Origin of the sequence: Butyricicoccus sp. OF27-2pH9A, from assembly GCF_027693185.1 — a bacterium.
Lineage (GTDB): Bacteria > Bacillota > Clostridia > Oscillospirales > Butyricicoccaceae > Agathobaculum > Agathobaculum butyriciproducens.
Window position 1 is genome coordinate 115,344 of record NZ_JAQEXK010000002.1, and the last position, 55,827, is coordinate 171,170.

Sequence of the window (55,827 nt, forward strand, 5' to 3'; positions counted from 1 at the left end):
GGAAGCCGAGGACTTCGTTAAGGAAGTACCGGAAAAACTGCCGTTCATGGCAACATCCTGCTGTCCGGCATGGTCCGCAATGGCGAAAAAGCTGTTCCCGGATCAGGCAAACTGCATCTCGATGGCCCTCACCCCGATGACGCTGACCGCTCGACTGGTCAAGCACCATCAGCCGGGCGCAAAGGTTGCGTTTATCGGACCGTGCGCGGCAAAGAAGCTCGAAGCAATGCGTTCGGACGTACGAAGCGAGGTCGATTTCGTGCTGACGTTCGAGGAGATGACCGGTATTTTCGCCGCACGCCATATCGACGTGGAAAATCTCAAGGAGGACCCGCACGGCATCAACGATGCATCCACGGACGGCCGTAACTTTGCGGTATCCGGCGGTGTAGCAAATGCGGTTGTCAACGTCATCAACGAGAAGCACCCGGACCGCGAGATCAAGGTGGCAAACGCCGAGGGTCTGCGCGACTGCCGCAAGCTGCTGATGGCCGCCAAGGCCGGCAAGTACAACGGTTATCTGCTCGAAGGCATGGCATGCCCGGGCGGCTGTGTAGCCGGTGCGGGCACGATGCAGTCCATCAAGAAATCCGCTGCGGTAGTCGGCATGTATGCCAAGCAGGCGGAACACCAGACTGCAACCGGCACGCATCATGTTGCCGAGCTGGATAAGCTGGTTGATTAAAAAATAATGCTGTAAAAGCCACTGTATCGACTGATATGGTGGCTTTTCTCTTGAATACAGCAGGTGAATGGTGATGAAAAAGTAACTGTTCTGGACAAAAAACTGTATCCGGAGCTGCAGCAGCAGTATTGCGCCGACCCGTTCTCCGGCGTGTGCCCCTGTTGCAACGTGGGAGATGAATTTGAATTCTACCGCGATGATGTGCGGGACGATTTCTGGCACATGGGTATCAACACGCTGACCAAAACCACCGGTGATGCTGATGCCGTTGCAGGCGGTCCGAAACTGCCGTTCTGCTCCGAGGTCTGGGATGCGATTTCGCGCTATATCTATACCGTACTGCAGGACGGCTCGATTATGAAAGGCTGGATGAAGCGCGAAAACGAGATGATAACCTGCTGTTCGGACAAAGCGCGGCCGGTTATCTTCAACATCGAGAGAATCGACTGCGAATAAAATGCAAAAGCGGCAGAGGCTGTGCCTCTGCCGCTTGTTTTTACTTCTCCGGAGGAGTAATTGCCACCTTCATTACACCGTCGCGGCGCTTCTCAAACAGATCGTACGCCGCTTCAATCTCATTCAGCGGGAAAATATGCGTGATGAGCGGTGTGGTATCCAGTTGACCGTTTTCAATCAGCCGCAGGATTTCTGCGGTGTCGCAGCCATCCACGCCGCCGGTCTTGAAGATCAGGTTTTTGCCGTACATATCGGGCAGGGGAAGCACCTGCGGCTTGTCATACAGTGCAACAACGGTGACAACGGCGTTCGGACGGGCGCACTTCCATGCAAGACGGAAGCTTTCGTCCGAGCCTGCCACCTCGCAGACCACATCCGCGCCGCCGTGCGGGCTGTTCAGCTGCACGAACTCCTGCGCGTGGTCGGGCGTGATGGTGAGCACATCGGGATAGTGCTCGCGCACAAAGCGCAGCCGCGTCGGATCGGGGTCACAGATGATGATCCTGTGCGGGTGATGCAGCATGGCGCACAGCATGGTGCAGATGCCGGTGGGTCCGGCACCGAGGATAAGCACGGTGTCGCCCTGCCTGATCTCGGAAATTCTGGCGGCCCAGTAGCCGGTGGCGAGCACATCGCCGGCAAACAGCGCCTGCCGGTCGGAAACGCGATCGGGAATGACGGTCAGACCCTGATCGGCATACGGTACGCGGACGTACTCCGCCTGACCACCGTCAATCCGGCAGCCGAGTGCCCAGCCGCCGTTGGGATCGGTGCAGTTGTTGACAAAGCCGTGCTGACAGAAAAAGCAGTGTCCGCAGAACGTCTCCACGTTGACGGCTACACGGTCGCCGGGTTTGACGGTTTTGACTGCTGAACCGACCTGCTCGACTACACCGACCATCTCATGACCGACCGTAATACCGGGTACGGCACGCGGCACCGAGCCGTGCTTGATGTGCAGATCGCTCGTGCAGATGCTCGACATGGTAACGCGCACTACCGCGTCTCCTGCATGCGTGAGAACGGGTTCCGGCTTGTTCTGCAGGGCAAACTCACCCTGTTTTCGATAAGTGTAAGCGAGCATAGTTTACGGCTCCGTTTCGTTAAATGTTATATCCATTATACGGGAGGGCGAAAAGAAAGTCAAACTGTGTCGATTTTATAAGGTGCCGAGAGTCGGGAAAAACTGCGCCAGAAAGAAAAACAGCACCGGCAGGAAGATCGCAGGCAGCAGATTGCCGACGCGCAGCTTGCTGTTGAAGATGAGATTCAAGCTAATGGCAAAAATCAGCACGGAGCCGACACACGACATTTGACCAATCAAGACATCGGTCAGCCAGGGACGGATGAATCGTGCCATCAATGTAATGCCGCCTTGATAGAAGAAAATCGGCACAATAGACAGGTATACGCCCTTGCCGAGAGATGCGGCGAAGAGAATCGAGGCAACACCATCCAGAATAGCCTTGGCAATCAGCATGGTTGGGTCACCGTTCAGACCATCATTTAATGCACCGACAATTGCCATTGCACCGACACAAAACAGAAGAGATGCGGTAACGAAGCCTTCAACAAATCGGCTGTCCCCTTTGGCAGCAAAGTGTGATTGACAGAATGCACCGAAATCCTCCAGTCGCTGCTCGATATTCAGCGCTTCACCGATGACAGCGCCGAGTGCCAGACAGAGTATAAGCAGCATGGTATGCTGGGTGCCGATTTCGCCATCCTGTATGATCAATACTTCGCTGAGTGTTCCGCCTATACCGATAAAGCAGGTGGTTAGTCCCAGTCCCTGCATGACCGTTTTTTCAAAGCGTTTCGGCAGACCGTTTTTTAACAGTATACCGATAGTAGTGCCTATAAGCACTGTGCCAACATTTACAATGGTTCCAAGACCAATCATAAAATCCCCTCGTTTCACTTTACAACGCTAAAGTTTATTGTAAAGCAAAATGAGAGGATTGTCAATTCAGCGCAGACAGAACGGCGTTTTACGGAAATGCCCGCCGCCGATTCTCCGTTCGGGATCGGGAAGTGCAAGCGCAAACAGGTCGTCCGCGAAGGCATCGCGGCAGAGTGCCGCTTGCAGATTTGCGGGCAGCCGTTTTTCCGTTGCCGGTTTGACGATAACGGGCAGGGCAGCCTGCCTGAGCGCCGCCCGTCCGCGCACGCCGAGCGCCAGTACGCGCAGATAAGCAGGGGAGACGGGTGCGTCCGTCTCCACACCGAGCACAGCCCGCAGGAGCGCTCGCCGCACACGAGCCGCCGGAAACCGCCGCGTTCGCGCCTTTTCTACCGCATCTGAGAACGAATGTGCCGTATAGACCGCCTTGCGGAGCCGCTCGTCAAAGCCGTCTGCCGAGCCGGTCCGCAGTCTGCCCTGATAGAGTGCCGTCCGCAGCAGCGCGAGCAGTGTGTTCTCCGGCAGAGCGACCGGCGCTTCACCGCAATCTGCGGCCTCCTTCCACACGGCGCGAGCCGCAGGCGGCAGGAACGGTGCGCAGAACGCGAAATCGCCGTCTCGCAAATGTGCTCTCAGCAGACTCGCTGAGGCAAAGCCGCTGTGCGGCGCACGCGCATCGTGGGCCGCGCCCTGCCGGAGCACCGCAAGCGGGCGCATCCCGAGCGGGAGCAGGAAGCGGCAGTATTCCACGGCGAGCGTGTTGTTCGGGTTATCCAAAAGAACGGCAGCCTGTTTGTTGACTTTGCTGAGTTCTTCCTGCCGTCTGGCGGCGTAGGACAGGTGCGGAGAGCCGGATTCTCCCTTCATCGGCAGGCTGTTCAGGAGTTCTGCCGCCTGTAAAAGTAAATCCGTATCCGCAGTCTCCGCGCCGAATGACACCGTGCCGCACCCGAGTGCATGCAGCGTCTGCACCGCACCCTTGGCGAAGCCCTCCGCCGAGGACAGCGCCGCCGCAAGCGGCAATTCAACCACGAGGTCAGCGCCGCAGCGCACGGCCATTTCGGCACGCGCGTACTTATCCAGCACGGCAAAATCGCCGCGCTGGACGAAATTGCCGCTCATCACGCATACGATCACGGCGTTTTCGCCGAGGCTGCGCCGGGTTTCGGCAATGTGGTGCAGATGGCCCGTGTGAAACGGATTATACTCGGCGGTGATGCCGCATACGGTCATGACGGTGCTCCTTTCAGTGAGATGACAGCGGTCTGCAAGGTAAAAACCTCGAAAAAGGGGTTGTACATTTGCAAAGAATCGTGTAGAATAAAAATATAGCATTATTATATAGGCTTCCGCGGCTTTATGCAAGCCGCCAAATACGGCATAAGGGAGTTTTCACAAATGAAAGTATTGGTAATCAACGCTGGCAGTTCTTCGCTGAAGTACCAGCTGCTCGACACCGAGTCGGGCGAGGTAATGGCGAAGGGCCTGTGCGAGCGCATCGGCATCGACGGTGTGCTGACCCACACCGGCAACAAGTCCGATGAGAAGTTCAAGTTCGACATCGCAATGCCGACTCACAAGGAAGCGATCCAGTCTGTTATCAACATTCTGCTCGATCCGGAAAAGGGTGTCATCTCCTCTATGAGCGAGATCGACGCAGTAGGTCACCGCGTTGTACACGGCGGCGAGTTCTTCTCGGACAGCGTTATCATCACCGAGAAGGTCCTCAAGGCGATCGAGGACTGCGTACCGCTGGCACCGCTTCACAATCCGCCTAACCTGACCGGCATCGAGGCTTGCCGCGAGGTTATGGGCCCGGATGTTCCGATGGTCGCAGTATTCGATACCGCATTCCATCAGACCATGCCGCAGTCCCACTATATGTACGCAGTACCGTATGAGTATTACGAGAAGTACAAGATCCGTCGTTACGGCTTCCACGGCACCAGCCATAAGTACGTTTCTCAGCAGGCTGCTGAGATGCTCGGCCGTCCGCTCGAGGAGCTGCGCCTGATCACCTGCCACCTCGGCAATGGTTCTTCTATCTGCGCAATCAACGGCGGCAAGAGCTTCGATACCTCCATGGGCTTCACTCCGCTGGACGGTCTGCCGATGGGCACCCGTGCCGGCAACATCGATCCGGCTATCATCGAGTTCCTGGCTGAGCACGAGCACATGGACGCACACGAGGTCATCAATATCCTGAACAAGAAGTCCGGTATGCTGGGTATCTCCGGCGTATCCTCCGACTTCCGTGATCTGGACGCTGCAGTTGCTGACGGCAACGCGCGTGCTGCTCTGGCGAAGGATATGTTCAACCTGTCCGTTAAGAAGATCATCGGTTCCTACGTTGCCGAGATGGGCGGCGTAGACGCTATCATCTTCACCGCAGGCGTAGGCGAGAACGACCGTTCGGTTCGCTGGGATGTCTGCGAGCACCTCGAGTACCTCGGCATCAAGATCGACCCGGAGAAGAACAAGTACCGCGGCAAGCAGATGGATATCTCCATCGACTGGGCACGCGTTCGCGTTCTGGTCATTCCGACCAACGAGGAGCTTATGATCGCCAAGGATACCGAGCGTCTGGTAAACGAGGCCAAGGCTCAGTAAGCCTTTCGTCAATTAGACAAATATGGGGGCGGAGCATAGGCTCCGCCTCTGTTTTTGCCCGGAGAGGAAACTTTTATGGAGCAAATTGATATCCCGCAGGAGCGCCGCTACTGCTCGAAGCTGGGATTTTCCGTGCTGGCGATCATGCTGTGGTCGATCCTTTGGCAGTTCGGCCTGTACTGGCTGGACGGCTGGATCCTGCCGTTCCGCATGCCGGAAACGCTGTATTACCTGCTGCTGCTCGTCGGACATTATGCGGTCTCGCTGCCGATCGTGTTCTGTTTATGGCGCAAAACACCGCCGATGCCGTTCTGCAAGGAGCGGGCAGGCGCAAAGCGCATGGGCCGGTGGTTTGTCATCGGCTGTGCGCTGATGTGGCTCGGTTCGCTCATCGGCACGAATATCAACGACATGGTCTACGCTCTGACCGGACGCGATCCGGTCGGCATGGTGGACGAGAGCTTTTCGCAGATGCCGATGGCGGCTGTCGTTCTCGGTGCGTGCTTCATCGGTCCGCTGTGTGAGGAGCTGGTGTTCCGCGGTCTGCTGGCCGGCCGTCTTGCGCGGTACGGGCAGAAGCCGGGCGCCTTCATTTCTGCGCTGCTGTTCGGCCTGTATCACGCCAATCTGGAGCAGTTTTTCTACGCCTTTGCGCTCGGTCTGCTGCTGTCTTACGCGTACTACCGCACCGGATTGCTGCGCACCTCGGTGCTGCTGCACATGCTGTTCAACATCATCGGCTCGGTGGTGCCCATGCTGCTGCCGGATACCATAGCCGCGCAGTCGGCGCTCGGCATGTTCTGGATGGCGATGCTGGTGATCGGCATGATCCTGCTCGTTCGCGGCAGAAAACAGCAGGTCTGGCTGCACGGACCCTGTGCGCCGTCGCTTAAAGCCGTTTTGCAGAATGCAGGCATGTTTCTGTTGATCGTCGCCTGCTTTGTACAGACCGTGTTCAATTATCTATAAGGAGGAACGTCCATGCGGGTAGACCTGCACATGCACACCGGATATTCGGCCGATGCCCAGTATCCGCAGTCCATCGACGATAAAATTCACGCCTGCGAGCAGGCCGGACTGGATATCATCGGCATTACCGATCATCTGGATTTTCTGCGTTCGGGTGGCACGCGCGACAACCGTGACCCGGAAGCCTGTGCGCGCGAGGTATGGGAAAAGCGCCGTCCGGCAGGGAACGGCGGTATTGAGGTTCTGGCGGGTATGGAGATCGGCCAGCTGCACGCCACACCGGATGCGGACGATTTTGTCCGCACGCATCCGTTCGATATGGTCATCGGCTCGCTGCATGCCATGCCGAACGATCTGGATATCTACTTTCACGACTTTCCGAATATGGACTGCGACAAGTTCCTGCACGAGTATTTCGATCAGCTGCTGCTGCTCGAGGAGCACGGCGGCTTTGACGTGCTGGCGCACATTGACTATCCGCTGCGCGTGATGAAGCACGGCGACTATATTCCGTCGTTTGACAATTATATGGACCGCGTCCAGCAGGTGCTGCGCTCGTGCATCGACCACGGCTATGCGCTTGAGCTGAATGCTGCCGGCATTGCGGGCTGGCAGAAAAAGGTCGGTCCACCGCAGAATATTCTGTACGAATACAAGCGCATGGGCGGCGAGCGCATCTCGATCGGCTCGGATTCGCACACGCTGGACACCGTGGCGCGCGGCGTAGACGACTGCGTGAAGAATGCACTCGACGCAGGCTTTACTCACGTTACCGTGTTCCGTGAGCGCAAACCGGTGCAGATCGCACTGAAATAAATGTAGAGGCTGAAACAACATGCTTTTTAGACGAAAACAGGAAATTACACACGCGGATACGACTGTTCGTGCCCGTGCAAAGATCAACTTGACGCTCGACGTCACCGGACGGCGGGAGGACGGCTACCACACGGTGGAGATGGTCATGCAGTCGATCGCGCTGCACGATACCGTGCGCGTTACCACCATTCACGGCGAGAAGAAGCCGCGCGGCATCGTGCTGAGCTGCAGCCTGCCGTTTCTGCCGACCGACGAGCGTAATCTGGCGTACCGTGCGGCGGAGCTGTTCTACAAGGAGACCGGCGCACTACTCGAAACCTGCGAGATTCATATCGAAAAGCGCATTCCGGTTGCGGCAGGTCTTGCAGGCGGCTCGACGGACGCGGCGGCTGTACTGCGTGCGCTCAACGCATTGCATACAGCCGGTCTGACCGACGACGAGCTGTGCGAGATGGGACTTAAACTGGGTGCCGATGTGCCGTTCTGCCTGCGCGGCGGCACCATGCTGGCGCAGGGCATCGGCGAGGAGTTGAGCCTGCTGCCCGATATGCCGCACTGCTGGGTCGTGCTGTGCAAGCCGCCGTTTGCGGTGCCGACCAAGGAGGTCTATCAGGAGATCGACAGCGTGGATATCCTCGAGCATCCGGACAACAAGGGCATGATGGCCGCACTCGATCAGGGAGATTACGAGGGCGTGTGCGCGTACCTGTCCAACGTGATGGAGACTGTTACGGCGGCAAAACGCCGTCAGATCGGCGAAATCAAGTCGTTTCTCGCAGAAAACGGTGCGGACGGTACGCTGATGAGCGGCTCCGGTCCGACCGTGTACGGCCTGTTCTCGGATGAGAGCCGCGCCAAAACGGCAGCGAAAATGCTGCGCCGCCGTTTCGCGGATACGTTTTTGACCGAAACCTGCAATTAAACGGGTATAGAAAGCCGCCTTTCGGGCATACTGGGTACACCGGATGCAGAAAGGCGGTTTTGTTATGCAGAAACAGGATAGAAAGGCACTCGCGGCAGTGCTGACGGCGGTTTATGTGCTGTTCTGGTCGGCGTTTGCGCCGCAGAGTCCTCGTGCGGCATGGTGGTGTACGGCGTTTTCCATCACCTGCGAGGAGGCGGCAGGAAAGGACGCGGGAAACAGCGAGAAAATCGAGTTCCGCTCTTTCCTTGTTGATTTGTTTCGCCACAAAGATAACACTTAACTTTTAACGCTTCCTATGGTATAATGACACAGTGAAACACGAAATTCATTTGCCAACGGAGGAAATTTATGAAGATCATTAACGAAAAGGGCAAGCTGTTCGGCATCATCAATGTTGTCGATCTGCTGGTGCTGGTCGCTGCGATCGCTGTCGTAGCGGGTGTCGGCTACAAGCTGTTTGCCAAGCAGATCAAGGAGGTTGCGTCTCCGCAGGTCTCCCTGACGATGACCGTCCGCGTACGCGGTGCAACGCCGTTCCTGGTAAACGAGGTGCAGCGCAACAGCCAGGTAGGCAAGTCGCTGGTAAACGGCAACAGCTATGTCAATGCGCAGATCACCGATATGAAGATCGATGATTACAATCAGCAGGTTACCACCGCTGACGGCCGCATTGTAACGGCAACCGATCCGGAGAAGAAGGATCTGGTATTCACCATCACGACCAAGGTTTCCAAGGGCACGCCTGCACCGGCCATCGGTACGCAGGAGGTGCGCGCAGGCCGTACATTCATTGTAAAGACCAACGATTTTGAGACGACCGGCAACATTGATTCGGTCGATATTGCGGATAATTAAAGCCTATGAAAGCGTTATTTGAAAACAGTCTGTTCGTGCGGCTGTTGATGTGTCTGCGCGCATGGTACCACGAGGGCGCTATCGCGGGATTCTTTAACCGTATCCGGCAGGCGTACCCAGGCTCGGTGTTCTGCCGTCTGTGGAATAAATTCTGCGCGGCACCGATATGTACCTCGGCGAACAGCATCTATGCGCGAATTCTGGCAGCGCTGCGCCGGTTTGTCGAAAAGCTGGGCGGAATTGCGGCAAACAGCCTGATCTACCGCATCTGCCTTGCTGTCTGGCGGCCAATCGAGCGTGTCGCAGGCGGCGGCCTGATCGGCAGAGCCTGCAGGTTCGTCGGCATGCGCGGTTTGCTGCTCATTTGTCTGGCGATGTATCTGCCGCTCGATTCCGCTGTCCGCTGGGTGTCGGATGCCGGCTATCTGCCGTCGTTTGTGGCATCTGTGTGGGATGAGTGCCTGATGCTTGCTGCATTTGCGTACATCCTGTGGCACATGGCGATGAAGCGTGCGCCGCTCGGCTCGCGTGCTACGCCGGTGGATGCCTATCTGCTGCTGTTCATCGCGGTCGGCTTTTTCCTGATGTGTGCGGTTTCGCCGAATACGCATATCGCGGTAGCAGGCTACCGTGCGGTTGTGGAGTACCTGTTCTGGTTCTTCCTCGTCACCCGCCTGATTGAAAACGACCGCGATTTCGCGGTATTCTACGGTGCGCTCGTCGTGATGGCGCTCTGCATTGCGGCGCACGGCATTTATCAGTATATCGTAGCTGCGCCGATCCCGTCGAGCTGGGTCTCTCAGACCGAGGCCAGCGTGCGTACGCGTGTGTACTCGCTCACCGGCAGCCCGAATATCATGGGCAGTCTGCTGGTGCTGTTTGCCCCGATGGTGGCAGGACTTGCATATTACAGCAGTAAAATGTGGGTCAAGGTGCTGGCTATCTGCGCGACCGGCATGATGTGCCTGAGCTGCATTTTCACCTTTTCCAAGGGTGCCTGGGGCGGTCTGGCAGTAGCTGTTGTGATCTTCGCCATCTTTCTGGACCGTCGTTTGATCGCTCTGATGGGCGTGGCCGGTGTCGGCGCACTGCTGGCAATCCCGTCTATTGCGAACCGCATCACTTATCTGTTTACCGCGGATTACCTTGCGGCAAGCCGCCGTGCAGGTCGTGTTATTCGCTGGTCCAAGGGTCTTAAGCTGCTGCAGGAAAGCGATCCGGTGCTCGGCTTCGGCCTCGGCCGCTTCGGCGGCGCGGTTGCCATGCAGAACAAGGTCATCGAGGAGACCAAGGATTTCTCCTACTTCTACATGGATAACTATTATCTGAAAACGCTGGTCGAGATGGGTTATCTCGGTCTGGCATTCTTTATCCTGCTGCTGTTCGGTCTGGTGCTGTGGAGCCTGCGCTCGATCGGTCGTACCGGCTACACCAAGGGCGACCGCACGCGCGTGCTGGCGGTTTCCATGTTCGCAGGTATGTGCGGCGTGCTGGTGCACTGCTACTTCGAGAATATCTTCGAGGTGCCGTATATGATGGCGTATTTCTGGAGCATGGCGGCAGCGGTTATGTACCTCGGGTACTTCCGAAAACGAAAAACCTGATTTTTTTAGAGAACCTTCGTGAGAGGGTTCTCTTTTTTTCTCGGCACCGACTCAGCGGGGCACACGAACCGCGCAGGCGGTTCGCTCCTAACGGGCGAGGAGTTTTTCGCTTGCGATCAAGCGGGGAGTTGCGCTCTGCGGAGCGCGGGGATTCGCCGCGCCCCGCGGCGGGGCAAGAGGGTAGACACCTGCGGTTTCTACCCTCTTAACTCCCGTTTCCCTTTGTTTCTTAGTCTGGCGCAGATTGCCGACATGTGACCGCTGCGAAATGGGGGAACGGCAGTCGGGTTACTTTTTCGTTTGTTTCGCAAAATATTCGCAGTTCACAGACAGCGTACTGCTACACATGTGGTTTCATCTACGCAAGCGCGGCATGACAGTGCCGCGCAAATCCTTGGCACGTTGTAACGCACGGCATCTGCGAATTTAGGTGTTTGGTACAATTTATCTTCGTAGGCCCTGTCTATAACAACGCGCTAAAGGATCGCGCGGCACTGCTATGCCGCGCCTGCGAAGACTTTCCGGTCTGTGTAGCAGTAATGTATCTGACACTGCGAACAGGTTGTGAAAGACACGGAAGAAAAAATCCTCTGCCGTTCCCCCTGTTTCGCAGCGGTCACATGTAGGTAATCTGCGTCAGATTAGGAAGCAAGGGAAAGGTAGGAGTCCAAAGAGGAAGGAAAACCGCAGGTTGTCCCTTCCTTTTTGCCCCCGCGGCGGGCGCCGCACGTTCCTGCGCTCCGCAGAGCACAAATCCCGCTGAATCGCAGGCGAAAACCTCGGTTTAACATAGATTTTACTCGAAAACACACACTTTACTTAAACTTAACGAACTCTCGCTTTTGCATTTTACAAAACTTCCGTAAGATAATCTTGTAACAAAAAACGAAGACGAATGTAAAAGGAGAACAAATTATGAAAAAGAGCATTTCCATGCTTCTGGCAGCACTGATGCTGACCGGTGCACTGAGCGGCTGCGGCGGCAGCTCATCTTCCGATTCTTCGGATTCCCAGGCAAGCGGTAATGACAGCGGCGTATCCGGCGCGATCACCGTTATCTCCCGTGAGGATGGTTCCGGTACGCGCGGCGCGTTCATCGAACTGACCGGTGTAGAGGAGAAGAACGACGCAGGCGAGAAGATCGACAATACCACCGCGGATGCCGAGATCGCCAATAAGACCGATGTTGTGCTGACCAGCGTAGCAGGCAACGAGAAGGCTATCGGCTACATTTCTCTCGGTGCGCTGAACGACACCGTAAAGGCTGTCAAGGTAGACGGCGCAGAAGCTACCGTAGATAACGTAAAGGCAGGCACCTACAAGCTGTCCCGTCCGTTCAATATTGCAACCAAGGGCGAGCCGACCGGCGTAGCCAAGGATTTTATCAACTTCATCCTTTCCAAGGAAGGTCAGGCTGTTGTAACCGATAACAAGTACATCGCTGTTGACGACAATGCAGCAGCCTTTACTTCCGACGGTTCCTCCGGACAGATCGCAGTCGGCGGTTCCTCCTCGGTATCCCCGGTTATGGAGAAGCTGATCGAGGCGTACAAGGCTGTAAACCCGAACGCAAGCATCGACCTGCAGACCTCTGACTCCACCTCCGGCATGACCGGCACGATGGACGGCACCTTTGCCATTGGCATGGCATCCCGCGAGCTGAAGGACGACGAGGCTGCACAGCTTACCGGCACCGCCATCGCACTTGACGGCATCGCAGTAGTCGTAAACCCGGCGAACACCATTGACGACCTGTCTATGGATCAGATCAAGGGTATCTATGTCGGCGATATCACCGACTGGGGCGACCTCGCGTAAGCGAATTCACAGACTGATAAAACAGGGCGAAGTGATTCGCCCTGTGCCTGTATAGGAGATAGATTTATGAAAAACCTTCGGGAAAACCTGATGCACATGGTATTTTTTCTCTGTGCGCTGACCTCCATCTTTGCGGTGGTGCTCATCTGTATTTTCCTGTTTGCGAACGGTGTGCCTGCCATGAAGGAGATTGGCCTGCTGGACTTCCTCACAGGCGCGAAGTGGAAGCCGGGCAACGACATTTACGGCATCCTGCCGATGATCCTCGGCAGCCTGTACATCACCGCCGGTGCGATCGTTATCGGCGTGCCGATCGGTCTGCTGACCGCGGTATTCATGGCATTCTACTGTCCGAAAAAGCTGTACGGTCTGCTCAAGCCGTGCACCGAGCTGCTGGCCGGTATTCCGTCCATCGTATACGGCTTCTTTGGCATGGTCATTATCGTACCGGCAGTTCGTGCGGTGGCAGGTGTGTTCAGAGCGGATATTTCCGGCTCGTCCATTCTGGCGGCATCCATCCTGCTCGGCATTATGATTCTGCCGACCATCATCGGCGTGTCCGAAGCGGCGCTGCGTGCGGTTCCGATGAGCTACTACGAGGGCGCCGTCGCCATGGGCGCACGGCATGAGCGTGCCATATTCACGGTTATGGTACCGGCTGCCAAGTCCGGCGTGCTGGCTGGCATCGTGCTCGGCATCGGCCGCGCCATCGGCGAGACCATGGCGGTTATCATGGTAGCGGGCAACCAGCCGCGGCTGACCGGCAGTATGCTCAAGGGCATCCGCACCATGACGGCAAACATCGTGCTTGAGATGGGCTACGCCACCGGCCTGCACCGTGAGGCACTTATTGCGACCGGCGTTGTGCTGTTCGTATTCATTCTGCTCATCAATCTGGCATTCTCGGTTCTCAAAAGGAGGAAGGAAGCATGACAAGAGAAGCTGTCGCTGCTGAAAAACCGGCAGTGCGCGTACAGGCAAAGACCGAAAAGGTGCACGGCGCCGCGTCTGCGGCTGTGCTCAAGGGTTTGGTGTACGGCGCGGCTATGCTGACCTTTGCGGTGCTGCTGTTCCTGCTCGGCTATATTCTGGTGACGGGTATCCCGCATCTCAAGCCGTCGCTGTTTCGGTGGAATTATACCTCTGAGAACGTCTCGATGATGCCTGCCATCCTCGCTACGGTTGAAACGACCGCGCTGGCACTGCTGCTGGCCGTGCCGCTCGGCCTGTTCACCGCCGTGTACCTGAATGAGTATGCCAAGCGCGGCAACAAGCTGGTAAACGTCATCCGCATCACGACCGAGACGCTTTCCGGCATTCCGTCCATCGTGTACGGCCTGTTCGGCATGCTGTTCTTCGTCACCAGGCTGCACTGGGGATACTCGCTGCTGGCCGGTGCGATGACGCTGGCGATCATGATCCTGCCGCTCATCATGCGTACCGCTGAGGAAGCACTGATTGCGGTTCCGGATTCCTACCGCGAAGGCTCGTTCGGTCTGGGTGCCGGACGTCTGCGCACGGTATTCCGCATCGTGCTGCCTGCTGCGGGTCCCGGCATCCTGTCCGGTGTTATCCTCGGTATCGGCCGTATCGTCGGCGAGACCGCGGCGCTCATCTTTACTGCAGGCACCATGGCACAGATTCCCGGTCTGTTCCAGTCCGGCCGTACGCTGGCCATCCACATGTATGTGCTCTCGGGTGAGGCGCTGCACATGAACGAGGCAAATGCTACCGCAGTCGTTCTGCTGCTGGTGGTCCTGCTGATGAATACGCTTTCCGCTCTGGCAGCGAAAAAGCTGACCAAGAAGTAAAGGGAGAATGAACATGGAAAATAAGATCGAAATTCGCAATATGAATCTGCATTACGGCGATTTTCACGCCCTGCACGATATCAATCTGGATATCAAGGAGAAGGAGATCACCGCATTCATCGGACCGTCCGGCTGCGGCAAGTCTACGCTGCTGCGTTCGCTCAACCGCATGAACGATCTGGTGGAAAACTGCCGTATCACGGGCGATATCATGCTTGACGGTCAGGATATCTACAAGAACTGTGACGTCAATCTGCTGCGCCGCCGTGTCGGCATGGTATTCCAGAAGCCGAATCCGTTCCCGATGTCGATTTATGATAACATCGCCTATGGTCCGCGCACGCACGGCATCAAGAACCGTGTGCAGCTTGACGAGATCGTTGAAACCTCGCTCAAGCGTGCCGCTATCTGGGAGGAGACCAAGGATAACCTCAAAAAATCCGCGCTGTCCATGTCCGGCGGTCAGCAGCAGCGTATCTGCATCGCGCGTGCGCTTGCCGCAGACCCGGAGGTGCTGCTGATGGACGAGCCGACCTCTGCGCTTGATCCGATCTCCACCGCGAAGATCGAGGACCTTGTGCTCGAGCTCAAAAAGGATTATACTATCGTTATGGTAACGCATAATATGCAGCAGGCCACCCGTGTTTCGGATACGACTGCGTTCTTCCTGCTTGGCGACATGATCGAAGTGGATGACACCGAAAAGCTGTTCTCCATGCCGTCGGACAAGCGCACGGAAGATTACATTACGGGGAGGTTCGGCTAATGAGAAACCGCTTTGACAATCAGCTTGCGGAGATGAACAATGAGCTGATCTCGATGGGAGCACTGTGCGAAAACGCAATCGCCAGTGCGGTAAAGGCTCTGCTTGAGGGCGATATCAAGCTGGCGGCGGCCGCCATCCGCATCGATCAGGAGATCGACCGCAAGGAACGCGAAATCGAGTCCATGTGCCTCAAGCTGCTGCTGCAGCAGCAGCCGGTGGCAAGCGATCTGCGTCTGATCTCGTCCGTGCTGAAAATGATCACGGATATCGAGCGCATCGGTGACCAGGCAAGCGATATTGCGGAGATTGTAACATATCTGTCCGGTGCGTGCGGTCACAACACGCATATCGACCAGATGGCGCAGGCAACCATTAAAATGGTGACCGACAGCCTGGATGCGTTTGTCCGCCGTGACCTGACCCTTGCATGGAGCGTTATTGAATATGATGACGTGGTGGACCACCTGTTCGATGAGTGCAAGAGCGACCTCATCGCGGAGATCGCGCAGAACCCGGAGGACGGCGAGCGCGTACTCGATGTGCTGATGATCGCCAAGTATCTGGAGCGTATCGGCGACCACGCGACCAATATTGCCGAATGGGTGGAGTTTTCCATCACCGGCTCGCATAAAAGCGCAATGCACGGCGCGGAAGCGGCGGCGCGCTGACAGAAATCGGAGTGTAACATATGATATACTGTGTGGAAGATGATGCGGGTATCCGCGAACTGGTGGTGTACACGCTGCGCAACACCGGTTTTGAGGCTGACGGCTTCGAGGACGGTGCGGCGCTGACCGCTGCTCTGAAAAAATGCAAGCCGCAGCTGATTCTGCTGGATATCATGCTGCCCGGCGAGGACGGCATCACCATTCTGCGTCGTCTGCGCGCAGCGCCGGATACAGCGAAGATTCCGGTCATTCTTCTGACTGCGAAAAACACGGAGTACGACAAGGTAGTCGGTCTGGACACCGGTGCGGATGATTACATTCCCAAGCCGTTCGGCATGATGGAGCTGATCGCGCGCATTCGTGCGGTCCTGCGCCGCACCGAGGATATGCAGGACAAGGATGAGCCGCGTCCGCTGGTAGCCGGCGGCATCTGCGTGGATGAGCGTGCTCACACCGTATTCGTTAACGAGCAGGAGGTGCAGCTGACGCTCAAGGAGTACCAGCTGCTGTGCCTGCTGATGAAAAACCGCGGTGCCGTACTCACGCGCGATGTGCTGCTCGAGAATATCTGGGGTTATAATAATGAAAGCGAAACCCGCACGGTCGATGTGCATATCCGCACGCTGCGGCAAAAGCTGGGCGCGGACGGTGCGCTGATCGAGACTGTCCGCGGTGTCGGCTACCGCATGGGAGAGCACACATGAGAAAGCGCGTATTCGGCAGCATTTTTCTCACATCGCTTGTCACGCTGCTGCTGACGACCGGGCTGCTGCTGCTGGCAGTTCACGCCGGTCTGACCAATGACATGCGGCAGCGGCTGGTGACGGAGAGCAGCTACCTGTCTGCGGTGGATAACATCGGGGAGGAGCTGGAGAAATTCGGCTCGGTATATGCCGACCGTTTGACGCTGGTCGCGCAGGACGGCACGGTGCTGTACGACAACCGCATGAATGCCTCCGAGATGGAGAACCACGCCGTCCGTCCGGAGATTGCGGCGGCAGAGCAGAACGGCACGGGCGAGGACAACCGTCTGTCTGAAACCTTCGCTAAGCAGACGTTTTATTACGCGGTGCGCCTGAAAAACGGCGATGTTCTGCGTATTTCCGCAACTGCGGACAGCGTGTTCGGCGCACTGTCGAATGCGTCGCCGTGGATTGTGCTGATCATCCTGCTGGCGCTGCTGGTCGCGGCGCTGCTGGCAGGCTGGCTGACCGGTCTGTTCCTCAAGCCGATCGAAGCGCTCGACCTGCATGATCCGATGAAGGGCGAAGCCTATGACGAGCTGTCGCCGCTGCTGCACCGCATGGACAAGCAGAACCGCAAAATTCAGGCGCAGATGGACGAGCTGCAGCGCCGTCAGGCTGAGTTTGACGACATTACGGCCCGCATGGATGAAGGTCTGGTACTGTTTTCCGGCAAGGGCATGATTCTGTTTGCCAATCACGCTGCGCGGGCGCTGTTCCCGCATGACAGTGCGGAAGGCAGCTATCTGACGCTGTGCCGCGACGCGAATTACATTCAGGTGGTCGAGCAGGCGCTCGACGGCAATGGTGCGCACGGCAAACTCGAGCGGAACGGCCGTATTTATGAACTTACGGCAAGCTCGGTGGAGGAGAACAGCGCATGGCATGCTGCTGTGCTGCTGATCGTGGATATTACCGAGCGCGAGCGTGCCGAGCAGCAGCGGCAGGAATTTACAGCCAATGTGTCGCACGAGCTGAAAACGCCGCTGACCAGCATTATGGGCTACGCGGAAATCATCGCGGGCGGCATTGCCAAGCCGGAGGACGTAGCGCCGTTTGCGGGCAAGATCCGCACGGAAGCGCAGCGGCTGCTGGCGCTCATCGAGGATATCATTCACCTGTCCCGACTGGATGAAGGCGGAGAAACAGTGGCTTTTGAGCCGGTGGAGCTATCCGCCCTCTGTGATACCGTGCGCGACCGCCTGCAGAGCAAGGCAGCAGGCAAGGGCATCGCGCTGCACATCGAGGGAGAACCGGCTGCGGTTTCCGGTCAGCGCCGCACGCTCGAGCAGATGATCTTCAATCTGACGGATAACGCCATCAATTATAATAAGCCGCAGGGCAGCGTGACGCTTACGACCGGCACGGAGAGTGGCCGACCGTTCGTGCGGGTGGCGGATACCGGCATCGGTATCGCGCCGGCGGATCAGCAGCGCGTGTTTGAGCGGTTCTACCGCGTGGATAAAAGCCACAGCAAGATGACCGGCGGCACCGGACTGGGGCTTTCGATTGTCAAGCATGGTGCGGCGCTGCATCATGCGGAGGTTGAGATGAAGAGTGCGCTCGGCGAGGGAACTTGCATTACTTTGCGGTTTCCTAAAGAATAAGCTGCGCTCTGCGGAGCGCGGGAGGCTGCCGCATCCGCGGCGGGGACAAAGAGGACGGGACACCTGCGGTTTCCCTTCCTCTTTGAACTCCTGCCTTTCCCTTATTTGATAGCCTGACGCAGACCAGAGACCGGCGACAGCTTCGAAAATAGGAGTACGGCAGAGGATTTTTTCTCTGCTACGGACGGACCAATTTCGGGTCCGTCCTTTTCTTATACCTTTTCGCAGTGTCGGATACCGTACTGCTACACATACGGTTAAATCTACGTAGGCGCGACATGCCCGTGTCGCGCAACCCTTTGGTGCGTTGTAACGCACGGCATCTACGAATTTAGATATCTGGGACAATTTATTTTCGCAGACCCTGTCTGTAACAACGCGCTCACGAATTGTGCGGCACTGTTATGCCGCACTCAGCGTAGATTTAACCGTATGTGTAGCAGTACGCCATCTGTGAACTGCGAAAAGGCGGAGAAAGACACGCTGTGGTAACCCGACTGCCGTTTCCCATTTTCGCAGCGGTCACATGTCGGCAATCTGCGCCAGACTATCCAAGGAGAAAGGGGAGAAAATCAGAGGGTGGAAAACCGCAGGTGTCTACCCTCTTGTGCGCCCGCGCGGCGTCAGCGCAGTTCCGTTCGCCTCGCAGGCGAAATCACCTCAAAAAAGAAAATCTCAAAAAAATTAAGAATTTTTGAAAAAAACACTTGCGCGATACACCCGGTGTAGTGTATACTAATTACAGTTGCGCAAATGCGTAACTGAATTGCCGCGCAAAGGAGTTTCTCCTGCGCACGCCCATTGGCCATCAACCGGATTTTCCCGGCGTGGTCCCTGGTGCGGTCCAAAAACGGCCGACCTGCCGTTATACCGGGTAATCAAGCAATTTGACTGCAAAACAGGCTAAAACTGCGTAAAAATCAGCACTTTTTCCGATTGCAGCCATTGGTTTCTCGTGCTATAATTAACGCTGGTCTGGTTGAGTACTGGACCGGCGATTTTTTATCCCCGCCGCTGTCCGTGGAAGGGCCACGAACAGTGTAAAGAAAAGTGGAGGGCAAACAGACAAATCAGAACCGGATTAACCCACCGGCGCTCGATTGCTGCACTACCCCCAAACTTCTTATATTAAAGGAGAGCATTTTATGCAGATCACTGATCCTATCGCGGATATGCTGACTCGTATCCGCAACGCTGGCAATGCTCGTCATGCCAGTGTGGATGTACCCGCATCCAAGATGAAGAAGGCTATTGCCCAGATCCTGCTCGATGAAGGCTACATCAAGTCTTTCGAGGTTGTAGAGGGCAACACCCAGGGCATTATCCGCATCGCACTGAAGTACGTTGATAACCGCCAGAAGGCTATCACCGGCATCAAGCGTGTGTCCAAGCCGGGCCTGCGTGTATACGCTGGCGCACAGGAGCTGCCGAAGGTACTCCGCGGCCTTGGTATTGCCATCGTTTCCACTTCCAGAGGCGTCATGACCGACAAGAAGGCTCGCGAGCTGAATGTCGGCGGTGAAGTTCTCGCATTTGTATGGTAAGGGAGGTATAAACAATGTCTCGTATTGGTAGAATGCCGATTGCCATCCCGGCCGGCGTTGAAGTCAAGATTGACGGCAGCGTTGTTACCGTGAAGGGCGCTAAGGCAACCCTTACCCGCGAATTTCATCCGAACATGACCATCGCGGTAGAGGGCAACGAAATCCTCGTAACCCGTCCGAACGACGACAAGCACAACCGCGCACTGCACGGCCTCACCCGCAGCCTGGTTCATAACATGGTTGTTGGTGTTACCGAAGGCTTCAAGAAGGAGCTGAGCGTTCAGGGCGTTGGTTACCGTGTCGCTAAGCAGGGCAAGGATCTGGTTATGAACCTCGGCTACTCGCATCAGGTTACCATGAGCGAGGTAGAGGGCATCACGATCGACGTTCCGAACCCGAACACGATCATCATCTCCGGTCCTGACAAGCAGAAGGTTGGCCAGTTTGCAGCGGAAGTCCGCGAGAAGCGTCCGCCGGAACCCTATAAGGGCAAGGGCATTCGCTACGCTGATGAGTATGTCCGCCGCAAGGAAGGCAAGACCGGCGCTAAGAAGAAGTAAGGAAAGGAGAGGCGAAAATAAATGGTTTCGAAGAAGGATTCCAACAAGGCGCGCCTTCAGCGCCACAAGCGCGTACGCGCTAAGATCAGCGGCACCGCTGAGCGTCCCCGTCTGGACGTATTCCGTTCTGCAAAGAACATCTATGCACAGGTTATTGACGATGTAGCCGGTGTAACCCTCGTATCCGCCTCGACTGCAGAGAAGAGCTTTACCGAGTACGGCGGCAACAAGGAAGCAGCCAAGAAGATTGGTCAGATCGTTGCCGAGCGCTGCAAGGCTAAGGGCATTGAGACTGTCGTGTTTGACCGCGGCGGCTATGTGTTCCACGGCCGCGTGAAGGAGCTCGCAGATGGCGCCCGTGAGGGCGGCCTGCAGTTTTAATCGGGAGGAGGTAAAACATGGCTCAGTTTAACAGAAACGATAAGCGTGAGGACGAGTTCTCCGAGAACGTTGTAGCGCTGAACCGCGTTGCCAAGACCGTTAAGGGCGGCCGAATCTTCAAGTTCGCAGCTCTGGTCGTAGTAGGCGACGGCAAGGGTACCGTTGGTTTCGGCCTCGGCAAGGCTTCCGAGGTTCCGGACGCTATCCGCAAGGGCATCGAGGACGCCAAGAAGAACCTCGTTAAGATTTCTCTGAAGGGCACCACCATCCCGCACGAGGTTATCGGCGAGTTCGGTGCAGGCCGCGTTCTGCTCAAGCCTGCTGCTCCCGGTACCGGCGTTATCGCCGGCGGCGCTGTTCGTGCAGTAGTTGAGGCTGCCGGCATCAAGGACATCCGTACCAAGTGCCTGCGTTCCAACAACCCGCAGAACGTTGTTACCGCAACGATGGAAGGCCTGAAGAGCCTGCGCGACGCAGCTCAGGTAGCTGCTGTACGCGGCAAAGCCGTAGAAGAACTGTAAGAAAGGGGTAACTGACAATGGCTAACATGAAGATTACCCTGAAAAAGAGCCTGGCTGGTCGCTTGGAGAAGCACATCGCAACGGCTCATTCTTTGGGGCTTAAGAAGATCAATGACGTAACCGTTCAGCCGGACAACGCGCAGACGCGCGGCAAGGTAAAGCAGATCGGTTACCTGCTCGAAATCGTAGAGGAGGCGTAACCCATGAAGCTGCATGAATTGACGCCTGCCGCAGGCGCTACCAAGCCGGCATACCGTAAGGGCCGCGGCGCTGGTTCCGGCAATGGCAAGACCGCAGGTCGCGGTCACAAGGGCCAGTGGGCCCGTTCCGGCGGCGGTGTCCGTCCGGGCTTTGAAGGCGGCCAGATGCCTCTGGCACGTCGTCTGCCGAAGCGTGGTTTCCACAACATTTTCGGCACCACTTACGCACCGGTCAATGTTTCCGCACTGGAGAAGTTTGAAGACGGCGCTGAGGTAACTGCAGAGATCCTCTGCAATGCCGGCATCGTTAAGAATGCTCTCGACGGCATCAAGATCCTCGGCACCGGCACGCTGACCAAGAAGCTGACCGTTAAGGCAGCTGCTTTCTCGGCTTCCGCAAAGGAGAAGATCGAAGCCGCAGGCGGAAAGGCCGAGGTGGTTTAAGGTGTTTCAAACCCTTAAAAACGCCTGGTCTATGCCCGAACTGCGCAAGAAGATGCTGTACACTCTGTTCATCATCCTGATCTTCCGCTTTGGTTCGTGCATTCCGGTTCCGTTTATTGATACCGCGCTCCTGTCTCAGTACTTTGAGCAGGCATCGGTGAACGGTTCGATGCTTGGTTATCTGGATATGTTCACCGGCGGTGGTCTGTCTCGTGCGACCATCTTCGCAATGTCCATCACCCCGTATATCAACGCATCCATCATCCTTCAGCTGCTGACTGTTGCCATCCCCGCTCTTGAGCGCATGGTAAAGGACGGCGGCGAGGAAGGCCGTGAGAAGATTGCAAGCTGGACCCGTTACCTCGGCGTTCTGCTCGGTCTGCTCCAGGGCCTGTCCTACTACGCACTGCTCCGCAACGGTTTCGGCGGCAAGACTATGCTGTCCAACACCGGCGCGCTTGCAGCCGTAACCATTATCGTAACTTTCACCGCAGGCACCGCGCTGATCATGTGGATGGGTGAGCACATCACCCAGAAGGGTATCGGCAACGGCATTTCGATCATCCTGTTCGCAGGTATCGTTTCCCGCGGTCCGTCGCTCATGCGTACGCTGGCTAACCTGTTCCAGACCGGCACGAGCGGCATCGTTTCCGGCATTGCAATGATTATCGTCGGTCTTGCGATCGTTGTATTCATCGTTTATATGTCGAACGCAGAGCGCCGCATCCCGGTTCAGTACGCAAAGCGCGTAGTTGGCCGCAAGATGTACGGCGGTCAGTCCACCCACCTGCCGATCAAGGTCAATGCGTCCGGCGTTATGCCGATCATCTTCGCATCGTCCATCCTGTCCCTGCCGCAGACCATTTCGATGTTCTGGCACCCGGAGAGCGGCTCGGTTGGTGCGCATATTCTTAACCTGTTCTCTCAGACCAGCGTGTTCTACATTGTACTGTACGCACTGCTGATCCTCGCATTTGCATACTTCTATGCATCCATCCAGTTCAACCCGATCGAGATCGCCAACAACCTGAAGAAGAACGGCGGCTTCATCCCGGGCTTCCGTCCCGGCAAGCCGACCAGCGACTTCATCACCAAGGCACTCGGCAAGGTCACCTTCGTTGGTGCGCTGTTCCTCGCTGTTGTAGCACTGCTCCCGCTGATCGTAGGCGCAGTAAACTCCAGCCTGAGCAACGTAGCACTGGGCGGCACCTCGGTTATCATCGTAGTAGGCGTTGCGCTTGATACGGTGAAGCAGATGGAAGCACAGATGCTGATGCGTCATCATAAGGGATTCCTGGAATAATTCTGGAGGCTGTGTTCAAATGAATTTAATTCTGCTGGGCGCTCCGGGCGCCGGTAAGGGCACGCTTGCTTCTTACCTGATCGAGCAGATGGGTGTACCGAGCATTTCCACCGGTAACATCCTGCGCGAAGCGATTAAGAACAATACTCCGCTCGGCCAGTCCGCTAAGGAGTATATGGATGCCGGCAAGCTGGTACCCGATGAAGTGGTTATCGGCATGCTGAAGGAGCGTATCGCTAAGCGCGACTGCAAGAGCGGTTTCATCCTCGACGGTTTTCCGCGTACGATTCCGCAGGCGGAAGCACTCGACGAGATTGCTCACATCGACTGCGCTCTGTCCCTTGAGGTTGCAGACGACGTCATCGAAAAGCGCATGACCGGCCGCCGTGTCTGCCTGCGCTGCGGTGCAACCTATCACGTTGAGGCAAATCCGCCGCGCGTGAAGGACGTTTGCGACATCTGCGGCGATAAGCTGGTCATCCGCAGCGATGATCAGGCTGAGGTCGTTCGTCATCGTCTTGAAACCTACCATGAGCAGACCGAGCCGCTCAAGGGCTACTATGAAGCCCAGGGCAAGCTCAAGAGCATCGATGGTGCTCAGGGCATCACCGCTACCGAAAAGTTTGCAGTAGAGGCACTGGGTCTGTAATATGATTCATATCAAGACGGAAAAAGAGCTTGAAAAAATGCGTGTTGCTGGCCGCCTTACCGCTATTGCGCGTAAGGCGGCGGCAGACGCCGTAAAGCCGGGTGTTACCACCTGGGAGATCGACCGCATCGTCCGCAAGACGATTGAGGATGCCGGCGCCAAGCCGTCCTTCCTCGGCTACGGCGGCTTCCCTGGCAGCGCCTGCGTATCGCTGAATGACCAGGTCATCCACGGTATTCCTTCCAAGCATGCAGTTGTCAAGGAAGGCGATATCGTTAAGGTTGATGTTGGTGCATACATCGGCGGTTTCCACGGCGACTGCGCCTGCACGGTTCCGTGCGGTGAAGTAAGCGAAGAGGCGAAAAAGCTGATCGCTGTAACACGTCAGAGCTTCTTTGAAGGCATTAAATTTGCCCGTGAGGGCTACCGCGTATCGGATATCGGCGCAGCCGTTCAGGCTTACGTCGAGGCCAACGGCTTTTCTGTCGTGCGCGACTACGTCGGTCACGGCGTAGGCGCTGCGCTGCATGAGAGCCCGGAGGTTCCGAACTACGGCAAACCGGGCCACGGCATTCGCCTGCAGCGCGGTATGGTCATCGCGGTAGAGCCGATGGTCAATGTGGGTGTTTACACGGTCAAGGTCCTGCCGGATGGCTGGACGGTTAAGACCAAGGACGGCAAGCTGTCCGCTCACTACGAAAACACCATCGCTATTACGGATGGAGAGCCGGAGATTCTTACGAATATCGACGGCGAAGTGCTGTAATGGCAGAGATTCGTACCGCCGACATTGTGCTGTCGCTGACCGGAAGGGACAGAGGACAGCTGATGCTGGTCGTCGCAGAGGAGGGGGATTTTCTTCTGCTGGCGAACGGACGTGCGCGCCGGGCCGAAAACCCGAAGCGCAAGCGCCGCAAGCATGTGAGCCTGCAGGGCCCATGCGACGAGCGCACACGGCTTAAGCTGCAAAGCGAAAGCCGGCTGACAAACAGCGAGATCCGCAAGGCGCTCGCCCTCTGGACAGGGGACGAGAACGCAAATTGACCGAGGAGGATAAACCACAATGGCAAAAGATGATGTGATTGAGCTCGAGGGTACCGTCGTAGAGGCGCTGCCCAATGCAATGTTTCAGGTAGAGCTTCCCAACGGCCATAAGATTCTGGCGCATATCTCGGGCAAGCTCCGCATGAACTTTATCCGCATTCTTCCCGGCGACAAGGTCACCGTTCAGATGTCGCCTTACGACCTGACCCGCGGTCGTATCACTTGGCGTTCCAAGTAAGATAAAAAGCGGGCGGAGGTACGCATGTGACCTGCGCGCCAGTGGTCGCCGGACAGGTTTCCGGTGTCCCATCCCACCAAAAATTTGATGGAGGTAAAATAACATGAAGGTAAGACCGTCTGTAAAGCCGATCTGCGAGAAGTGCAAGATCATTCGCCGTAAGGGCAAGGTTATGGTTATCTGCCAGAACCCGAAGCACAAGCAGAAGCAGGGCTAAGAAGCGCCTGTGGCGCTTTATAGGGGACTTCAAAAGTCCCCTATATACAAAAACAAGTTCCTGACGAAACTTGTTTTTGATACCCGAACGACGCGATCCAAGATCGCTGAGTCAAGGTATAAAATGAACGGGCAAAGCTCGTCCATTTTATGATGACTGTTCAGCAGTCATCGAATAAATGCGCACCCAGGGGTGCGGATCATGGTTTACGCGAGCACGACAAGCACGCACGGCGAGTGCGGCGCTGCAGGAGCGGAGGCGGCTCCTATACTGTGTTTGCAAACACGCCTCAGTGTGTAACTATGGAGGTTATAATAGTATGGCACGTATTGCCGGTGTTGACCTTCCCCGCGAGAAGCGCGTGGAGATCGGCCTGACCTACGTTTTCGGCATTGGCCGCAAAACGTCCAACGAGATCCTTGCTAAGACCGGTATCAATCCGGATACCCGCGTTAAGGACCTGACCGAAGAAGAGGCTGCTAAGCTGCGTGAAGTCATCGAGCGCGACTACAACGTCGAGGGTGACCTGCGCCGTGAGATCGGCCTGAATATCAAGCGTCTGGTTGAGATTGGCTGCTACCGCGGCCTGCGCCATCGCCGCGGCCTGCCGGTTCGCGGTCAGCGCACCAAGACCAATGCTCGTACCCGCAAGGGCCCGAAGAAGACCATTGCGAACAAGAAGAAGTAAGGAGGGGAACGTATAAATGGCTAAGGTACAGAAGAAGGGCGCTGCGACCCGTACTCGTCGTCGTGAGCGCAAGAACATTGAAAAGGGCGCGGCACATATCCGTTCCTCTTTCAACAACACGATCGTTACCATTACCGACCTGAACGGTAACGCTATTTCCTGGGCTTCCTCCGGCGAAATGGGCTTCCGCGGTTCGCGTAAGTCCACTCCGTTCGCTGCTCAGACTGCGGCTGAAACCGCTGCTGCTGCTGCAATGGAGCACGGTCTGAAGACTGTTGAAGTATACGTTAAGGGCCCGGGTTCCGGCCGTGAGGCTGCAATCCGTGCACTGCAGGCCGCTGGCCTCGAGGTTACCATGATCAAGGACGTAACCCCGATCCCGCACAACGGCTGCCGTCCGCCCAAGCGTCGTCGAGTTTAATAGAGGAGGAACCAATAAATGGCTAAGAATACCCAGCCCGTTCTCAAGCGCTGCAAGACGCTTGGTCTTTCCCCTGCGGTACTTGGTTACTCCAAGTCCACGAAGCGTCAGCCCAAGCAGAGCCGCCGCAAGCAGTCCGAGTACGGCATGCAGCTGAACGAAAAGCAGAAGGTAAAATTCATCTACGGCGTACTCGAGAAGCAGTTCCATGCTTACTACGAGAAGGCTGAGCGCAAGCAGGGCATCACTGGTGAGATCCTGCTGCAGGAGCTCGAGCGCCGTCTGGACAACGTAGTTTTCCGCATGGGCTTTGCTAACACCCGCCGTGAGGCTCGTCAGCTGGTTAACCATGCACACTTCACCGTAAACGGCAAGCGCGTTAACATTCCGTCTTACCAGGTTAAGCCGGGCGACGTAGTTGCAGTTTCCGAGAAGTCCCGTTCTACCACCAAGTTCAAGTCTCTGCTGGAAGAGAACGGCAAGAAGGCTTGCCCGAAGTGGATCGAGAAGGCTAACGATTCCTTCGAGGGCAAGATCGTTGCGATGCCTGCACGTGACGACATCGACTATGATGTTGCCGAGCACCTCATCGTCGAGCTGTACTCGAAATAATAGACCCTCGCTTTTGGAACAGGCGCGGCGTCTGCTTCGCCTGTTCTATCTTAAGTTTCCAACCAACGTGAAGGAGGGTACCACATGATCGAAATCGAAAAACCGCGTATTGACTGTGAACAGCTCGCGGAGGACGGTTCCTACGGCAAGTTCGTTGTAGAGCCTCTTGAGCGCGGCTACGGCACCACGCTGGGCAACTCTCTGCGCCGCATCCTGCTGTCGTCTCTGCCGGGCACGGCAGCGTCCAGCATCAAGATCGCTGGTGTGCAGCACGAGTTTTCTACGATTCCGGGCGTTAAGGAAGACGTTACCGAAATCGTGCTGAATGTTAAGGGCATTATTGCCAAGCTGCATTGTGATGGTCCCAAGACGGTCTACATCGAGGCCGCCGGCGAGGGCGAGGTCAAGGCTGGCGATATTCATGCAGACGGCGAGGTTGAGATCCTCAACCCGGATCTGCACATCGCTACCCTGATGAGCGACGCGCGTCTGTCCATGGAGATCACGATGACTTCCGGCCGCGGCTATGTTCCGGCTGAGAAGAACAAGCAGCATCAGACCTCCATCGGCGTCATTCCGGTGGATTCGATCTACACGCCGGTTTATAAGGTAAACTACACGGTTGAAAACACCCGTGTACGCGACCTGACCGACTATGACAAGCTGACGCTCGAGGTATGGACCGATGCAACCATCAACGCACGCGACGCGGTTTCGCTCGGTGCAAAGGTTCTGCGCGACCACCTCGATCTGTTCGTAGACCTGTCCGAGGAAATCGGCTCCAAGTCCACCGTTGTTGAAAAGGCTGAAGCGCAGCACGATAAGGTGCTTGAAATGACCATTGAGGAGCTTGACTTCTCCGTGCGTTCGTTCAACTGCCTCAAGCGCGCAGGCATCAACACGGTTGAGGACCTCATCAACACCTCTGAGGAGGACATGATGAAGGTTCGTAACCTGGGCCGCAAGTCCCTGGAAGAGGTTATCGGCAAGCTGGAGGCAATGGGTCTCCACTTGGCGAAGTCGGAAGAGTAATCTTCGGACACTGTAACTTGAACTGTTGCGGCGGTACGATTACCGCGCCGCCGCTTTACTTTAATTTGGAGGTAAACTCACATGGCTAACAATCGCAAGCTCGGCCGTGCTACGGATCACCGTATGGCTATGCTGCGTGCGCTGGTAACCTACCTGCTGGAGAACGGCAAGGTTGAGACCACGCTCGCTCGTGCCAAGGAAGTAGGCCCGCTGACTGAGAAGATGATCACCCTGGGCAAGAAGAACACCCTGGCATCCCGCCGTCAGGCTATGGCTTTCGTAACCAAGGAAGCTGTTGTTGCTAAGCTGTTCTCTGAGATCGCTCCGGAGTACGCTAACCGCAACGGTGGCTACACCCGCATCATCAAGACCGGCCCGCGTCGTGGCGACGCAGCTGAAATGGCGATCATCGAGCTGGTTAAGTAAGTTAAATTTTAACTTCTGACGACTCGATCTGTTCCAAAACAGAAAAATGATCCTAAAAAGGTTATCCAGTAGCGTGCTTATTGGATAACCTTTTTCTTTTTGCCTTTTTGGAATACCTATGATACTATGTAGGTAGAACGTAAATTGTCTGATCGAAAATTGGAACGCCGAAGGAGGGCCGGAAGATGTTTGCAATGCAGATGTTTGATATATTGAGTTTCATCGTTCCCATCATGTTTATTGTCGTATTTGGCATCATCATTTTTTCCATCATACAGGGGATAAGCACATGGCATAAGAACAACAATTCGCCCAGATTGACCGTACCGGCGGTAATCGTTGCAAAGCGGACAGATGTCTCGTATCACCGGCATGCCAATGCAGGCGACATGAGCGGAGCGCACGGCTTCCACACAACGTCGAGCACGACCTATTATGTCACGTTTCAGGTGGAAAGCGGAGACCGGATGGAATTCCATGTTTCCGGCTCGGAATATGGTATGCTTGCAGAGGGCGATACCGGCAGACTGACCTTCCAAGGGACACGGTATCTGTCGTTTGAGCGATAGTTTTTATTCGAGAGGGGCTTGCGTATGCCGGAAAATATTCAAATAATCTGTTTGTTGCGGCTGTCTGCGGTCTGCTGCGCGGTGTCGAGCGGCGCGAAAAAATGCAGGTGACCGAGCTTGCGGTCGGTCTGACAGACGGCAAAGGCGAACTTGTGCGTTTGTACGACTGGCGGGCACAGAGGAAAATCACCGTGCGCGAGATCGATCTCAAGCGGAAGGAAGGCAATTCGGTAAAAATTGTGCTGTATATCGCCATGCCGCGGCATTTCGATAAAGCGGATTTCCTGCGACTGCAGGAGGACATTCCGGGTGTGCAGTCGGTTGAGATATAAACGGAATAGCAAAGCCGTTCGGCAGAAATGCCGGACGGCTTTTGTGCTGATTGGATAATATAGCATTGAAATATAAGGAATTGTTTGGTATACTGTAACAAACAAATAAAGGGAGGTCACAATATGAAAAAGAGAATCCCCGCAATCATCCTGATGTTTGCCCTGTTTCTGACCACATCCTATGCGGCGAACACCTATCGCAAGACGATTGCCGTCACGTCCGGCGTCAATGTGGAATTTAACAACGAAGCAATCGACATGACAGACGCCAACGGCAAAGCGGTCGAGGCGTTTATCTACAACGGCACGACCTATGTGCCGATTCGTGCGGTGTCCAATGCGTTCGGCGCGGATATCGGCTATGACCGCAATACGCAGACGATTTCAGTTTATGACGATTTCACAGAAATTCTTATAGCAGCGTACAAACTGGATTGCACGATTTCTGTATGTATGACTGAACTTGAAGTATATCGTGCAGCTATAAATAATAATGCTTTTTGGACAGCTCCGGCTGAAAAGAGTAAAGAAGCACAGGCGTTTATTGACCGAGATACAGAGATGCTGAAAACACTATCAGAAGACAATGGGTGCTATCATCTTTTGAGCGAACAATTATTGCCTACTTATAATGAGTTTATTAAGTCGTATCAACAGGCAGTAAAAAGCTATGCCGTGATGTATAATCAGCGAAATTATTCTGACGAGAAACTATGGACTCCTTTTGCCGAGAATGAGACAAGTGCTCGAGAAAATAGCGGCATGTATGCGTCTGATCTTGAAATTTTTTATGATTCGTTTAACTGGCGTACTTTTGATGCAGATATGAGTTTCTAGTGATAGAAAGGTAGGTAGAGATTATGTACCTGAAAGCAACTTTAGTCACCATTGCAGGCTGGTTCATCGGCCTGCTGCTGGATGCAAACATCGATTTCGGTGACCCAATGGGTTTCCTCAGTCTGCGCATCCTGCTGCCCATCCTTGCCATGGGACTGTGCATCCTGCATGAGCTGAGACACGGCAGCAGCCGCTAATCCGCAAAAATTGCGGCTCACACGCCTAAATTTGTGCATTTTCACGGTAAAAACGGATATTTTTATTGCAAAAACGCTTGCAATGTACGGCAATGCGTGATATACTATCAGTGTAAGATGATAAGTAACCGTAAGGAGTGGCCAAGTGCCACTCCTTACGCTTTGCTCGGAGAAAATTTTTCAGTAAGGAGGGACGGCTTTGCAGGCAAAGCAGATCGTAGCCCGCGTAGAGGAACTGGTAAAGCCTTTGTGTGAACAGGCTGGTGTTTCCCTGTGGGATGTGGAGTTTGAAAAAGAGGGCGGACAGTACATGCTGACCGTCACCGTGGATCGTCCGGAAGGCGTTAATATCGACCAGTGCGAGCAGGTTTCGCGCGCACTCGATCCCATGCTGGATGAAAAGGAATTTGACGATATGCCGTCCTACACGCTGTGTGTTTCCTCGGCTGGTATGTCGCGCCGCCTCAAGCGCCCGGAGCATTTCCAGGCGTTCATGGGTCAGACCGTCGAAGTCGGCTTCTACAAGCCGATGAACGGTATGAAGCAGATCGAGGGCACGCTCGCCGGCTATGACAACGGCGCTGTAACGCTGGAAGTGAACGGCGAGACCACTGTATACGAACCCAAAGACATTGCCGCAGTTCGACTGGCGGTAGAGATATAAGAAGGAGCTGAGTTGGAAAAAATGGTTAACGCAGAATTTTTTGACGCGCTGGAACAGCTGGAAAAGGAAAAAGGCATTCCGGTAGACTATATGCTCGACCGTGTAGGTCAGGCGCTGATCACCGCCTACAAGCGCGATAACGACGGCATGACCGACAATGTTTACGTTGAGCCGGATCGCGACAAGAAGACCATTCACATGTTTGTCCGCAAGACGGTTGTCAAGGCGGAGGACCTGTACGAGCCGTACGAGGAGATTACTCTTGAGGAGGCTGCCGAGTACAAGAATAACCCGATGGTAGGCGATATCATTGATATCGACATCCCGACCAAGTCCTTCGGCCGCATTGCTGCCCAGACTGCAAAGCAGGTTATCATCCAGGGCATCCGCGAGGCAGAGCGCGGCATGGTTATCTCCGAGTTCGAGAGCAAGGAGCACGAGATCCTGAACGGCGTGGTTGCCCGCATCGATCCGCGCTCCGGCACCGCTTATCTGGATGTTGTTTCCGGCGGTGAGAAGAGCGAGGCTGTTCTGGCGGCTTCCGAGCAGGTGCGCGGTGAGGTCCTGACCGAGGGTCAGCGCCTGAAGGTTTACCTCATCGAGGTTCGCCGCGGCACCCGCGGCCCGCAGGTCGTTGTTTCCCGCACCCACCCGGGTCTGGTTAAGCGTCTGTTTGAGCTGGAGGTGCCGGAGATCCACTCCGGTATCGTCGAGGTTAAGTCCATCGCGCGTGAGGCAGGCAACCGCACCAAGATCGCTGTTGTTTCTCACGATGAGAACGTGGATCCGATCGGCGCATGCGTTGGTACCCGCGGTGCGCGTGTTGCCAATATCACCGGCGAGCTGAACGGCGAGAAGATCGATATCATCAAGTGGAACGAGGATATGGCGCAGTTCGTTTCTGCGGCACTCGCTCCGGCTGATGTTATCAATGCCACCATGCAGGCGGACAACAAGTCCTGCCGCGTCATCGTTCCGGACGATCAGCTGTCGCTTGCTATCGGCAAGGAAGGCCAGAACGCGCGTCTGGCTGCCAAGCTGACCGGCTGCAAGATCGATATCGCTCCTGAGTCTCAGGGCGAATAAGCAAGCGGAGGTGCGGCAGAATATGGTACAGAAGAAGATTCCCATGCGGCAGTGCCTCGGCTGCCGTGAAATGTTCCCGAAACGGGAGCTGATCCGCGTGGTGCGTTCGCCGGAAGGCGAGCTTTCGCTGGATTTCAAGGGCAAGGCACCCGGCCGCGGCGCATATCTGTGCGGCAAGCCGGAATGTCTGAAAAAGGCCCGCAAGAGCCGTGCGATCGAGCGTGCGCTCAGTGTAGAGGTGCCCGAGTCGGTTTACGACCAGCTCGAGCAGCAGATGGAACAGGAGGGTGCAAATGGCAACTGATCCGGTTCTGAGAATGCTCGGTCTGGCACGCCGTGCCGGCAAGCTGGCCTACGGCGACGAGCTGGTGCGCGAGGCGTGCTTTGACCACAAGACCCGATGTGTGTTCATTGCGGGTGACGCAGGCGCAAATGCAGCGAAAAAAGCCGCATTTTACGCCGATAAGGCCAATGTTCCGTGCGTGACGCTGCCGCACGGCAAGCTGGAACTCGGCAGCGCGATCGGCAAGGCAGGCTGCGCGATGTGCGCGGTAGCGGACATCGGTATGGCGGCAGCAGCTGTAAACAAGCTGGCGGAGCAGGATCCTGCATACGCCGAAGTGGCGCAGCAGCTTAGCGAAAAAAACGCAAAGATCCAGTCCCGCAGAGGCGTCAAAAAGCATAAGGATAAGGCGGAAAAGACCGAGGAAGCGCCGGTCAAGACCGAAAAATCGGCAGAGGAGAAGCCCAAGCGCACCTACCGTAAGCCGTCCGGCGAGAAGCGCCCGTTCCGAAAGGACGGCGAATATCGTCCGTATCGTAAGAACGACGGCGAGAAGCGCCCGTTCCACAAGGACGGCGAATATCGTTCGTATCGCAAGAACGACGGTGAGAAGCGCCCGTTCCGCAAGGACGGCGAATATCGTCCGTATCGCAAGAACGACGGAGAGAAGCGCCCGTTCCGCAAGGAAGGCGACCGTCCGTATCGTAAGAACGACGGTGAGAAGCGCCCGTTCCGCAAGGACGGCGAACGCCGCCCGTACCGTAAAAGCGGTGCCGGCAAGCCGAGCTTCAACAGCGGCAAGCGCAGCTTCCGCAATAAAACGTAATTTCCCGCGCTGCAGCGCGCATTTCAATAGCAAAGCATAGCTTTGCATCAAATGTGCGAGCTTTGCCCGTGCATTTGATACCAGAGCGGAGAAAAGTTTCGACACAGGAGGAACTTTTCGCAGCTTTGGACGTATCCGAACATTGTTCGGTACGTCCTCTCTCGTTCAAAACCGTGGTTTTGAACGAAGTGTGTAAGGAGGTTATTGCCCATGGCATTAGACAATAAATATCGGGTACACGAGGTCGCGAAGGACTTCGGCGTATCCACCAAGGAGATCACCGAAATCCTGACGAAGTATCGCTCTGCACCGAAGAACCACATGCAGGTGCTTGACGATACCGACCTGTCGGTCATTTTCGAGTATCTCACCCAGCATAATCAAGTAAGTGACATGGAAGGTACGCTGAACGCACAGGGCGCATCCCGCAAGAAGCCGGAGCAGTCCAAGGCGGAAACCAAACAGCAGACCGAGTCCAAGAGAGAGGAGCCTATCGTGCAGCAGCAGCCGACACAGAGCAAGGTAAAGCAGGTTCACCGCATTGATACCCGCGGCACCGGCGACGTAAACCTTGCAAAATATGATGATCATGTAGATAAGCTGGTTGACGCAAAGGCCGAGCGAATGGAGTCCAAGGGCAGCAAGAAGCAGAAGCTGACCAAGAAGTCCGACCAGCGCTCCAAGCCGTTCGGCAACAAGCGCCGTCAGGAGGAGCAGGAGAAGATGCGCCGCCTGCAGCGTCAGCAGCAGATGGCAGCACTTAAGAAGATTCCGGTAAAGGTAATGATTCCGGAGGAGATTTCCGTCGGTGAGCTGGCTTCCCGTATGAAGCGCACCGCAGCGGATGTTATCAAGGGTCTCATCAAGCTGGGCGTTATGGCGTCCATCTCCGAGGTGATCGACTACGATACCGCAGCCATCGTTGCAGAGGAAATGGGCTGCAAGGTTGAGAAGGAAGTACACGTTACCATCGAGGAGCAGCTGTTCGATGAGCACGAGGACAAGGAAGAGGAGCTGCAGCCGCGCGATCCGGTCGTTGTTGTTATGGGCCACGTTGACCACGGCAAGACCTCTCTGCTCGACGCGATCCGCAAGACCAAGGTCATCGAGGGCGAGGCCGGCGGCATTACCCAGCACATCGGCGCATACCGCGTTAAGATTGGCGGCAAGCCGATCACCTTCCTCGATACCCCGGGTCACGCTGCGTTTACCTCCATGCGTGCACGCGGTGCGCAGGTAACCGATATCGCCATTCTGGTCGTTGCAGCCGACGACGGCGTTATGCCGCAGACCATCGAGGCGATCAACCACGCCAAGGCAGCAAACGTGCCGATCATCGTTGCTGTAAATAAGATCGACAAGCAGGGTGCAAACCCGGATCGTGTTCTGCAGCAGCTGACCGAGTACGAACTGGTACCGGAGGAGTGGGGCGGTCAGACCATCGTCTGCAACATCTCCGCAAAGTTCGGTCAGGGCATTGACAACCTGCTCGAAATGGTACTGCTGACTGCTGAAATGGCTGACCTCAAGGCAAACCCGAACCGCAAGGCGCACGGTACCGTCATCGAGGCAAAGCTGGATAAGGGCCGTGGTCCGGTTGCAACCCTTCTGGTACAGAACGGCACCCTGCATGCAGGCGATACCGTTATCGCGGGTACCTCTGTCGGCCGCGTTCGCGCAATGACCAACGACGACGGCAAGAAGATTGAGTCCGCAGGCCCGTCCGTTCCGGTCGAGATCATCGGTCTGGCTGAGGTTCCGGGTGCAGGCGACATCTTTGACGCCGTAGACGACGAGAAGATGGCTCGTGAGCTGGTTGAGCAGCGCAAGGACAAGGAGAAGGAAGAGCGCAACAAGCTGTTCCACAAGGTAACGCTCGATAACCTGTTCGATTCCATCCAGCAGGGCGAGATGAAGGAGCTGAATATCATCGTCAAGGCAGACGTTCAGGGCTCTGTCGAGGCGGTTCGTTCCTCTCTCGAGAAGCTGACCAACGAAGAGGTTCGCGTGCGCGTTATTCACGGTGCCGTTGGCGCCATCAACGAGTCCGACGTTATGCTGGCTGCTGCTTCCGGCGCGATCATTGTTGGCTTTAACGTTCGTCCGGACCGCACCGCTACCGACTCCGCTGCACAGCAGGGCGTTGATATGCGTATGTACCGCGTTATTTATGATGCCATCGAGGAGATGGAGCAGGCCATGAAGGGCATGCTCGAGCCGAAGTTCAAGGAAGTTGTTCTCGGCCACGCAGAGGTTCGTCAGGTGTTCAAGATCACCGGCGCAGGCGCGGTTGCAGGCTGCTATGTACAGGACGGCAAGATTCAGCGTAACGCTGAGGTTCGCGTAGTCCGTGACGGCATCGTATTCCACGAGGGCCACCTGAATACCCTCAAGCGCTTCAAGGACGATGTGAAGGAAGTTGCAACCTCTTATGAGTGCGGCATGAGCATCGAGAACTACAATGATATCAAGGAAGGCGATATCATTGAGTGCTTTGTTATGGAAGAAGTGAAGCAGTAAAGCGCCTTATAGGGGGGATTTCATCCCCCCTATATACGAAAAAAGTTCCCGAGGAAACTTTTTTCGATACCCCCCTCTCGTCCGCACGGCGGACGAGGCCGCGCCGCTGCGGCACGGGCAGTGGTATAAAAGTCCGGCGGAGCTGGACTTTTATGGGGAATTGAATCACGCACTGCGGTGCGTGTGAAAATGCGCGATAGCGCATTTTCCTATACGACCGGAGGGAATGTGCAGAGTGGAAATAGAGAATCATTCTCCATTTTCCATTCTCAATTCTCCATTATTTAACCAATCCTCACGAAGGAGGTTTGATTTGTAAAATGTCTACTCGAATTGATCGTATTTCCGAAGAAGTGATGAAGGCTCTGGCAGAGGCGATGCGCTCTGTCAAGGACCCGCGTGTGCAGGAGGCTATGGTTTCCGTGGTACACTGCGATGTTACCAATGATCTGCGTTATGCGAAGTGCTATATTTCCGTACTCGGCAGTGAGCAGCAGACCAGGGACGTGATGAAGGGCCTGAAGTCCGCTGCAGGCTGGCTGCGCCGCGAGGTTGGCCACAAGGTACAGCTGCGCTACGCGCCGGAGCTGGTATTTGAGCTGGATCAGTCCATCACCCACGGTGCACACATCTCCGAGGTGCTGCACGAGCTGAAAAATGAAGGCAAGCTGGGAGAGGAGGACGCAGAATGATCGTTGACGTTGCTGGCGCTGCTGCTGCGCTGCAGGCAGCGGACGACATTCTCATCCTGACTCACCGCAGACCGGACGGCGACACGGCAGGCTGTGCCGGTGCGCTCTGCCGCGGTCTGCAGCAGATTGGCAAGCGCGCATATATTCTGGAAAATCCGGAGATCACCAGGCGTTATGCGCCGCTGATCGTGCCGTATTATCCGCCGGAGGATTTCGTTCCGGCGTATGTGGTTTCGACTGATATCGCTGAGGAGAAGCTGTTTCCGGACACGGCAGAGCCGTACAAGGGCAAGGTCGATTTGGTCATTGACCATCACGGCTCAAACGACGGCTTCGGCAAAAAAAACCTCATCCGGCCGGATGCAGGCGGCTGTGCCGAGGTGCTGTACGATGTGCTGACGGCGCTCGGTGTTAAGTTCACGGCCGACATTGCAGAGTGCATTTATATCGGTGTTTCGACCGATACGGGCTGCTTTAAGTTCTCGAATACGACCGCGCATTCGCATGCGGTAGCGGCGGCCTGCCTGACTGCCGGTATCGACGGCGGTGAGATCAACCGCGTGCTGTTTGAGACCAAATCGCGTCCGCGGTTTGAGATGGAGCGCATTGTATTTGATACGATGGAGTTCCACGAGAACGGCGCGATCGCGGTTGCCGTGCTCTGGCGCAGGGATATCGACCATGCAGGCGCGGATATGGACGATCTGGACTCGATTGCATCGCTCACGCGCCAGATTGAGGGCGTACAGATCGGCATCACGCTGACCGAGAAGCCGGACGGTACGGTTCGCGTTTCCGTCCGCACCACCAAGGAGATGGACGCGGCTGCTATCTGCAAGAAGGTCGGCGGCGGCGGTCATGTCCGTGCGGCAGGTGCAAGCTTCACCTGCGGCATGGCGGAAGCCAAGGCTGCTATGCTGAAGGCGGCAGAGGAGCAGTTTCATGCAGCAAAGTGACCTGAACGGCATCCTGCTGATGAACAAGCCGCAGGGCTTTACCTCGCACGATGTGGTTGCCAAGCTGCGCGGTATTCTGCACACGCGCAGGATCGGTCACGGCGGCACACTCGACCCGATGGCGACCGGTGTTCTGCCGGTGTTTGTCGGCGGTGCGACCAAGGCGGCAGATTTTGCCGCAGCGCAGGATAAGGAATACGTTGCCGGGTTTACGCTCGGCTACTGCACAGATACGCAGGATGTCACCGGCGAAATGCTCCAGACCAGCGAACGATACGCCGCGGAATACGCAGTAAAGCAGATGGTACGGCGCTTTGCCGGCCCGCAGCAGCAGGTACCGCCCATGTATTCGGCGGTCAAGGTGAACGGCCAGAAGCTGTACGATCTGGCCCGCAAGGGCAGGGAGGTGGAGCGTCCGGCGCGCGATATCATTGTGCACGAAATGGACCTGCTCGACTTCGACGAGAATGCCCAGAAGGGCACGCTGCGGTGCAAGGTCAGCAAGGGCACCTATGTCCGCACACTGGTCAATGACCTTGGCGAAAAGCTGGGCACGCTGGCCGTGCTGCACAGTCTGGAGCGCACCCGTTCGGGCGCGTATGAGCTGGCGCAGTGCCATACCTTTGCCGAGTGTGAGCAGGCGATGGCAGAGGGTACCATGCAGCAGCTTCTGCTGCCAACCGACAGCCTGTTTACCGATAGACCCGCCGTTTCGCTCACCGACGAGGGCGCAGAGCGCATTGCGAGAGGCGCAGTCGTATTTCCGCGCCAGACCGATAGCCTGCCGGAAACCGCAGATACCATCTGCCGTGTGTACCATCAGGATAAATTCCTTATGCTCGGTCAGGTGAGAGAGCTGGATAAGGGCGGTTTGGGTCTGTTTGTATACAAAAACTTCCGATAAGTTTTTGCATACAAACAGAAATGGAGAATTGAAAATGGAAAATGGATAATGAAGGTATCGCGCCTTGCGCGATGATTTAATAAGCGCGAAGCGCCGCATTCATTCTCAATTCTCAATTTTCAATTATCAATTTTTTTCAGGGGGATTCCCTTATGATAGAAGTTACAAAGCCGCGTGCCATCGCGCTCGGCTACTTTGACGGCGTGCATCTGGGGCATCGGGCGCTCATGCAGCGTGCGGTCGAGCGGGCCAAGCAAATCGGCGGCACGAGTGCGGTTTTTACGTTTGATGTGCATCCGGATTCGGTCGTTATGGGCCGTCAGGTGCCGCTGCTGACCGCAAATGCATATCGCACCGAGGAGATCAAAAAGCTCGGCGGTGTGGACGAGGTTATTTTCGGCCACTTTGACCATGAAATGCAGCACATGGACTGGCGCGACTTTATCCACAAGCTGCTCATCGGCCGCTTTAACGCGGGCTGGATCATCTCGGGGCGCAATAACCGTTTCGGCTATAAGGGGCAGGGCAACGCAGAAGGCATGGCTATTGAGTGTGAAAAGGCCGGCATCGGCTATGACTGCATCGAGGATGTCAAGATTGACGGCATTGTGGTGTCCTCCACCTATATTCGTCAGCTGATTTCGCAGGGCGATATGGAAGGTGCGGCTAAGTTTCTCGGTCATCCGTATACGGTTTCCGGTATTGTGGAGCACGGACGGCGTGTCGGCACAAGCGTGCTGCAGGTACCGACGGTCAATCTGCGTCTGCCGACCGAAATGGCGCTGCCGCCGTACGGTGTGTACGCAACCCGCGTTCTGGTGGACGGACAGAGCTATATCGCAGCGACCAATATCGGTGTAAAGCCGACATTTTTAGACGGCGGTGCACCGACCATCGAGCCGCATCTGCTCGACTTTGCGGGCGATCTGTACGGCAAGATGATCCATGTGGAGCTGCATAAGTTCCTGCGTCCGGAAATGCAGTTTGAATCGGTGGAGGCGCTCAAGACCGCCATCGAGGAAAATGTGCAGCAGACCAGAGACTTTTTCGCGGAAAAATAAGAAAAAACGGCATCGAAAGATGCCGTTTTTGCATCCGCAGAACCTCCGGTTGACAGCCGCAGGACCGCCCTGTATAATAATGGTACAAGGATAAGAATAGAGAGAAGAGAGGGAGACAGGATGAAGAAATCGGTCAAGTATGCGGCGGCAGCGGGATTGCTTGTGCTGCTCTGCGCGGTCGGGGTTTACGGAACCTTTTTTGCGGCGCGGAACATCGGCTGCGCGGTCGATGACTCGTTTTCGTGGAAGGCGTACAGCTATACGCCGATCACGAGCGGCACGCTCTACAACTATGCGTTTCCGTCGGAGGAAATCACACTTTCTGCGGAAAATCGGGAAACAATCGCGAAGCTGCTTGCGGACAGTAAGGGCAAGCGGCGCTTTCCGGGCAGATGGACACCGTACGGCACGAATACCAGGATTCCGTGCGTCGTTGCAGTGCAAATAGACAGCGCGGAAGCAGATCATATGCTCTTTCTGTGCAGGAATGATTCAGAAGAGTTGCTGCTGCTGAAAACAGAACTACATGGCAAGGACAGATGGTATACGCTGGAGAGTCCGGCGCTTGCGGCGGCTCTGAATACCCTGTATCCGTATGATACCACAGGCAGCACTGTAACGCATACTGTCGGAACAAACTAAAAAAGCTGCGGTTAAACCGCAGCTTTTTTGTCGCAAGACGGAAAAAAGCCGCCTGATGAATCAGACGGCGATTTTCCCTCAAAGAGCAGGTAAAGAGTAAAGAAAGAAAAAAGAAAAAAAGAGAGCAAATGAAATATAAAAACCAATGTGGTTGTTGGTTATTGTCGATTTGTTGTGTTCCTTAGAACAATTATTATTATAGTCGTTTTAGATAAAAATGCAATAGATTTTTTGTTTAATGTTCCAGAGAAAATGCGAAAGTTTTTGTGCATATATTACAAGAATAACCTCTGTAAATTGTAGGTAAACACAAAGCAAAGGGAAAATAAGCCGAAATCTCAAAAAATCCGGCGGCAGCGGGAACGATTTGCCGCTGCAAAACGTGTTGGTGGTGAAAGGAGGAGAGAGCAATGCAGACAACACTCAGGTCGGACGCATTTCTGCAGCAGGCGATGGACACCTGCGGCGACGCGGTCTATCGCTTAGCTTTGTGCAGACTGAACAGCCGCGCGGACGCAGAGGACGTCTATCAGGAAGTCTTTCTCCGGCTGCTGCGGGACGACACCGATTTCCGCGACACCGAGCATCTGAAAGCATGGCTGCTGCGCGTAACGCTCAGCCGGTGCACCGATCTTCGCCGGTCGGCGTGGTTTAAGCGCACCGCACCGATGGAAGCTGCCGCGGATGCTGCCGCTCCGGAACCGGAAAGCAGCAGCGAGCTGTGGCAGGCGGTACACGCACTGCCGGACGATCAGCGAATCGCGGTGTGGCTGCACTATGTGGAGGGCTACCGCACAGAGGAGATCGCGGAAATGGTCGGCTGCCGTCCGGCAACGGTACGCACGCGGCTGCATCGCGCAAGAAAGCAATTAAAGCTGGATTTGGAGGGATCTTACGATGAAGAACAACTGGAACGAACTGAAGGACATCAAGGCTCCGCAGGAGCTGAAGGAGCGCACGCTGGCAGCAGCTCGTGAAGCGCGTAAGCTGACGAACGAACCGCTGCATGCGGTGCCGCGCCATCCGTGGGGAATGGCAAAGCGCCTTCTGGCGGCAGCCTGCGCGTTCGGTATTGTGTTGGGCGGCACGGCGGTTTATCGCACGCATAATGGCACCGCGCAGACCGGCAGTGCAGTCGTAGCGGATGCCATCAGTCACACATTCGGCTTTGCAGCCTATGCCGCCGACACCGGCGAGCTGCGTCAGCCGAAGGACAGCAAAATCGTGTTCGATACCGGCAGCGGCGCAGACGATCCGGAAAAGGGTTTCTACTCCGGCTGTCTGTTCAAGGTGACCGGCGAGAATATCAAAACCATATCCGCGACCATCGACAAGGGCGCGGTCTACCGCACGAAAACCGTCAAGGATACATCCACCGACCGCGACGAGTGGGTGCGCTCGATGCATCAGGGCACGAACCCCGAACTCGACGGCGCAGACCGGATCATGGTCTGGGGCAGTGACGAGATGCATATGTACGCCGACCTGTGCTGGAAGCTGGACAACGGCTTCACCGACGCGTACGACCCGGACACCAGCTACGGTCTGTGGCTGCCCAGCCAGCCGGAAACTACGGACGATGATCTGCAGGATTCGTGGCACGCGGCCGTGGACGGCTTTGAGGGCGCAAAGCTGACCGTTACCATCACCTTTACTGACGGCTCGGAGCAGACCCGCTCGATGACGCTGCACACCGGCAAGCTGGGCGTGGAATACAAGGACGATACGTCCGGTCCGAGCCTTACCGGCGAAGTGCTGACCGATGAGCAGGCCGCAGCGGAAGGCTATATCTATGGCGTCTATGCGGATATTGAGTAATTGAAGATATGTGCCGTTCATCCAAAATCATCAGAAAATTAGCATAGTGCATGAAAATTTCCTCTGAATCTTGTGTTCAGAGGAAACTTTTTTGCGAAAAAATGGGAATATACCTTGAAAAATACGGTGTTATCGCATAAAATAGAAGAAGTTTAGTTCGTAAATGAGGCGAAAGTATGCTCAACATTGTTTTGGTCGAGCCGGAGATCCCGCAGAACACCGGCAACATTGCCCGCACCTGTGCGGCGACAGGCTGTGTGCTGCATCTGGTCGAGCCGCTCGGCTTTGCTATCGACGACAAGCGCATGAAGCGGGCCGGTCTGGATTACTGGCACCTGCTCGATGTGCGTATGTATAAAAATCTGGATGAATTTTTTGAGAAAAATCCGGACGGCCGCTACTTCTATGCGACAACAAAGGCGCCGCACGCCTATCATGAGGTGGAATACCGCGACGGCGACTACCTGATGTTCGGCAAAGAGCCCCGCGGTCTGCCGGAAGCGCTGCTCATCGAGCACCCGGAACGCTGCGTCCGCATTCCCATGAGAGAGGGCGCGCGCAGCCTTAATCTGTCTAACTCGGTCGCTGTTATTGTGTTTGAGGCACTGCGGCAGACCGGCTTTGAAAATCTGAGACTTGCGGGACCGTTTCCGCAGGCATAAAGGAGTAAAGCATGGAAAAGATTCATATTTTGACCGATTCCTCGTCGGATATTCCACACGAGCTGGTGGAAGCCCACGGAATCGAGATCGTTCCGATCATGCTGACGCATGAGGGACGCAGCTTCCGCGAATATTACGACATCACATCCGAGGACTACTGCAGGCTGCTCGAGACCAGCAGCGAGATTCCCGGCACGGCCATGACTACGCCGACCGTATTCCTCGAGTCCTACAATCGTGCATTTGAGCGCGGCTGCACGCATCTGCTGGCAGTGCTCATCAACGGCGGTGGCTCGGGTACCTATCAGGCGGCGTGCCTTGCAAAATCCATGTTCGAAGAGGAGCAGGGGGAAGGCAAAATGACCATCGAGGTCATCGACTCCAAGACCTACACCTACATTTACGGACACATTGTTGTCAAGGCTGCCGAAATGCGCGAGCAGGGCGAGAGCTTCGACGCAATCGTCAGCGTGGTAAAGAGCCGTCTTAACCGCGTGGAAGCTTACCTCGGCGTGTACAGCCTCAAGTTCCTCAAGAAGTCCGGCCGTATTTCGGGCGGCGCGGCTTTCGTGGGTGAGGCGCTCGGTCTCAAGCCCATCAGCCATGTGTATGATGGTGCGGTAAAGGTGTGTGACAAGGTGCGCGGTGAGAAGGCACTCGTTGCCGGAATGAGCAAAAAAGTCTCCGCCCGTGTGGTGCAGCCGGATAAGCAGACGGCTATCCTGCTCTACGGCGACGTACCCGCCGAGCGTCTGGATGAAATGGAAAAGCGTCTGCGTACCGAAATTGGATTCCGCGATGTGGAACGCGTAGTGATCGGTCCCTCGGTTCTGACAAATACTGGTCCGCTGGCGATGGCTGTAGCGTATTATGGAACGCCGCGGGATTGATGCAAAAATTGTGAATGTTGTTTAATATTTCGCAACTTTTTGGCGAAAAACGCAAAAATCCTCTAAAAGCGAGTTGGAATGTGATGATTTTCACAATTTTGCTTGCGAATGACACGAATTACGAGTATAATTCTGTATTGGAAACGGAATTATTGTAGTAATAACAACCGTGCTTTTGTTCCTTATCGTAACTTTATAATACATCTTAAAGGAGAGGGATATTTATGCAGTATAACAAGAAGAGCGTTGAGGATATCGACGTATCCGGCAAGAAGGTAATTGCCCGCTGCGATTTTAACGTACCGCAGGACGAGAACGGCAACATCACCGACGACAAGCGCATCCGTGCTTCGCTGGAGACCATCAACTACCTGCTGGATCACAACGCTGCTGTAATCCTGTGCTCGCACCTCGGCCGTCCGAAGGGCGAAGTAAACATGAAGTATTCGCTGGCTCCGGTCGCTAAGCGTCTGGGCGAGCTGCTTGGCAAGGAAGTCAAGCTGGCAAAGGACGTTGTAGGCGAGGATGCTAAGAAGCTGGCCGCTGAGGTTAAGCCGGGCGAGGTCGTTCTGCTTGAGAATGTTCGCTTTGAAAAGGGCGAGACCAAGAACGACGCTGCGCTGGCAAAGGCTATGGCTGACATGGCTGACATTTACGTCAACGACGCATTCGGCACCGCACACCGTGCGCACGCTTCCACCGCAGGCATCGCAGATTACCTGCCGGCTGTATGCGGCTTCCTGATCAAGAAGGAAATCTCCATCATGGGCAAGGCTCTGAGCGACCCGGCTCGTCCGTTCGTTGCAATCCTGGGCGGCGCTAAGGTTTCCGACAAGATCGGCGTTATCGAGAACCTGATCGACAAGTGCGACACCATCATCATCGGCGGCGGCATGGCCTACACCTTCTCCAAGGCAAAGGGCGGCGAGATCGGCACCTCTCTCTGTGAGGAAGACAAGATCGAGCTGGCACTCGGCCTGCTCAAGAAGGCTGCTGACAAGGGCGTTAAGCTGCTCCTGCCGGTTGATACCGTTTGTGCAGATCACTTCGGCGCGGACGCTGCTCCGGTCGTATACGAGGCTGGCAAGATCCCGGCTGACATGATGGGCATGGACATCGGCCCGAAGACCGTAGAGCTGTTCTCCGAGGCTGTTAAGGACGCAGGCACCGTTGTTTGGAACGGTCCGATGGGCGTATTCGAGTTTGACACCTTCGCAGTCGGCACCAAGGCTGTTGCCAAGGCAATCGCTGAGAGCAAGGCTGTTTCCATCATCGGCGGCGGCGACTCCGCAGCTGCTGTTGAGAAGCTGGGCTTTGCTGACAAGATGACCCACATCTCCACCGGCGGCGGCGCTTCTCTGGAGTTCCTCGAGGGTCTGGAGCTGCCGGGCATCGCATGCCTGCAGGACAAGTAAGTCCATTAGGAACGCTTTATATCGGAGCGCGTTCTGTTGAGCGCTCCGTATAAATACATAAAGATTTAAGACGGAAATGTCCGTCCGAATGTTTGAAAGGGGTAAAACCAACATGAATCGCAGATATCGTAAGACCATTATCGCCGGCAACTGGAAGATGAACAAGACTCCGGCAGAGGCAAAGGCTCTGATCGAAGAGATGAAGCCGCTCCTGTCCAAGACCAAGTGGTGCGAGATGGTTCTTTGCGTACCGTTCACCGATATTCAGGCTGCTGTAAAGGCTGCTAAGGGCTCCAAGATTGCAATCGGCGCTGAGAACATGCACTTCGAGAAGTCCGGCGCGTTCACCGGCGAGATCTCCGCTGACATGCTCAAGGAGCTGGGCGTTAAGTACGTTATCATCGGCCACTCCGAGCGCCGTCAGTACTTCAACGAGACCGACGAGGCTTGCGGCAAGAAGGTTCAGGTCGCTCTCGAGAACGGTCTGCGCCCGATCCTGTGCGTAGGCGAGTCTCTGACCGAGCGCGAGCAGGACGTTACCATGGAAGTTATCCGCAAGCAGATCAAGATCGCTCTGCAGAACGTAGCTGTTGAGGACATCAAGAAGGTCGTTATCGCTTACGAGCCGATCTGGGCAATCGGTACCGGCAAGACCGCTACCGCAGAGCAGGCTAACGAGGTTTGCTCCGCTATCCGTGACTGCCTGCGCGAGAAGTATGGCGCACGCGCTGCACGCGGCATCACCATCCAGTACGGCGGCTCTATGAACGCGAAGAACGCTTCCGAGCTGCTGGCTCAGCCGGACGTTGACGGCGGCCTGATCGGCGGTGCCTCCCTGAAGAGCGCTGACTTCGCTACCATCGTAGAAGCAGCTAACCAGTAAGATAAGGATACGGGAAAGGGAAACGCTCCCTCACCGTTTTGCGGAGGGGGACATGGTGCATATCGTGTCCCCTTTTATTCTCTTATCGTTCGCTTCTGTAAAGGAGTTTTATCAGTATGAAAAAAACCACTATGCCGGGCATGCCGGAGGTAGAGGTAGTCGAGATCAAGACTTCCGCACCGGTTAATGTTCTGGCAGATCCGGCTCCTGCAAAAAAGCCGGCGGCAAAGCGTACCCGCAAGACCGCTGCGGCAAAGACAACTGCAGCCAAGACTGAGGCGAAAAAGCCGGCAGCCAAGCGCGGCCGCAAGCCCAAGGCAGCCACCGCTGCTGCCAAGAAGGCAGAGGGCCCGAAGAAGCCGACCGCTCTGATCATCATGGACGGCTTCGGCCACCGCGAGGAGACCAAGGGCAACGCCATTGAGGCTGCTAAAAAGCCGAATCTCGATAAGATTTTCGCAGAGAACCCGCTCACCTATATTGGTGCATCCGGTCTGGACGTTGGTCTGCCGGACGGCCAGATGGGCAACTCCGAGGTTGGCCACACCAACATCGGCGCAGGCCGCATTGTATATCAGGAGCTGACCCGCATCACCAAGGCCATCCAGGACGGCGATTTCTTCGAGAATCCGGCTCTGATGAGCGCGATCAACCAGTGCAAGTGGTTCGATTCCACTCTGCACATTTTCGGTCTGCTGTCTGACGGCGGTGTGCATTCTCACATTGACCACATGTTCGCGCTGCTCGAGCTGGCACGCCGCAATGGTCTGCGCAAGGTTTGCTTCCACTGCTTCATGGACGGCCGCGACACGCCGCCGCAGTCCGGTATCGAGTATATCGACCGCCTGCAGGCCAAGATCGACGCTGTCGAGGTCGGCTGCATCGCAACCGTATCCGGCCGTTACTACGCAATGGATCGTGATAACCGCTGGGATCGCGTACAGAAGGCGTACAACGCCATTGCACTCGGCGAAGGCGAGCACGCTGCTACCGCACACGAGGCCATGGAGCAGTCCTATGCAAACGGCGTAACCGACGAGTTCGTTGTTCCGGTTATCGTTACCGAGGGCGCGACCGTCAAGGATGACGACGCGATCATCTTCGCAAACTTCCGCCCCGACCGTGCACGTGAGATCACCCGTGCATTCGTTGATCCGGAATTCACCGGCTTTGAGCGCGTACAGCCTAAGATCCACTACGTCTGCATGACGCAGTATGATGCTACTATTCCGGGCGTGGAAATCGCTTTCAAGCCGCAGAGCCTGAAGAACACGTTCGGTGAATATATCTCCGATCTGGGTATGACCCAGCTCCGCATTGCTGAGACCGAGAAGTACGCACACGTTACGTTCTTCTTCAACGGCGGCGTTGAGAAGGAGTATCCGGGCGAGGATCGTGCTCTGATCCCGTCCCCGAAGGTTGCAACCTATGATCTCCAGCCGGAGATGAGCGAGCCTGCCGTTACCGAGGAGTGCGTAAAGCGCATCCTGTCCGGCAAGTACGACGTTGTTATTCTCAACTTCGCAAACTGCGATATGGTCGGTCACACCGGCGTATTCGAGGCTGCAGTCAAGGCTATCGAGGCTACCGATGACGGTGTAGGCAAGGTCGTTGATGCCATCCTCAAGATGGGCGGCCAGTGCCTGATCACCGCCGACCACGGCAACGTCGATCAGATGCTTGATGCCGATGGTGTTACTCCGTTCACCGCACACTCTACTAACCCGGTGCCGCTCGTAATGATCGGTCACGAGGGCAAGCTGGCAGAAGGCGGCGTACTGGCTGATCTGGCTCCCACCATGCTGGATATGATGGGTCTCAAGCAGCCGGAGGAGATGACGGGTCACTCGCTGCTTGTAAAGTGAGCCTCTGAGAGGGACGCTGTCCCCCTTAGATACCGAAAAAGTTCCCAAAGAAACTTTTTCGGATATTCCCCTCATCTTTGCACGGCAAAGACGGTTCGGGACACGTGTCCCGAAGCAGTGGTATAAAAGTCCGGCAGAGCTGGACTTTTATGGGGAATTTTATCGCCGCGTGCGCGCGGCGCAGCAAAAATGTGATTTTTGCTGTTTCGTTAGCCAACCATTTTATTTTATAATAAGAAGGAGAAAGAATTATGAAGGGCTACATTGAAATTGTTGATGTAATCGGCCGCGAAGTTATGGACTCCCGCGGCAACCCGACCGTTGAGGTTGAGGTTTACGTTGAGGGCGACACCGGCGCATACATGGGCCGCGCTGCTGTTCCGTCCGGTGCTTCCACCGGTATCTTCGAGGCTTGCGAGCTGCGTGACGGCGACAAGTCCCGCTACAACGGCAAGGGCGTACTCAAGGCTGTTGACGCTGTAAACGGCGAGATCGCTGAGGTTGTTATCGGCATGAACGCTCTCGACCAGCAGGCAATCGACAAGGCTATGATCGAGGCTGACGGCACCCCGAACAAGACCAAGTTCGGCGCAAACGCTATCCTCGGCGTATCTCTGGCTGTTGCCAAGGCTGCTGCAGAGGCTCTGAGCCTGCCGCTGTACAACTACATCGGCGGCTGCAACGCTAAGACCCTGCCGATGCCGATGATGAACATCCTCAACGGCGGCGCACACGCTACCAACAACGTTGAGATTCAGGAATTCATGATCATGCCGGTTTCCGCTCCGTCCTTCCGCGAGGCTCTGCGCCGCTGTGCAGAGGTATTCCATCAGCTGAAGACCACCCTGAAGGAGAACGGCACTCCGGCAGCAGGTGTAGGCGATGAGGGCGGCTACGCTCCGAACCTGAAGAAGGACGAGGACGCTCTGAAGGTTATCGTTCAGGCAATCGAAGAAGCTGGCTACAAGCCGGGCGAGGACTTCATGATCGCAATCGACGCTGCTTCCTCCGAGTGGTGGAACGACGAGGAGAAGTGCTATATCCAGCCGAAGTCCGGCAAGAAGCTGACTCAGCAGCAGCTGGTTAAGATGTGGAAGAACTTCGCTGAGAAGTACCCGATCATCTCCCTCGAGGACGGCATGGCAGAGGAAGATTGGGAAGGCTGGGCTATGCTGACCAAGACTCTGGGCGACAAGATCCAGCTGGTTGGCGACGACCTGTTCGTAACCAACACCGCTCGTCTGTCCAAGGGCATCGAGCTTGGCGTTGCTAACTCCATCCTGATCAAGGTTAACCAGATCGGCTCCCTGACCGAGACCCTGGATGCTATCCAGATGGCTAACCGCGCTGGCTACACTGCAGTTGTATCCCACCGTTCCGGCGAGACCGAGGATGCTACCATTGCTGACATCGCTGTTGCACTGAACGCTGGCCAGATTAAGACCGGTGCTCCGTCTCGTACCGACCGCGTTGCAAAGTACAATCAGCTGCTCCGCATCGAGGAAGAGCTGGGCGAGGATGTTGCACAGTTCCTGGGCAAGAAGGCTTTCTTCAACCTGAAGAACAAGTAAGTCTCCGTCCTTACCGTTACTGCAATATGAGAAAACCGCACGCTTTTGCGTGCGGTTTTTTATGGCTTAATCATAAAAGCTGTGGGATGAAGGATTTCTGATATAATGATTGAGCCTTTTTATATAGAAATTTCTTGCGAATATATAGTAAATTCTTGCGCTTGGGTTGACGGACGGACAAACTTGTGCTATCATAACTGCAGTAACATAGCGAATTCTCTGTGCTGGAACGGGGAATCTGGCTGTTTTGGATAAAATTGCTCACATTTTCATTTCTTTATCATAAATCACCTCTGCACCTTGTGTGCAGAGGTGATTTGTTTTTTCGGATAGACGCGACTTGAGAAAATCAACCGCCGTAGCCGTTCTTCCATCGCTGCAGCGCAAGTGCTGCGTTCTTATAGCTGACATCGGCGGTCGGCGTTCCGGCAGGCACACCGAGGATCGCCGCGTCACCCTGCCGTACGTAGCCGCTGGTTTTCCAGCGCTCAAGCGCCTGCTCGTAGGCACGGGTCTGTGCATTCGCCGCCGCACTGCTGACATTCAGCTGATAATTGCGCCAGTTCAGCGTCGGCGTGCCGTTCAGGAAGCCGGTCAGACCGGCTACGGACAAGCCGTAATCGCGGTCGGCGTTAAACTGGCTCAGCGCCGCCTGTGCCTGCTGGAGCGCTGCATTTTCCGATGCGGTATAGTAGCTGCTCTCGGCGGCTGCGGTCTGTTCATCGGCAGCATTCTGCGCCGCCGCACGCGCGGACAGACGCGCCTGGCCGAGCGCATTCAGGTCGCTGCGGTACCGGTTGTCCACCGAGATACGGCTGGTCTCTGCCATACCGCTGGTGGTTACCTGCCCTCGTGCGCCCATGTTAAGTCCGAGCGCCGCCAGCTTTTCCTCGTTATTCACTGCGGACTGTCGGGCATTGATATCGGTCTGACGCATACCGGCGGCGTAGTCGTTCTCGATGGACACGAGATTGCTCTCCAGCTGCTTTGCAATGCGGCTGCGGGCGGTTTCAAATCGCTTGAAACGGGCATTTTCCGCCGCGTCATACAGGCTGCTGACGCGGTTTGCACCGGTTGTTGTGCTTGAAACCGAGTACGGACGGTAGCTGCCGTTCCATGTCGAAACCGCGTCGTTGGACGCAACCTTGCCGCCGAGACCGAGCGAGTCAATCTTGTTCTGGCGTTCGCTCAGCAGCTGCTGGCGTTTCGCTGAATCAGTCGTGCCGGCGATTGCCGCCGAGTAGTCAAAATTGTCGCGGTAGCCGTTGGAATTGAGCGTGCCGGAGGACTTGCTCGACGTCGATTTGCTTGCCGCCGTCTTAGACGAAGCGGACTTGGACGCGGTTGACTTTACCGTTGATGTTCGGCGCGCGGAAGTTGATTTGATGATTGCCAAAGGGAAATCCTCCTTTCTAAATTACGGTCTGGCCCTGTGTCCAGCGGATGGTGAGCGCGAGCAGACCAAACGGCTCATCCGGCCGGTCGTTGCCGATGCGCACGGCAAACAGCGGACTACGGTGCTGCTTCCAGCGGGTACGGTACGTCACCGCACCCGGAATGCACCGGAAGGAGAACCGCGAAAAATCCAGTGTGCGGAAGGAAAACAGGTCCATATTGCGGGAAAGCGCAAGCTGGACACCGTTTTCGTTCTCGTACTGCACGGTCGCGCCCGAGCGGGAATGCGGCATGAGCGTCGGAATCACGTCCCGCACAGTCTTGAAGCGGCTCCAGTCGGATAAGGGCAGGGTAGGCGTGCGCCAGTACGCGGCAATCGCCGCCGTGTCATCAAGATAGGCGTGCTCCTCCTCGCTTTTGGCAAAACGGCACAGCCGGCCGTCTGCCGTGCCGAACCACAGATGACTGTTCAGCACCGCCAGACACTGTGCAGGCACGTTCACCCAGAAAAACCACGCCGGATCGCCGTTTTCCTCGGTCAGAGAGCCGTCTGCGACATAAATGTGTCCGTTCACTGCCAGATAATATTTGCCCTCGAATACCACCGCACAGGCACTTTGGAGGTCGGCCTCCTGCGATAATTTCGGCACAATGGCATCGGATACCGAGCGGATCGTCCGCTGCTCGGCAACGGCGGTGCCGTACACGCCCTGCACACCTCTTGCCGAGAGATACAGCGGCAGGTCGTTCAGCACGGCGAAGCAGCGGCTCGAAATCGCGCCTTCACCTTGCGCACCTTGCTTGAGCGGATACAGCGCAGAACCGTCATCCGCCATCATGTAGGTGCGCAGATAACTGGTCGCCTCCTGTGCGCCGCCGGACTTGACCACTACCTGACTTTCGTACTGCTTGAGATAGCCGACGATCGCAGATGCGTCCGTGCCCATGCGAGTGTAGCCGGTGTCCGGAAAGTAGGTCGGGTCGTATAGGCCGCTCTGCCAGTCGCAGTCCGGCTCGTCCGGGTTGCCGGAGAGGAACACGCGCGTGTCGTTTTTGCCGCCGTACAGACCGGCAAAGCGGCATTTGTTGATCTTGTCCGCATGCCCGCTGACGGTTTTGGCAAACGCGATGGACACATTCGCCAGTCCGTTTCCGTTTGCCGGAGCAGCGGCCAGCGTTACCAGACCGGTCGAGCGGTTGACCGCCGAAACGGTAACCGCCGAGCCGTTCACCTCAGCCGTGACGGCTGTCTCGTCGAGGTCGGTCGCGTCCACCTTGAACTGGGTCGCCGTGCCATCCCCGATAAAGGTGTTGATGCGCTTAGGCGTCAAGAGATTTACCGCCTCGTAGCTGGTGCCGCCGCCGGTCGGCGCCGCAGAGATGGTCGTGGTCGGCACATAGGCTGTGCCGGATACGGAAACGGCTTCCCAGACCGTGTTTTTGCTGCTTTTGCGCACCGCACGATAGGTTTTGCCGTCCATCAGGTAGAGTACACCCTTCACTGTGAACGACTGGGAAAACGCCTCGTTCATGTCCGCGCACAGCTCGGTCTGCGTGCCGTCCGGTGTCCGAAAATACAGCTTTGCACCTGCGTGAACGGCACAGCCAATGCCATCCGGCATAGCGAATAACCCATAGATGGGTGCGTTAAACTGCGCCTGTGTGCGCCATCCGGTGCGCTTTACCAGAAAATCGTTCTGGTCGCAGATCATGTTCTGCATATCCGGCGAGCGGGAGAGGGAAACCTTGGTCGGATGCGTGCGGCAGTCGATGCCGCCGAACCGGCTGACCACGGTCTGCTGCTCGGCCTCCGGATAGGGAAATTCATAGCTTCGCATTAAATCATCTCCTGCACGGCGGTAAACTGCGCGGGACAGTGACTCAGCAGGCGTTCGCTGTACTCGGTTGCCGCCCAGTTAAACTTGGCCTTGTCGTCATCTGCGACAAGCAGCGCCGCCAGTCCGTACGGAAAACATTCGCGCGCCAGCCAGTCGCCGGCGGGCAGCTCCTCGGTCAGCGCCGTCATGCGCGGCGGCACAAGCAGCACGTCTTTGCCGTCAGACGCACGTTCTGCGTTCATCTCGCGCAGGCTGTTCGCTAACAGCTGGTTGAGCGCACCGAGCGCAAACTGCTCGTAATACACACCGCTGTCCGGTGTTTCGGATAAAATATTCAGCGCTGCACGAAAGCATTCGGTTCCGGTCATAGGGTTACCTCCTTTGTGATGGGTTCATTGGATACAGTGAGGAGTTAGAAGGCAGGAGTGGGGAGTAAACGAAGAAAACCTCCTACCTCCTACCTCCTCACTCCTAACTCTTATCTGCTATTTGAATTTAGCCTTCCGCTACCTCGGACGGATACGCGCCGGACTGCACGCAGTATGCGCGGATCTTGCAGCCGGTCTCCGGCGTCAGCACAGTGCCGGCAACGTAATCCTTCGCGGAATCCGAGTAGCGCGGATCCGAGCCGTCCAGGGTGTAGCGCACCTTGCCGAACGCGGTGATCTTGCCCTGGCTGATGGTCGGTGCGCTCGAGCGGCAGTCCTCATCGACCAGTGCATATACGCCGCCGCACTTTGCGCCGAGCACATACGCGTCGTAGTAGTGACGGCCCTCGATCAGCGCACCGGACACGCCGACCGGGTCCTCGTGCACCTTGGCATCCGCAATCTTGTACGGCATGAGTACGGCATCCTTGTGTGCAACGAGGAAGTACACGTCCTCCGGCAGATAGCTCTTGGGAACGCGGACGACATTCATGCCGAATACCTCGCCGCACACGCCCTTGGCGATGGACTGACGCGCCAGCACATCCACGCCTGCAAACTCGTCCGAGGTGCACACCAGCTTGTACATTTCGCTCGTCAGGTACAGATAGCGGTTGTCGTCCGGCACGAGCGCGTCATCGAGCGCCTGAGAAGCGTCTGCGATCTTGCTGATGATATTCGCCTTGGTCGGCTTTGCACTTTCCACAATGCTGCCCGCCATGGTGACAAAGCGCTTGAATGCGTACTTGTCTGCCGCCGGCGTGGACTTCTCATTCAGCTGCAGGCGCAGCATGTCGGCGGCGTTCTTGACCAGATTCTGATCGAGGTTGTTGCCCTTGTCGATGGTCAGGGTAAACGCCTTGTCCTGCGTCATGGTCAGTTCCTGCACCACGTCCTGCATTTCGGTCACATCGCCGTAACGCTTGAGACCGCCGTCACGGTCGTAATCGACCTCCTCCACCGTGATCGGGGTGTAAACCTTGAGCGTTTTCACGCCGGTCAGGTCATACGTCTCGGCGGTCTTGCCCTTGATGAAGGACGCGCGGGTGAATACCTCTGCAATCTGGTCGGAATACTTGCTTGCGAGATTGATAGCCATAAAAAATTACCTCCTATATAAATGTTAAATCGTGAAGTAATGAGAATGTTACTTGCCGAGCAAAGCGAGGGTAACCGGATCCACTCCCGTGGGTTCCCCGTCCGACTGCGCCGGACCGACCGCCGCACGGCGGTTCTTCTGGTTCATCTCGAGGGCGGCGAGTTCGTCTCTCAGCTCGGCAATCTCCCACTTGCGGTACGCGGACACGAGCGAGCCTTCCTGCTGCGCCCACTCCCATACCTGCTGCGGAATGTCCTCGGGACGGACATCGGGATATTCCTCGACGAATGCGGCGTAGATCTGGCCGTTCGGCATCGCGTTTGCCGCGCGGTTGCGGCGGATGTAGGCGTTACGCTTGGAAAGTCCCTGTGCGGCTGCGTCAATCAGCTCTTCGAGCGTCAGTTCGACGATATCGCCGTCCACCTCGACCGGATAGGTCTGCGCATTTTCCTGCGGCTGGGTTTCTGCCGCCTGCTCCTGTGCGAACGGATTGACCGCCATTTCCTGCTCGGGATTAGGATTCATTGCTGTTTTCTGCATTACTGTTTGCCTCCTTTTGCTGCTGTCGCTGTACGCGAAGTGCGTGCAGCAGGTCGTGTTTGCCGCGTACCTGATAATCCGGTACGTTTTCCAGATATACGAGCGGGTCGGAAATAACGCCGCTCTCCAGCAGATGATCGTTTGTCATTGTCTGCATGGTTTCGGACCAGTAGCTCGCCGCGCCGACATCCACCTGCAGGCGCATGTCCTGTCCGGCGAGTGTGGAGAAGTCGAACGTGCATGTTTCGGGTTCGCCGCCGTCCTCGTTCGGCAGAACGAGCGTGCGCACGCCGTAGTGCGCGCCCATCAGATCGAGAAACACGCGCGCCCAGTCCTCAGTAAAGCGATAGAACTCCATTTTGGTCAGCTCGAGCGGAGCCGCCGTTGCGTTCTGCACCGCGATAATTGCCGAGGTGTTGTCCGGATTGACCGTACCGAGTGCGGCTTCGCTTGCGCCCATGAGTTCCGCGGTATCGGTCATCATTTGCTTGAGCAGCTGCAGCACCTGCGCCGAGATATCCGGTGCGCGGAACGCCGCCGCGATGGCGTCGTTCGGGTTGCCGCGCATGCCGATTGCCTTGCCGACGTCGTTCGACCAGCCGTTCGGGAACCGCGTCATGTCGTACACGATCTTAGGGAACGCCACCTGCTTGATGCACTGGACGTACATCGAGTACAGCTTGTTGATGGCAATCTGGTTCGGAATGGCCTCAGTCAGCGGACTTTCGCCGTGGCACGAGCCGTGCACGCGGTTCCAACACAGATGCGTCACCGGATACAGCCGATAGGGAAGCACCTTTTCGGGCATGACGACCGCGTTTCGCGTGGTCTTGCAGAAGGCAATGCCGTTCTCGGTCCTGCGCATGTGCAGCAGTACGGTCACGCGCTCGCCGTCCGCCGAGGTGCGGTAACGGTGGTACTCGCCCACATCATCCGGCCGAATGGCTTCCGCGTCGTTCGCAGAGATGCCGTTGGCGCGCGCTTCCTGCCGCACCTCATCTGCATCGCGCCGCATGGCAATGATAATGTACGGCTGGCGCTGTACCTCATCGCAGGCGGCGTTGCCGAAGCAGATGTTCGTGGAATCAATCAGCTCCACCGCAATATCGCCCTTAACCGCCTGACCGGTCTCAAGCGCCGGATCAAAGTGCATGTAGAAGCAAGCATCGCCGTCCACACAGGCGTTTTTCAGCAGCGGGCGGCCGAGTGCCTTGACACCCGAACGCTCGATCGCGGATGCAAACGCGCGTTCGAGCACATGCGCGGTCTGCCGCCCGTCCTCATCCATGTCAAACGGCTGGGCGCGTACCGCCACATCGTCGGAGACCAGCATGGCCA

Annotated in this window: 64 protein-coding genes (2 of these 64 running past the window's edge); 55 read left to right on the forward strand and 9 right to left on the reverse strand. The window is 56.2% G+C overall.

The features are described 5' to 3' along the window. A protein-coding gene (locus PG722_RS02550) for a 4Fe-4S dicluster domain-containing protein (RefSeq protein ID WP_270579701.1) crosses the window boundary here: on the forward strand, positions 1-685 show its 3' end. Its footprint begins 839 nt before the window's first position; only the last 685 of its 1,524 coding nucleotides appear in the window; the start codon falls outside the window, past its left edge; it ends in the stop codon at positions 683-685. A 63-nt stretch (positions 686-748) separates the two neighbouring features. Continuing rightward, on the forward strand, positions 749-1,141 hold the full coding sequence (locus PG722_RS02555; RefSeq protein WP_270579567.1) for a TIGR04076 family protein: 393 nt from the start codon (positions 749-751) through the stop codon (positions 1,139-1,141). 40 nt (positions 1,142-1,181) lie between these two features. Here the strand turns inward: PG722_RS02555 and PG722_RS02560 are convergent, their stop codons facing one another. The 3 genes from PG722_RS02560 to PG722_RS02570 form a co-directional block, all read right to left on the reverse strand. Next, the gene (locus PG722_RS02560) at positions 1,182-2,225 is read right to left on the reverse strand and encodes an alcohol dehydrogenase (RefSeq protein WP_270579568.1); all 1,044 of its coding nucleotides are present in this window, start codon (positions 2,223-2,225) and stop codon (positions 1,182-1,184) included. 75 nt (positions 2,226-2,300) lie between these two features. Then, the gene (locus PG722_RS02565; RefSeq protein WP_270579569.1) at positions 2,301-3,044 is read right to left on the reverse strand and encodes a DUF554 domain-containing protein; all 744 of its coding nucleotides are present in this window, start codon (positions 3,042-3,044) and stop codon (positions 2,301-2,303) included. A 66-nt stretch (positions 3,045-3,110) separates the two neighbouring features. Then, positions 3,111-4,277: a tRNA(Met) cytidine acetate ligase gene (locus tag PG722_RS02570; RefSeq protein ID WP_270579570.1), complete on the reverse strand. Its 1,167-nt coding sequence runs from the start codon at positions 4,275-4,277 to the stop codon at positions 3,111-3,113. 165 nt (positions 4,278-4,442) lie between these two features. Here PG722_RS02570 and PG722_RS02575 point away from each other — a divergent pair, with 165 nt between their 5' ends. The 53 genes from PG722_RS02575 (at position 4,443) to eno (ending at position 49,189) form a co-directional block, all read left to right on the forward strand. Continuing rightward, a complete protein-coding gene (locus PG722_RS02575) occupies positions 4,443-5,654 on the forward strand; it encodes an acetate/propionate family kinase (RefSeq protein ID WP_118360029.1) in 1,212 nt (403 codons plus the stop codon). 75 nt (positions 5,655-5,729) lie between these two features. After that, a complete protein-coding gene (locus PG722_RS02580; RefSeq protein ID WP_118284618.1) occupies positions 5,730-6,623 on the forward strand; it encodes a CPBP family intramembrane glutamic endopeptidase in 894 nt (297 codons plus the stop codon). A 12-nt stretch (positions 6,624-6,635) separates the two neighbouring features. Further along, positions 6,636-7,439, forward strand: coding sequence for a PHP domain-containing protein (locus PG722_RS02585; RefSeq protein ID WP_118284619.1), 804 nt, complete (start codon positions 6,636-6,638; stop codon positions 7,437-7,439). A gap of 19 nt (positions 7,440-7,458) precedes the next feature. Further along, positions 7,459-8,361 (forward strand): 4-(cytidine 5'-diphospho)-2-C-methyl-D-erythritol kinase, encoded by a 903-nt coding sequence (ispE, locus tag PG722_RS02590; protein ID WP_117751096.1) that lies wholly within the window; start codon positions 7,459-7,461, stop codon positions 8,359-8,361. A gap of 64 nt (positions 8,362-8,425) precedes the next feature. Beyond that, positions 8,426-8,644 carry a hypothetical protein gene (locus tag PG722_RS02595; protein WP_118564209.1) on the forward strand — a complete coding sequence of 73 codons (219 nt, stop codon included), beginning with the start codon at positions 8,426-8,428 and terminating at the stop codon, positions 8,642-8,644. A gap of 68 nt (positions 8,645-8,712) precedes the next feature. Beyond that, entirely contained in the window at positions 8,713-9,219 is a 507-nt protein-coding gene (locus PG722_RS02600) for a DUF4330 domain-containing protein (RefSeq protein WP_110435405.1), read from the forward strand. Between the two features lie 5 nt (positions 9,220-9,224). Next, positions 9,225-10,823 (forward strand): O-antigen ligase family protein, encoded by a 1,599-nt coding sequence (locus PG722_RS02605; protein ID WP_270579572.1) that lies wholly within the window; start codon positions 9,225-9,227, stop codon positions 10,821-10,823. A 915-nt stretch (positions 10,824-11,738) separates the two neighbouring features. After that, positions 11,739-12,641, forward strand: coding sequence for a substrate-binding domain-containing protein (locus tag PG722_RS02610; RefSeq protein WP_118284620.1), 903 nt, complete (start codon positions 11,739-11,741; stop codon positions 12,639-12,641). 66 nt (positions 12,642-12,707) lie between these two features. Next, positions 12,708-13,574 (forward strand): phosphate ABC transporter permease subunit PstC, encoded by an 867-nt coding sequence (gene pstC / locus PG722_RS02615; protein WP_270384311.1) that lies wholly within the window; start codon positions 12,708-12,710, stop codon positions 13,572-13,574. Further along, positions 13,571-14,452 carry a phosphate ABC transporter permease PstA gene (gene pstA / locus PG722_RS02620; protein WP_270579573.1) on the forward strand — a complete coding sequence of 294 codons (882 nt, stop codon included), beginning with the start codon at positions 13,571-13,573 and terminating at the stop codon, positions 14,450-14,452. The genes pstC and pstA overlap by 4 nt, the downstream gene beginning before the upstream one ends. A 13-nt stretch (positions 14,453-14,465) precedes the next feature. After that, positions 14,466-15,218 carry a phosphate ABC transporter ATP-binding protein PstB gene (gene pstB, locus PG722_RS02625; protein WP_442867823.1) on the forward strand — a complete coding sequence of 251 codons (753 nt, stop codon included), beginning with the start codon at positions 14,466-14,468 and terminating at the stop codon, positions 15,216-15,218. After that, positions 15,218-15,886: a phosphate signaling complex protein PhoU gene (phoU, locus tag PG722_RS02630; protein WP_270579575.1), complete on the forward strand. Its 669-nt coding sequence runs from the start codon at positions 15,218-15,220 to the stop codon at positions 15,884-15,886. The genes pstB and phoU overlap by 1 nt, the downstream gene beginning before the upstream one ends. Before the next feature lie 20 nt (positions 15,887-15,906). Further along, positions 15,907-16,590 (forward strand): winged helix-turn-helix domain-containing protein, encoded by a 684-nt coding sequence (locus tag PG722_RS02635; protein ID WP_117751090.1) that lies wholly within the window; start codon positions 15,907-15,909, stop codon positions 16,588-16,590. Then, complete coding sequence (locus PG722_RS02640) at positions 16,587-18,236, forward strand: sensor histidine kinase (protein WP_117751089.1); 1,650 nt, start codon at positions 16,587-16,589, stop codon at positions 18,234-18,236. The genes PG722_RS02635 and PG722_RS02640 overlap by 4 nt, the downstream gene beginning before the upstream one ends. Before the next feature lie 1,145 nt (positions 18,237-19,381). Next, a complete protein-coding gene (gene rpsH / locus PG722_RS02645) occupies positions 19,382-19,780 on the forward strand; it encodes a 30S ribosomal protein S8 (protein WP_110435396.1) in 399 nt (132 codons plus the stop codon). A gap of 14 nt (positions 19,781-19,794) precedes the next feature. Further along, a complete protein-coding gene (gene rplF / locus PG722_RS02650; protein ID WP_110435395.1) occupies positions 19,795-20,340 on the forward strand; it encodes a 50S ribosomal protein L6 in 546 nt (181 codons plus the stop codon). Between the two features lie 21 nt (positions 20,341-20,361). Next, a complete protein-coding gene (gene rplR, locus PG722_RS02655; protein ID WP_110435394.1) occupies positions 20,362-20,721 on the forward strand; it encodes a 50S ribosomal protein L18 in 360 nt (119 codons plus the stop codon). Positions 20,722-20,738: 17 nt separating this feature from the next. After that, positions 20,739-21,242 (forward strand): 30S ribosomal protein S5, encoded by a 504-nt coding sequence (gene rpsE / locus PG722_RS02660; protein ID WP_054326956.1) that lies wholly within the window; start codon positions 20,739-20,741, stop codon positions 21,240-21,242. Between the two features lie 17 nt (positions 21,243-21,259). After that, positions 21,260-21,442: a 50S ribosomal protein L30 gene (gene rpmD / locus PG722_RS02665; RefSeq protein ID WP_110435393.1), complete on the forward strand. Its 183-nt coding sequence runs from the start codon at positions 21,260-21,262 to the stop codon at positions 21,440-21,442. A gap of 3 nt (positions 21,443-21,445) precedes the next feature. Further along, on the forward strand, positions 21,446-21,886 hold the full coding sequence (rplO, locus tag PG722_RS02670; RefSeq protein WP_110435392.1) for a 50S ribosomal protein L15: 441 nt from the start codon (positions 21,446-21,448) through the stop codon (positions 21,884-21,886). Position 21,887: 1 nt separating this feature from the next. After that, positions 21,888-23,189 (forward strand): preprotein translocase subunit SecY, encoded by a 1,302-nt coding sequence (gene secY / locus PG722_RS02675; protein WP_270579576.1) that lies wholly within the window; start codon positions 21,888-21,890, stop codon positions 23,187-23,189. 19 nt (positions 23,190-23,208) lie between these two features. Beyond that, positions 23,209-23,838, forward strand: a complete 630-nt coding sequence (locus tag PG722_RS02680; RefSeq protein ID WP_110435390.1) for an adenylate kinase — start codon at positions 23,209-23,211, stop codon at positions 23,836-23,838. A gap of 1 nt (position 23,839) precedes the next feature. Next, entirely contained in the window at positions 23,840-24,604 is a 765-nt protein-coding gene (gene map / locus PG722_RS02685; RefSeq protein WP_118760790.1) for a type I methionyl aminopeptidase, read from the forward strand. Further along, on the forward strand, positions 24,604-24,882 hold the full coding sequence (locus tag PG722_RS02690) for a KOW domain-containing RNA-binding protein (protein ID WP_110435388.1): 279 nt from the start codon (positions 24,604-24,606) through the stop codon (positions 24,880-24,882). Before map ends, PG722_RS02690 begins: the two co-directional genes overlap by 1 nt. A 19-nt stretch (positions 24,883-24,901) precedes the next feature. Beyond that, positions 24,902-25,120 (forward strand): translation initiation factor IF-1, encoded by a 219-nt coding sequence (gene infA, locus PG722_RS02695; protein WP_110435387.1) that lies wholly within the window; start codon positions 24,902-24,904, stop codon positions 25,118-25,120. A gap of 103 nt (positions 25,121-25,223) precedes the next feature. Then, a complete protein-coding gene (rpmJ, locus tag PG722_RS02700; RefSeq protein WP_031472205.1) occupies positions 25,224-25,337 on the forward strand; it encodes a 50S ribosomal protein L36 in 114 nt (37 codons plus the stop codon). A 319-nt stretch (positions 25,338-25,656) separates the two neighbouring features. Further along, positions 25,657-26,025, forward strand: coding sequence for a 30S ribosomal protein S13 (gene rpsM, locus PG722_RS02705; RefSeq protein ID WP_031472203.1), 369 nt, complete (start codon positions 25,657-25,659; stop codon positions 26,023-26,025). A 16-nt stretch (positions 26,026-26,041) separates the two neighbouring features. Beyond that, the gene (rpsK, locus tag PG722_RS02710; protein WP_031472201.1) at positions 26,042-26,446 is read left to right on the forward strand and encodes a 30S ribosomal protein S11; all 405 of its coding nucleotides are present in this window, start codon (positions 26,042-26,044) and stop codon (positions 26,444-26,446) included. An 18-nt stretch (positions 26,447-26,464) separates the two neighbouring features. Beyond that, complete coding sequence (gene rpsD, locus PG722_RS02715) at positions 26,465-27,058, forward strand: 30S ribosomal protein S4 (RefSeq protein ID WP_110435386.1); 594 nt, start codon at positions 26,465-26,467, stop codon at positions 27,056-27,058. An 84-nt stretch (positions 27,059-27,142) separates the two neighbouring features. Next, the gene (locus PG722_RS02720; RefSeq protein WP_110435385.1) at positions 27,143-28,090 is read left to right on the forward strand and encodes a DNA-directed RNA polymerase subunit alpha; all 948 of its coding nucleotides are present in this window, start codon (positions 27,143-27,145) and stop codon (positions 28,088-28,090) included. 81 nt (positions 28,091-28,171) lie between these two features. Next, on the forward strand, positions 28,172-28,516 hold the full coding sequence (rplQ, locus tag PG722_RS02725) for a 50S ribosomal protein L17 (protein ID WP_110435384.1): 345 nt from the start codon (positions 28,172-28,174) through the stop codon (positions 28,514-28,516). A 185-nt stretch (positions 28,517-28,701) separates the two neighbouring features. Further along, positions 28,702-29,085 carry a DUF2500 domain-containing protein gene (locus tag PG722_RS02730; protein ID WP_442867819.1) on the forward strand — a complete coding sequence of 128 codons (384 nt, stop codon included), beginning with the start codon at positions 28,702-28,704 and terminating at the stop codon, positions 29,083-29,085. A gap of 101 nt (positions 29,086-29,186) precedes the next feature. After that, positions 29,187-29,417: a hypothetical protein gene (locus tag PG722_RS02735; protein ID WP_270579577.1), complete on the forward strand. Its 231-nt coding sequence runs from the start codon at positions 29,187-29,189 to the stop codon at positions 29,415-29,417. Positions 29,418-29,540: 123 nt separating this feature from the next. Then, the gene (locus PG722_RS02740) at positions 29,541-30,254 is read left to right on the forward strand and encodes a copper amine oxidase N-terminal domain-containing protein (protein ID WP_270579578.1); all 714 of its coding nucleotides are present in this window, start codon (positions 29,541-29,543) and stop codon (positions 30,252-30,254) included. A 23-nt stretch (positions 30,255-30,277) separates the two neighbouring features. Then, positions 30,278-30,451: a hypothetical protein gene (locus PG722_RS02745; protein WP_270384319.1), complete on the forward strand. Its 174-nt coding sequence runs from the start codon at positions 30,278-30,280 to the stop codon at positions 30,449-30,451. 199 nt (positions 30,452-30,650) lie between these two features. After that, positions 30,651-31,115, forward strand: a complete 465-nt coding sequence (gene rimP / locus PG722_RS02750; protein WP_242988106.1) for a ribosome maturation factor RimP — start codon at positions 30,651-30,653, stop codon at positions 31,113-31,115. A gap of 21 nt (positions 31,116-31,136) precedes the next feature. Next, positions 31,137-32,201: a transcription termination factor NusA gene (nusA, locus tag PG722_RS02755; RefSeq protein WP_110435381.1), complete on the forward strand. Its 1,065-nt coding sequence runs from the start codon at positions 31,137-31,139 to the stop codon at positions 32,199-32,201. Between the two features lie 22 nt (positions 32,202-32,223). Continuing rightward, entirely contained in the window at positions 32,224-32,505 is a 282-nt protein-coding gene (gene rnpM / locus PG722_RS02760) for an RNase P modulator RnpM (RefSeq protein ID WP_117489855.1), read from the forward strand. Further along, the gene (locus tag PG722_RS02765) at positions 32,495-33,310 is read left to right on the forward strand and encodes a ribosomal L7Ae/L30e/S12e/Gadd45 family protein (protein ID WP_270579579.1); all 816 of its coding nucleotides are present in this window, start codon (positions 32,495-32,497) and stop codon (positions 33,308-33,310) included. Before rnpM ends, PG722_RS02765 begins: the two co-directional genes overlap by 11 nt. 210 nt (positions 33,311-33,520) lie before the next feature. After that, a complete protein-coding gene (gene infB, locus PG722_RS02770; protein ID WP_118284631.1) occupies positions 33,521-35,830 on the forward strand; it encodes a translation initiation factor IF-2 in 2,310 nt (769 codons plus the stop codon). A gap of 320 nt (positions 35,831-36,150) precedes the next feature. After that, positions 36,151-36,522, forward strand: a complete 372-nt coding sequence (rbfA, locus tag PG722_RS02775) for a 30S ribosome-binding factor RbfA (RefSeq protein ID WP_117555081.1) — start codon at positions 36,151-36,153, stop codon at positions 36,520-36,522. Then, positions 36,519-37,478 carry a DHH family phosphoesterase gene (locus PG722_RS02780; protein WP_110435376.1) on the forward strand — a complete coding sequence of 320 codons (960 nt, stop codon included), beginning with the start codon at positions 36,519-36,521 and terminating at the stop codon, positions 37,476-37,478. Before rbfA ends, PG722_RS02780 begins: the two co-directional genes overlap by 4 nt. Further along, a complete protein-coding gene (truB, locus tag PG722_RS02785) occupies positions 37,465-38,382 on the forward strand; it encodes a tRNA pseudouridine(55) synthase TruB (protein WP_270579580.1) in 918 nt (305 codons plus the stop codon). Before PG722_RS02780 ends, truB begins: the two co-directional genes overlap by 14 nt. Positions 38,383-38,534: 152 nt before the next feature. Next, the gene (gene ribF / locus PG722_RS02790; protein ID WP_117751078.1) at positions 38,535-39,443 is read left to right on the forward strand and encodes a riboflavin biosynthesis protein RibF; all 909 of its coding nucleotides are present in this window, start codon (positions 38,535-38,537) and stop codon (positions 39,441-39,443) included. Between the two features lie 120 nt (positions 39,444-39,563). Further along, the gene (locus PG722_RS02795) at positions 39,564-40,085 is read left to right on the forward strand and encodes a hypothetical protein (protein WP_270579581.1); all 522 of its coding nucleotides are present in this window, start codon (positions 39,564-39,566) and stop codon (positions 40,083-40,085) included. A gap of 410 nt (positions 40,086-40,495) precedes the next feature. Beyond that, on the forward strand, positions 40,496-41,062 hold the full coding sequence (locus PG722_RS02800) for an RNA polymerase sigma factor (protein ID WP_270579582.1): 567 nt from the start codon (positions 40,496-40,498) through the stop codon (positions 41,060-41,062). Then, positions 40,983-41,903 (forward strand): hypothetical protein, encoded by a 921-nt coding sequence (locus tag PG722_RS02805; RefSeq protein ID WP_116704730.1) that lies wholly within the window; start codon positions 40,983-40,985, stop codon positions 41,901-41,903. Before PG722_RS02800 ends, PG722_RS02805 begins: the two co-directional genes overlap by 80 nt. 176 nt (positions 41,904-42,079) lie before the next feature. Further along, positions 42,080-42,565, forward strand: a complete 486-nt coding sequence (trmL, locus tag PG722_RS02810; protein ID WP_270417814.1) for a tRNA (uridine(34)/cytosine(34)/5-carboxymethylaminomethyluridine(34)-2'-O)-methyltransferase TrmL — start codon at positions 42,080-42,082, stop codon at positions 42,563-42,565. An 11-nt stretch (positions 42,566-42,576) separates the two neighbouring features. Then, positions 42,577-43,455 (forward strand): DegV family protein, encoded by an 879-nt coding sequence (locus PG722_RS02815; RefSeq protein ID WP_118360007.1) that lies wholly within the window; start codon positions 42,577-42,579, stop codon positions 43,453-43,455. 224 nt (positions 43,456-43,679) lie between these two features. Beyond that, on the forward strand, positions 43,680-44,870 hold the full coding sequence (locus PG722_RS02820) for a phosphoglycerate kinase (RefSeq protein ID WP_118728802.1): 1,191 nt from the start codon (positions 43,680-43,682) through the stop codon (positions 44,868-44,870). 112 nt (positions 44,871-44,982) lie between these two features. Further along, positions 44,983-45,753, forward strand: a complete 771-nt coding sequence (gene tpiA / locus PG722_RS02825) for a triose-phosphate isomerase (protein WP_110435367.1) — start codon at positions 44,983-44,985, stop codon at positions 45,751-45,753. 116 nt (positions 45,754-45,869) lie between these two features. After that, complete coding sequence (gene gpmI / locus PG722_RS02830) at positions 45,870-47,618, forward strand: 2,3-bisphosphoglycerate-independent phosphoglycerate mutase (protein ID WP_270579583.1); 1,749 nt, start codon at positions 45,870-45,872, stop codon at positions 47,616-47,618. A gap of 251 nt (positions 47,619-47,869) precedes the next feature. Then, complete coding sequence (gene eno, locus PG722_RS02835; protein ID WP_117489732.1) at positions 47,870-49,189, forward strand: phosphopyruvate hydratase; 1,320 nt, start codon at positions 47,870-47,872, stop codon at positions 49,187-49,189. Between the two features lie 349 nt (positions 49,190-49,538). On the opposite strand, the gene PG722_RS02840 is transcribed toward eno, so the two are convergent. From PG722_RS02840 to PG722_RS02865, 6 genes are all read right to left on the reverse strand, one after another. Then, positions 49,539-50,585 carry a hypothetical protein gene (locus tag PG722_RS02840; RefSeq protein WP_270579585.1) on the reverse strand — a complete coding sequence of 349 codons (1,047 nt, stop codon included), beginning with the start codon at positions 50,583-50,585 and terminating at the stop codon, positions 49,539-49,541. A gap of 16 nt (positions 50,586-50,601) precedes the next feature. Next, the gene (locus PG722_RS02845) at positions 50,602-52,422 is read right to left on the reverse strand and encodes a hypothetical protein (RefSeq protein WP_270579586.1); all 1,821 of its coding nucleotides are present in this window, start codon (positions 52,420-52,422) and stop codon (positions 50,602-50,604) included. Then, positions 52,422-52,790 (reverse strand): hypothetical protein, encoded by a 369-nt coding sequence (locus PG722_RS02850; RefSeq protein WP_110435363.1) that lies wholly within the window; start codon positions 52,788-52,790, stop codon positions 52,422-52,424. The genes PG722_RS02845 and PG722_RS02850 overlap by 1 nt, the downstream gene beginning before the upstream one ends. A gap of 127 nt (positions 52,791-52,917) precedes the next feature. After that, positions 52,918-53,949: an FN3 associated domain-containing protein gene (locus tag PG722_RS02855; protein ID WP_117751069.1), complete on the reverse strand. Its 1,032-nt coding sequence runs from the start codon at positions 53,947-53,949 to the stop codon at positions 52,918-52,920. A 48-nt stretch (positions 53,950-53,997) separates the two neighbouring features. Further along, complete coding sequence (locus PG722_RS02860) at positions 53,998-54,489, reverse strand: hypothetical protein (RefSeq protein ID WP_270579587.1); 492 nt, start codon at positions 54,487-54,489, stop codon at positions 53,998-54,000. Then, a protein-coding gene (locus tag PG722_RS02865; RefSeq protein WP_270579589.1) for a hypothetical protein crosses the window boundary here: on the reverse strand, positions 54,464-55,827 show its 3' portion. It continues 196 nt past the right edge of the window; the window shows 1,364 of its 1,560 coding nt (coding positions 197-1,560); its start codon lies off the right edge, out of view; its stop codon occupies positions 54,464-54,466. Before PG722_RS02865 ends, PG722_RS02860 begins: the two co-directional genes overlap by 26 nt.

Excerpts from the sequence above, each read along its gene's own strand:
- phoU (WP_270579575.1), top strand. The coding sequence starts at position 15,218 with ATGAGAAACCGCTTTGACAATCAGCTTGCGGAGATGAACAATGAGCTG.
- PG722_RS02765 (WP_270579579.1), top strand. The coding sequence starts at position 32,495 with ATGGCAACTGATCCGGTTCTGAGAATGCTCGGTCTGGCACGCCGTGCC.
- rplF (WP_110435395.1), top strand. The coding sequence starts at position 19,795 with ATGTCTCGTATTGGTAGAATGCCGATTGCCATCCCGGCCGGCGTTGAA.
- PG722_RS02860 (WP_270579587.1), bottom strand. The coding sequence starts at position 54,489 with ATGCAGAAAACAGCAATGAATCCTAATCCCGAGCAGGAAATGGCGGTC.
- rpsK (WP_031472201.1), top strand. The coding sequence starts at position 26,042 with ATGGCTAAGGTACAGAAGAAGGGCGCTGCGACCCGTACTCGTCGTCGT.
- PG722_RS02815 (WP_118360007.1), top strand. The coding sequence starts at position 42,577 with ATGGAAAAGATTCATATTTTGACCGATTCCTCGTCGGATATTCCACAC.
- PG722_RS02740 (WP_270579578.1), top strand. The coding sequence starts at position 29,541 with ATGAAAAAGAGAATCCCCGCAATCATCCTGATGTTTGCCCTGTTTCTG.
- infB (WP_118284631.1), top strand. The coding sequence starts at position 33,521 with ATGGCATTAGACAATAAATATCGGGTACACGAGGTCGCGAAGGACTTC.
- pstC (WP_270384311.1), top strand. The coding sequence starts at position 12,708 with ATGAAAAACCTTCGGGAAAACCTGATGCACATGGTATTTTTTCTCTGT.
- rbfA (WP_117555081.1), top strand. The coding sequence starts at position 36,151 with ATGTCTACTCGAATTGATCGTATTTCCGAAGAAGTGATGAAGGCTCTG.
- tpiA (WP_110435367.1), top strand. The coding sequence starts at position 44,983 with ATGAATCGCAGATATCGTAAGACCATTATCGCCGGCAACTGGAAGATG.
- pstB (WP_442867823.1), top strand. The coding sequence starts at position 14,466 with ATGGAAAATAAGATCGAAATTCGCAATATGAATCTGCATTACGGCGAT.
- PG722_RS02680 (WP_110435390.1), top strand. The coding sequence starts at position 23,209 with ATGAATTTAATTCTGCTGGGCGCTCCGGGCGCCGGTAAGGGCACGCTT.
- map (WP_118760790.1), top strand. The coding sequence starts at position 23,840 with ATGATTCATATCAAGACGGAAAAAGAGCTTGAAAAAATGCGTGTTGCT.
- rpsD (WP_110435386.1), top strand. The coding sequence starts at position 26,465 with ATGGCTAAGAATACCCAGCCCGTTCTCAAGCGCTGCAAGACGCTTGGT.
- PG722_RS02690 (WP_110435388.1), top strand. The coding sequence starts at position 24,604 with ATGGCAGAGATTCGTACCGCCGACATTGTGCTGTCGCTGACCGGAAGG.
- PG722_RS02565 (WP_270579569.1), bottom strand. The coding sequence starts at position 3,044 with ATGATTGGTCTTGGAACCATTGTAAATGTTGGCACAGTGCTTATAGGC.
- truB (WP_270579580.1), top strand. The coding sequence starts at position 37,465 with ATGCAGCAAAGTGACCTGAACGGCATCCTGCTGATGAACAAGCCGCAG.
- PG722_RS02800 (WP_270579582.1), top strand. The coding sequence starts at position 40,496 with ATGCAGACAACACTCAGGTCGGACGCATTTCTGCAGCAGGCGATGGAC.
- rplQ (WP_110435384.1), top strand. The coding sequence starts at position 28,172 with ATGGCTAACAATCGCAAGCTCGGCCGTGCTACGGATCACCGTATGGCT.
- rpmJ (WP_031472205.1), top strand. The coding sequence starts at position 25,224 with ATGAAGGTAAGACCGTCTGTAAAGCCGATCTGCGAGAAGTGCAAGATC.
- ispE (WP_117751096.1), top strand. The coding sequence starts at position 7,459 with ATGCTTTTTAGACGAAAACAGGAAATTACACACGCGGATACGACTGTT.
- nusA (WP_110435381.1), top strand. The coding sequence starts at position 31,137 with ATGGTTAACGCAGAATTTTTTGACGCGCTGGAACAGCTGGAAAAGGAA.
- PG722_RS02845 (WP_270579586.1), bottom strand. The coding sequence starts at position 52,422 with ATGCGAAGCTATGAATTTCCCTATCCGGAGGCCGAGCAGCAGACCGTG.
- PG722_RS02570 (WP_270579570.1), bottom strand. The coding sequence starts at position 4,277 with ATGACCGTATGCGGCATCACCGCCGAGTATAATCCGTTTCACACGGGC.
- rpsM (WP_031472203.1), top strand. The coding sequence starts at position 25,657 with ATGGCACGTATTGCCGGTGTTGACCTTCCCCGCGAGAAGCGCGTGGAG.
- PG722_RS02850 (WP_110435363.1), bottom strand. The coding sequence starts at position 52,790 with ATGACCGGAACCGAATGCTTTCGTGCAGCGCTGAATATTTTATCCGAA.
- PG722_RS02560 (WP_270579568.1), bottom strand. The coding sequence starts at position 2,225 with ATGCTCGCTTACACTTATCGAAAACAGGGTGAGTTTGCCCTGCAGAAC.
- PG722_RS02795 (WP_270579581.1), top strand. The coding sequence starts at position 39,564 with ATGAAGAAATCGGTCAAGTATGCGGCGGCAGCGGGATTGCTTGTGCTG.
- rplR (WP_110435394.1), top strand. The coding sequence starts at position 20,362 with ATGGTTTCGAAGAAGGATTCCAACAAGGCGCGCCTTCAGCGCCACAAG.
- PG722_RS02575 (WP_118360029.1), top strand. The coding sequence starts at position 4,443 with ATGAAAGTATTGGTAATCAACGCTGGCAGTTCTTCGCTGAAGTACCAG.
- trmL (WP_270417814.1), top strand. The coding sequence starts at position 42,080 with ATGCTCAACATTGTTTTGGTCGAGCCGGAGATCCCGCAGAACACCGGC.
- PG722_RS02635 (WP_117751090.1), top strand. The coding sequence starts at position 15,907 with ATGATATACTGTGTGGAAGATGATGCGGGTATCCGCGAACTGGTGGTG.
- rplO (WP_110435392.1), top strand. The coding sequence starts at position 21,446 with ATGAAGCTGCATGAATTGACGCCTGCCGCAGGCGCTACCAAGCCGGCA.
- PG722_RS02595 (WP_118564209.1), top strand. The coding sequence starts at position 8,426 with ATGCAGAAACAGGATAGAAAGGCACTCGCGGCAGTGCTGACGGCGGTT.
- pstA (WP_270579573.1), top strand. The coding sequence starts at position 13,571 with ATGACAAGAGAAGCTGTCGCTGCTGAAAAACCGGCAGTGCGCGTACAG.
- PG722_RS02780 (WP_110435376.1), top strand. The coding sequence starts at position 36,519 with ATGATCGTTGACGTTGCTGGCGCTGCTGCTGCGCTGCAGGCAGCGGAC.
- rpsH (WP_110435396.1), top strand. The coding sequence starts at position 19,382 with ATGCAGATCACTGATCCTATCGCGGATATGCTGACTCGTATCCGCAAC.
- gpmI (WP_270579583.1), top strand. The coding sequence starts at position 45,870 with ATGAAAAAAACCACTATGCCGGGCATGCCGGAGGTAGAGGTAGTCGAG.
- PG722_RS02730 (WP_442867819.1), top strand. The coding sequence starts at position 28,702 with ATGTTTGCAATGCAGATGTTTGATATATTGAGTTTCATCGTTCCCATC.
- PG722_RS02855 (WP_117751069.1), bottom strand. The coding sequence starts at position 53,949 with ATGGCTATCAATCTCGCAAGCAAGTATTCCGACCAGATTGCAGAGGTA.
- rpsE (WP_054326956.1), top strand. The coding sequence starts at position 20,739 with ATGGCTCAGTTTAACAGAAACGATAAGCGTGAGGACGAGTTCTCCGAG.
- PG722_RS02720 (WP_110435385.1), top strand. The coding sequence starts at position 27,143 with ATGATCGAAATCGAAAAACCGCGTATTGACTGTGAACAGCTCGCGGAG.
- PG722_RS02580 (WP_118284618.1), top strand. The coding sequence starts at position 5,730 with ATGGAGCAAATTGATATCCCGCAGGAGCGCCGCTACTGCTCGAAGCTG.
- rpmD (WP_110435393.1), top strand. The coding sequence starts at position 21,260 with ATGGCTAACATGAAGATTACCCTGAAAAAGAGCCTGGCTGGTCGCTTG.
- eno (WP_117489732.1), top strand. The coding sequence starts at position 47,870 with ATGAAGGGCTACATTGAAATTGTTGATGTAATCGGCCGCGAAGTTATG.
- PG722_RS02745 (WP_270384319.1), top strand. The coding sequence starts at position 30,278 with ATGTACCTGAAAGCAACTTTAGTCACCATTGCAGGCTGGTTCATCGGC.
- PG722_RS02605 (WP_270579572.1), top strand. The coding sequence starts at position 9,225 with ATGAAAGCGTTATTTGAAAACAGTCTGTTCGTGCGGCTGTTGATGTGT.
- PG722_RS02805 (WP_116704730.1), top strand. The coding sequence starts at position 40,983 with ATGAAGAACAACTGGAACGAACTGAAGGACATCAAGGCTCCGCAGGAG.
- PG722_RS02820 (WP_118728802.1), top strand. The coding sequence starts at position 43,680 with ATGCAGTATAACAAGAAGAGCGTTGAGGATATCGACGTATCCGGCAAG.
- rnpM (WP_117489855.1), top strand. The coding sequence starts at position 32,224 with ATGGTACAGAAGAAGATTCCCATGCGGCAGTGCCTCGGCTGCCGTGAA.
- PG722_RS02585 (WP_118284619.1), top strand. The coding sequence starts at position 6,636 with ATGCGGGTAGACCTGCACATGCACACCGGATATTCGGCCGATGCCCAG.
- infA (WP_110435387.1), top strand. The coding sequence starts at position 24,902 with ATGGCAAAAGATGATGTGATTGAGCTCGAGGGTACCGTCGTAGAGGCG.
- PG722_RS02640 (WP_117751089.1), top strand. The coding sequence starts at position 16,587 with ATGAGAAAGCGCGTATTCGGCAGCATTTTTCTCACATCGCTTGTCACG.
- ribF (WP_117751078.1), top strand. The coding sequence starts at position 38,535 with ATGATAGAAGTTACAAAGCCGCGTGCCATCGCGCTCGGCTACTTTGAC.
- PG722_RS02735 (WP_270579577.1), top strand. The coding sequence starts at position 29,187 with ATGCAGGTGACCGAGCTTGCGGTCGGTCTGACAGACGGCAAAGGCGAA.
- PG722_RS02610 (WP_118284620.1), top strand. The coding sequence starts at position 11,739 with ATGAAAAAGAGCATTTCCATGCTTCTGGCAGCACTGATGCTGACCGGT.
- PG722_RS02600 (WP_110435405.1), top strand. The coding sequence starts at position 8,713 with ATGAAGATCATTAACGAAAAGGGCAAGCTGTTCGGCATCATCAATGTT.